Here is a 57,334-nt window from a genome sequence, read left to right on the forward strand (position 1 = left end):
ACTTCGACCGCCATCATGCCGAGAAAACAATTCGACGCCTGCTCAAACGTCTCGCCGACCTTGGGTGCCACGTCGATCCCATCGCTCATGCTGTCTAACGCTTCTTAGTAGCGCTTTACTGCGCCTTTGACGCTTTCACCAGCACGGCATGCACGGCCTTCAATACTTCATCGGATAACGAAGGGTCGCTCTTGGCGACGGCACGGGCGACGGCCATTGCCCCGATTTCCGCCGCGACGATGGTCATCGCCAGGCGGCGCCGTTCGGCATCGGGGATAGCGTCGTCAAGCACGGCCTCGAATGCGCTCGCCTTGTCCTGGAACCCTTTGGCGAACCGCGCACTGATGTCCTTTCCGTGCCGCCCGACTTCGCTGGCCGATGCAGTCATCGGGCAACTCATGCCGGGATCGTCGCGTCGTAGCGGCGAAAGCAGATAGTCGAGATACCCCGACACGCTGCCGTCGCGATCCGTTGCCGCGCCACGGAACGCTTCGCGGCTGCGCGCCAGGCCCTGCGAAAAGGCCTCCGTCGCAAGATCGTCCTTCGAGCGGAAATGCGCATACAGCGCCCCGTGCGTCAGCCCGGCTTCGCGCGCGATCTCCGCGACGCCCACGCCATCGATGCCTCGTTCGCGAAACAGTCGGCCGGCCGTAGCCAGCAGCGCTGCGCGGTTTTCGTCGGATTGCTCGCGTTTGACATACACCATGGTCTTCTCCAGATACGGGTGCGGCGAAGACTGGCGAATGCCGCGCGTGATTTCGTGCTTCAAGCTCCGTTCAAGCCTCACGGACTGCCAGATGTCCAGCTTTGATTGTGGTCGCAATCAAGATTAGACAGTCAGCCTGTTGGCTGTCAAGCGGGATTTGCTGGAATCGTGAGCCCGCGCCGCTCGTCCCTCTCGTGGAGAGGACGGTCGAGCATAAGAGGGGGACTCGAGAGAGAGGATTGACGGGGAAAAGCAAAAAGTCCGCCCCATCGTCGCTAAGCCGATGATTTGAATGAAGAATTGGATCGCCAGCCATGTACCCTTTGCGCCGGACGATCGCGAGGGCGACGGGTGTCTGGGATGCAACTGCAATAGCACTCGCCGCCTAGCCCGGCGCATGACAAGTGCGCTTCATTCTGCACACAAGGCGGTGCCGTCAGTGGGAGCAATCTTCTGATGGAATGCAAGCCAATGTGCCGGAACGTGATCGCGGAAGCAGGATCGCCCGGCGCCGTCCTTTCGCGGAACGGCCCCGGGATGTCCCCTGGGTGGCCAATTACTATTTCGGATGGGAACGCTTAGGCCCCTTCGCCTCCTGGCTGCGTCGAAGGAGGGTACGACCATGAGCGATCGTTTCCTTGGAACTGAGCTCTTCAGCGAACTCGACCATGTGCAAGGCAGATGGCGAGCTTGTTCGGCGGCTTCCCAACCAGCATCCGCTCCGGCCGCTTAGGGGCATTCCCCGGTCGATATCGGCGCCAGGGACGATTCCATCAAGATCGTCGCGTTCGCACCGGGCTCGATCCAGATCGGGTCAAGGTGTCGATGGACAAAGGCTTGCTGACCATCAACGGCGAGCGCGAAGCGGCACAAGCGGAGGATGACCCGGAGGTCCGGTTATACGCGCAAGAGCGATTCACAGCGTAGAAAAACTTAGCGAACCGGTCTATGCAGCCGTTTAGACGAAGGCGGAAAACTGCTTCGATTTCACAGCTGGCGAGCCATTCAAACAGTCATCGCAACACCGCGTGCTGAGCGTTTGTAAAGGCCGGTCAGGGTGGCCGCGGCGAGGGTATTCTGGTTGATCACGAAGCGCACCACGGCATTGGTCGGGTTGGCCGGCAACTCCAGCTTCGGCGTGCTCAGCGCGTGCACGGTGAAGATGTAGCGGTGCGCGGGCAAGCCCACGGGCGGGCAGGGTCCGCCGTAGCCGGTGAGGCCGTAGTCGTTGGCAGCCTGAGTGCCGCTGGCGCCGAGGTCAGTCGCTCCGGCCGAGCCTGCACCCGCGGCGAGCCGGGTGACGGACGGATCGATGTCGAACAGGATCCAGTGCCAGAAGCCGCTGCCGGTGGGCGCGTCCGGGTCATACAGCGTCAGCGCGAAGCTCTTGGTGCCTTCCGGCGCGCCCTGCCATTGCAGCGCGGGCGAACGGTTCTGCCCCGCGCCATCGAAGCCATTGAACTCATGCACCAGTTGCAGCGGATCCTGATCCTCGAATTCAGGGGACGTCATGGTGAAATTGCCCATACTATTTCCTTTCATGAAACTTCCTTGTGCCTGGGCCTCCCAGGCCAATCTTGCATCCGAGCCGCCATCGATGGCCTGGCACGCATAGCGCGAAGCTTCCTAAACGACTCTGTCATCGGAGCGCTAGCAGGCAGGCACATCTTGCCCGTTATTTGATCGTGATCTCGTCTTCCCGATGAAGATGGTCATTCCGGCTCGATGCCGGCGGCTTTGATCACCTTTGCCCATTTCGCTGTCTCGCTGCGCACGAACGCTGCCAACTCTTCTGGCGTCGAAGGGGAGGGTTGCCCACCTGTCCGGCTGAAGTGCTCGATAGCTGCAGGGCCCGTCAGCCCCTGACGAATCAGTTGGCTCATACGCGCGACGACCGGCTTTGGCGTATTGGCAGGGAAGAACGCAGCCACCCAAGCCGTCATCTCATACCCCGGTAGGCCGCTTTCTGCCATGGTTGGCACATTACCGAGCAGGGGATTGCGCCCGGACGTGGTCACGGCTACTGCTCGCAGCTTGCCATTCTGGATCAGCGGCAGCGCTGGGTTGATGTCGGAAATCATGAAGTCGACCTGGTGCCCCATCAGGTCGGTCAGTGCTTGCGGCACGCCCTTGTAGGGCACATCCAGTGCCGGTGCACCGCTCATCATCTTGTAGAGTTCACTGGCTACCCGCGTGGAGGAACTGCCGCTGGAAAAGGTCATCTTGCCTTGCCGGTTTGTTGCCAGTGTGGTCAGGTCTGCCACCTTCTGCACAGGGCTGTCTGACGGCACCACCAGGACCAATCCACTCTTGGCAATCAACGACACCGGCGCGTAGTCTTTGACGGGATCATAGGGCAGCTTCTTGAACAGGGATGCATTGGCCGCGTGTGTGGTATTTGTCGTGATGAGCATCGTGTAGCCATCGCCGGGCGCTGTCGCGACCGCCGTCGCCGCGATGAACCCGTTGGCGCCGGGACGGTTTTCCACGACGACAGACTGGCCGGTCTGGGTAGTGATGGTCCGCGCGATGTAGCGCGCGGTGTTGTCGGTGCCACTGCCTGCGGGGAACGGCACCACCACGCGGATCGGCTTGTCCGGATACTGGTTCGGGCCAGCGGCACACACCAGTTGCGACGCCCCGAAGGCAGCGGTCAGTCCGGACAGCAGGGCGAGCATGCGTCGCCGTGGAATTCGCTGGATCATCTTGTCTCTTCCCGCATCCCGGGATCTGATTGAGTGACTAGGCCGAGCTTTTGCGTCAGAGCATCGGATCGTGTGCGCGAATGACAATCAGCTCGCCCGTGCCGCCTGCGGATTCGAGGCTGAGCTCCGCTCCGTCGGGAACATAGACCCACTCTCCGGTCCCGGCGGCGAAGCTCTCTCCCTCGATGCGCCCGTGGATCGAGCCGCTACGCACGAAGAGCACCTGCTCGGTCTCGCCAAGCCTGTGCGGCTCGGCGCCGCCATCTGGATCCAGCTCTACCATGTAGATGTCGAGAAACCGCGAGTCGACGGTCTGACGTGTGATGACGGGCCTGGCGAGCGCGCCACGGTAGTGCGGCAGCCCGATCGCTTCGGTGCTGGGAGGAACGTCGCGAACATCGGCGGCACCGGCCTGAAGGCGCGGGTCGTCCGGCCCGGTCGCGGTCACTGCTGCGTTCGGGTTTTCGCTGTAAGGCGGAGCGTAGACCACCATCACCCGTACCGGTTCGTCGCTGGTGACCTCGAAGCGATGAAAGACGCCAGCCGCATTGAAGCTCCAGTCCCCCGCGCGCAAGATGCGCTGCTTTCCGGGTAGTTCGCCGATACCCTCGCCGGCGAGCAGGAACGACGCCTGCTCAAGGGCCGGGTGAGCATGCGGCAACGCCCCGTGGCCCCGCGAAATCGTGCCCAGCAGGACCTCGAGCCGGCGCGCGCCGACAGTTTCCTTGCCGATGATGCGCTGGTTCGCCGTTCCGGTGTGGTTGGCCGGTGCGTACGCGGCCACGTCGGTGGCCCTCCGTACAAACGATGATGTCATTCCGTTGTCTCCTCTCTCGAATGGTGAAGTCTGTCGCGCTCAGCGGCGGCTGTCGGGGATGGCCAGCGCCGGGTAGTGCTCGGTCAGCCTGGCCGGCATCTCCACGTCCAGGATGAAACGGTCGCCGCGGTACCAGAACTGCCCTGCCAGCAGCACATTGCCGTCGACGTCCAGCGTCGATCGGACGATCCTGGCGATTGGCGCCCCGAAGCCATAGGCGAGGTCGCGTGCCAGGATGTAGTCGGCCGGCTCGACCGTCATGGTCTGCTGCATCATGCCAAGGCGGTCGCCTTCGACCTGGCGCAGCAGGTGACCGAGCTTGTGGTGCTTTTCGCTACCGCGGGGAAAGCGGGCAAAGACTGACGAAGCCACATACATCTCGATCAGGCAGAATGGCGTCCCGCCATGTACATGGAGTTTGCGCACCATGACATAGCCGTCCAGCGGCGTGCCGCGCCGGACCAAGCCTGGCCGCAACGCCACGCCCTTGCGCATTTCCAGGATGCGGATTTCCAGATCGCTGCCATGGGCTGATTCGTCATTGATGGCGTTGCGCAGCCCTTGTCGGGGTTCCGATGGCTGCCTGATGACGTGCGTGCCACGACCGCGCTGGCTGCTGACCAGTCCCTCTTCCGTCAGCGCGGCAAAGGCCTGGCGCACGGTGACCTTGGCGATCCCGTAGACTTGCGCGAGGCTGTCCACGGTTGGCAGCTGCGTCCCCACCTCGTACTCGCCCGAAACGATCTTGTGTCGGATGACGCTGGCCAGTTGTCGATATCGTGTCACGCCTCCGGTGCTGTCGTCGGCGAGGACGAGGCTTTCGTTGGCAGCTGCGTTGGGTGCATGCTTCGTCATGACAACAGCTTTCGCGGCACGCGCACCGGCATGGCGAGCAGGATCTGCGCCATGCCCTTGCCGAGCGGGTCGTTGCGCAGCGACGCCATGCCGCCGCCATCCAGGGCCGCCTCGCAAACAATGTTCATGGCCTCGAAGCCGGGCAATTCGTAGCGGGTCACCGGCCCCGCTACAAGGTGCCCCAGCCAGTCGGCCACGCGGGCCGCGGTCACTTGGGCCCGCAGCACGGGCAAATACGCCGGCCGGCGTGCGATCAGCCCGATGTTCGAGGTATCCCCCTTGTCGCCGCTGCGGCCATAGGCAAGCCGGATCAGCGGAACTTCCACGGTATCGTGTTCTGCCGGGCCCGTGCCGGGCGCTTCCGCGAGTGCAGGCGCCACCGGCGCGACCGGGACCGGCTGTCCGCCCGAAGGAACGGCCACGCCGGTGCGTACGCCATCCATCACCACCGCCGGGGTCAGGGCGGTCTTGTCGAGCAGGAATGCATATTGTCGAATCGACGGCGAGGGACTGGAACGTCCGCCCGTAGAGCCCGTCGTGCCCGGCGCCCAACTGGTCCCCGCAGCGGAAATTTCCCGCGCGAACAGTTCCAGCGCCGCCTTCTCGGGATGCATGACCGCCAGTCGCATCACCACCTCGCGGGTATGTCGGACGGCAGCATGTGGCCCAAAGCAGGACTCCGCTCCCAGCACCTCGATCCGGGTCCGACTATAGTCTCCCCACCCGTTCTCATCGAAAAGCTTGCGCGTGCGGGCCAGGATCGCCTCCGCCGTGCGTTCCGCCTTGGCCACCGCGTCGACGCCGACGATGGAAAGCTGCGCGTTGCAGCGAAAGCCGTCGACATAGGTGGCACAGACCTTGTAGGCATTGCCCGGGGCCCGCCCGCGTGCGCCGCTGACTTCCACCAGGTCCGGTGCGGCCTGCCGCAGGTTTACCTGGGTGAAATCGCAGGTGACGTCTGGCAGCAGGTAGGTGCCCGGGTCGCCGATCTCGTACAGCACTTGCTCGCCGACCGTGGCGGTATTGACCAGTCCCCCGGTGGCGGGCGGCTTGCCGACAAGGAAGGTGCCGTCGGCACGGCATTCGACCACCGGATAGCCGATGTCGTGCCAGTCCGGGACGCTTTCCCAGTCGGTATGCAAGCCGCCCGTGGCCTGGCACCCACACTCGATGATGTGGCCGGCCAGACTGCCTTGGGCCAGGCGATCATAGTCGTCCGCATGCCAGCCGAATTCGTGCATCAGCACGCCGAGTGTCACGGCACTGTCCACGCAGCGTCCGGTGATGACGATCTGGGCGCCCTGGTCCAGCGCCTGTTTGATCGGCAAGGCCCCCAGGTACGCGTTGGCGCTGACCACCTTCTCCGGCAGTGGGCGGCCTTTCTGCATGTCCTGCACACCGGCTTCGCGCAGCTGGGGAAGCAGGGGCATCACGTCATCGCCTTCCACCACCGCGATGCGCAGCGTCAGGCCCTGTTCCGCCGCCAGCGCGGCAATGGCCTGCGCACACCCGTGCGGGTTCATGCCACCGGCGTTGCTGACCACGCGGATGCCGCGTGCCGCGATCTCTCCGATCAGGGCCTTCATTGTCACCGTCACGAAATCGGTGGCGTAACCCAGTTCCGGCTTGCGCAAGCGGGCAGCGGCCAGAATCGACATGGTCAGTTCGGCCAGGTAGTCGAACACCAGGTAATCGATACCGCCGTGGCGCACAAGCTGCGGCGCGCCTACGCTGCTGTCGCCCCAGAAGCCGGAAGCCCCGCCAATGCGTACCGTTTTCGCGTCCATTCCCATCTCCCTATCTGCCAGTCCACATGGGCTGGCGCTTCTCGCGGAATGCCTGCTGGCCTTCGCGCGCGTCCTCGGTCAGTGCAAACAGCCCGATCTGGCTTTCGGTGAACGCCATGGACTGCTCGAACGACATGGTTTCCATATGCTTGAGCGTGTACAGCCCCCGGCGGATGGCGGCGGGCGAATTGTTCAGCAGGCGGGTCAGCAGCAGATCCAGCCTGCCGTCGAGATCGTCGCTGACATCGTTGACGAGTCCTGCGGCCAGCGCTTCCCTCGCGGACAGTGGTTCGCCGCACAGGCACAATTCGGTGAGCGTGCGACGTGGCACCAAGTGCTGCAGCACGCTCAGCACCTGCGCCGGGAACAAGCCCAGCTTGACCTCCGGCAGGCCGAAGCGAGCGCCTTCGCCAGCTATCGCCAGATCGCACATTGCGATCAGCCCCATGCCGCCCGCCATGCAGGCGCCGTTGACACGGGCGATCAGCGGCACCGTCGACTGCCTGGTGCAGCGGAAAAGGTCCGCCATGCCCAGGTAGGGCTCGGCGTAATCGAAGGCAAAGGACTTGCCGGTCTGCAAATCGGCGCCCGCGCAGAACGCCTGTTCGCCCGTTCCGGTAATGACCACGGCGCGGATGTCGGCATCGCGATTGGCGCGCAGGATGCCGTCGCGAAGTCCCTGCAGCACCCCCGGCGTGATGGCGTTGCGGCGCTCCGGCCGGTTGATGGTCAGGTAGAGTGCTGCGTCCCGGACCTCGCTCAGCAGTTCGTCATTCATGGGGAGTATCTCCATCGGTTCGTTGCGCCTTTGACCCATCCCTGGAGATGCCTGACGCGAACAACGTGTCGATGGCGGGGTCGTCATAGCCGGCCTCACGCAGTACCTCACGGCTGTGCTCACCCAGGCCAGGTGCATGGCGGCGGCTTGTCGGTGGGGTGCCATGCCATTCGCTGGGCACCGCCATCTGCCGGATACGCCCGACGGCCGGGTGGTCCGATTCGCTGAAGAAACCGATGTCCTGCAAATGGGGATCGTCCAGCAGCGACTCGAACGTGTGCATCGGAAACACCGGAACATCGGCCTCCTTGAGCAGGGTGCGCCATTCCTCGGTGGTGCGCTTGGCCATTTCGTCGCTGACCATGGCATACAGGTCGGTGATGTTGGCGGTGCGGGTGTTCATGTTGGCGAGGCGCGGATCGGTGTCGTACATCTCCGGCTTGCCAATGACCTGGAGGAACGCCTTCCAATGATGATCGTGATAGATCAGGCAGCAGACATGTCCGTCCTTCGTCCGGTACGGGCGCCGCTCGGGCGAGAGCAGGCGCGGATAGCCGAAGCCGCCCTTTGGCGGGACGAAGGTCTCGCCATACAGGTGGTCCCCCATCACATAGGGAACCATGGTCTCGAACATGGGGACATCGACGCGCTGGCCCTTTCCGGTGCTCGTCCGCGAATACAGGGCGGCACAGATCACGCCGAAAGCATAGAGCCCCACCGAGCGATCCGCGATGGTGATTGGCAGGTATCGGGGACTGTCGCCGCTGCCCAGCGAAACGGCCAGCGGCAGGCCCGTTGCGGCCTGGATCAGATCATCGAAGGCAGCCTGGGGCGCGTAGCGTCCGCGCTGCGAAAAGCCGAACATGCCGACATAGACCAGGCGCGGATTGATGGCCGACAGCGTTTCATAGTCAAGCCCCAGCCGCTGCATGGCCTGCGGACGCACGTTGTAGGCCAGCACGTCGGCATCCCGTACCAGGCAAAGCAGGGCCTCCCGCCCCTCGGGCGCTTTCAGGTCAAGCACGATGCTGCGCTTGTTGCGGTTCAGGCCCAGGAAGAGCGGCCCCAGCTTTTCATCGCCGCAGGGGCCGATGCCGCGCGTACTGTCTCCGCTCGGCGCCTCGACCTTGATGACATCGGCGCCAAGGTCAGCCAGCATCTGGGTGGCAGAGGGCCCCATGAATACTGACGTGATGTCAACGACTTTCACGCCGGCCAGCGGGCCCGTTGTCTGCTCTTTCTTCATATCCGTTTCATCCCGGTGGGGCAATGTATGACGGCTGGCCCGCAGGCCACCGTTCCCTGTCGATTGGCCGCGACATCGGGCTTGCAGCAATGCATCGGTCATCGGTCGAGCTCCGCCCCGGCCAGCGCTGGTATCCGCTTCTTGATTTTCGAGACGGTGTGGAGCTTCACCCGCTGTGCCCACGGTCCATCGATGGTGCGCAGATTCTTGTCCTTGAGATGCGCCAGGCCAAGCTCGTCACTGAGTTGGGCAAGCGACGTCTCGACATCGAGCGAGAGGTTGGTGACGAGAACGTCGCCGCCATGGAAGACGAGGCTGTTCGACCAGAGAAAGCCGATGGGTGCCCCCTTGCGATCGATGCCACCGAAGTCGCCGAGCTTGGCGATCACCTGCCCCTGCGCCGGCTCGAGCACGAGAATCTCGTTGGACTGGTTGCACGCGATCCAGAGGTTGTCGTGCTCGTCGATGATCAGGCCGTCGGGCCCGCCGCCAATTCGGTTGACGAAGACTTCAGGCGTGCCGGGCTCGAGCGTCGAGCCGGTCACCGGTATCTTGACGACAGTGTCGTTCGCCGTATTGGCGACGAACAAGGCCGTCTTCCTGTTGTTGAACGCCAGGCCATTGGCGCCGATGGTCGGCGGGATCCGCGTCGGCTTCAGCAGCGCGCTGGTGACCCATGCCGACGCTTCGCCGCCGTCGGGTCCGACCTTCCAGATGATGCCCTGGTGGGCGTCGGTCACGTAGACGTTTCCTGCGGGGTCGAACGTCATCCCGTCGAGGCCGGGGTTCTTGCTGGTGACTGTCATGAACACGGACGAGGCACCCGTTCCGGGATCGACGCTCAGGACCTTCGCGCCCAGGTAATCGACGACGAGCAACTGGCCAGTCCGGGGATGGAAGCCGAGGTCTAGCAACAATCTGCTCGAGCCCTTGATGCGCACGGTGCGCAGGTGCTTGCCCTGCGGGTTGAACACAAGAAGCGTGCCCTCGCTCGTCCTGGGTTTGTTCGCCGCCACCGTGACGACGTAGACGTTGCCCTCGCGATCCACGGTGATCCCCTCGGGATGCGCCTCACCCGCGGGCAAAGTGGCAAATGTCTCAACCTTGCCGCGCTCCCAGGCTCTTGCGGCCAGCGGCGTCGCCAGCAACACGAGCAAAATCAGCATCGGCAGTATCGGCATCCTCTGGGCTTTGATCATTCTCATATTGCACTCGCTCAATCTCGCGGATTGATGGATCGTTACTGATTGATCTGATCGGTGACGTATACGCTGGTCTATCAGGAGCAGAGGAACGGCACCGCGCAGGCCGGCGAGCGGCCTGCCATGGTGTAAGCCGCTTCTTATCCCTCGATAACGTCGGCACCGTTGCCGCGGACGTAGGGCACGGGTCCGATGCCGCGCGCCGCGGCGAGGGCCTGGATCGCGTACTGGATCGAGAGCGCGTCATTGAGCGAGTGGAAGGTGCCGTCCTCGTTGAAGCTCACCTGCGCGCCTTCGATCCAGGCGATGGTGATGGTGTCCTCGGTGTTGTCCTCGGGGGTGTAGAAGGTATGCACCGAGCCGCCGGGTTCGTACAGGTAAGAGCCGGCCGTCTGCGGCTGGTCGGGGTACTCGCGATACTTCCAGCAGCCCTGGATCGTCCACACCTGCGCCGTACCGGTGTGGTAGTGGATCGGCAAGGAACAACCAGGTTCCACGATGGCCATGAAGACCCACTCTCCGCGCTCCGGGTCCAGGCGCAGCGGCTTGATGTGGATGCCCGGAAAGACATCCTTGATCAGCGGGATCTGCTCGATGTTGACGGTCAGGAGCTTGTCCTGCGGCAGGGCGGGCAGCGGCAGCTTGGCGCCGGTGGACGTGGTGGGCTGCGCGAGAATTCTTGCAGTCATGAGTTGTCTCCGTTTGTTGGAGGATGAGAAACAGTGGAAGAAATCCGCCCTTTGATGAGACGGAAGGGGCACGCCGGTCCGGCGGTGTCGCGGACCCGATGCCGGCCCCGCATGTCATTTCTAAAACTCCTAAACTTCTAATATTAGAATGTTAGGAGTTTTAGAGAGGGCTGACCGCCCTCGTTTACCCTAGAACTGGATGAAGGCTTTAGCCCTGCTTGCGCTCGCTAACGGCTTGCCGTTGGGGTTCGGTGATGGCCGGCGCCGTCTTCAAGGCGGACACGGGGATGTCGATTTCGGAGACGTAGCGGTCACCCCGATACCAGGTGACGCCTGCGTACAGCACGCTGCCCTTGCCGTCAAGAAGGCGCCGCGACATCTTCGCGACGGGTGCGGCGAAAGGGATCTTCAGCATGTCGCACAGGGGAAAATCCGCCGGCATCACGGTCATGCGTTGTCGCACACGCTTGCTCCGCGAGCCCAGTTCATCGAGCACCGCGGCGAGGAGCTTTTTCTTCCTGGCGGTGTCCTTGGGCAAGGCATCGAAGACCGGGGCCAACACATAGATCTCCGCGTAGCAGAATGGCTCGCCGGAATAGGTGTGCAGCTTGCGGACACAGACGTATTCGCCGTCCGACCGGTCGCCCGGTCCGAGCAGTTCCTGTGGCACCCCGGTGCGGCGCCGGACTTCGAGTACCTCAAAGGCGAGCGCCTCAGGCGCAGCGAACGGATCGTTGATCGCCAGTTCGAGCTCGCCCGTGGCGGCGGGCAGGGCAGCCACGTGGGTCCCGATGCCCCGCTGGCTGCGAATCAGCCCTTCTTTGGAAAGCAGCTCATACGCCTGCCGGACGCTGACGACGGCAACGCCGAGGTCAGCCGCGAGCTGCGTGATCGGCGGCAGCAGCATGCCCAGCGGATACTCGCCCTTTGCGATCCGGTGCCTCAGCAACGAAGCCAGCCGCTGATATTGCGCAACGCCCCGTTCAGCCGACAGTTCCGGCCGCTCAGTCCCCGTAGTTCGATCGTCCGTCATTCCCATTGCCTGACATTCTGAACCTTGGAGTATGCACCAGAAGGACGGGGGGCCGTCAGCTGGCAGGCGTCCGCCGTCGGTCGATTGGACTCCCAGGAGTCGAGATGTGGCACGGTGGCTCCGGACCCGGAAGATCCGTCCCCCAGCTCTCGTCCGCCCGGGCGGCCGTGGGGACCACGGGGGTAGCCTGGTTCCCTTGCTGAGAAGATGTCCACGGCGGACCAGGACCCGGAACTGGTAAACTCGTCGGCTTCTGGACGGCCATAACTGCAAGATGCCTACCCCTGTCTCCCCCACAGATCACCGTCCCCGCGTCGCCGCCGAGCGTCGCGCGCGCATGCGCAAGAGACTGCTGGAAAGCGCGATGATCGTGTTCGCGCAGAAGGGTCTTGGGGCCGGTGTCATTCCGGAAGTGGTCGCTGCGGCGGAAGTCTCGAAAGGCTCGTTCTACAATTATTTCCGCACCAACGAGGAATTGCTGATGGGGGTCAGCGAGGAATTGAGCAACGAGATGCTGGCGCTGATCGAGGGCGCCGTGGGCGGGATCGAGGACCCGGCGTTGCGAGTGGCCACCGGCGTCCGATCGTACCTGCACCTGGTGCGGTCGTATCCGATCGTCGCCCGCTTTCTTTGCAGCGCTGGCCTCAGCTTGGCTGGCAAGGGCAGTGCCATGTTCGACTACCTGCCGCCGGACCTCAAGGAAGGCCAGAAGCGAGGGTTCTTCAGCCCCATGCCGATCGACGCCGCTGTCGACTTGATCGCGGGCACCTGCCTCATTGCCGTGCATCGGATGACCAACAGCCGCACGGCTAAGCGCTATCCGGAAACCCTTGTCGAGGCCATGCTGCGCGGGCTCGGCATCGGCGCGGCCATGGCGCACGCATTGACAGAAGCGCCCGTCCCAAAGCTGACGGCACCGCCCGATTCGATGCTGGCGAAGACGCAAGCACGAACGGAGTCCGCAAACGGTGCCTCCGCCTGACTCGTCGGATACGGCCAGGGTTGTCGGCGGACAGGTTCATCCTGCCGCGATACCAAGGGTAGCAGCCAAGGCGCCGACAAGCTGAGCCTCGTCTCCATCGGGCAGCGTCCGGGCGATCTCGTCCGCGCTGTGTGCGTCAATCCCTAGCGCTCGCAGCGCCATGGCGGCCGCTTGCTCTGAATAGTCTTCCCGGCTATCCGATTCCCGCATCCGCTGGATCGTGCCCAGCACAGCCCCCACAACGATATTGAGCGCGATGGCCATCGGCATGCGCGTGAAGCGCCCTTGCCGGAAGCCCTCCTCGATGTCAGTGCGCACGAATTCCAGCATATTCGGCCCTTGTTCGCCCGGCCATCCCACGTGCGCGAGAAAGTCGGCGACTGCCGAGTAGTGCAAGGCAAGCCGCGACGCGAGCCGAATGCCGCGCGCCACCAGCCGAGCCGGATCGTCAATTCCGCGCACCAACGGATCGACGGTGCGGACGATCTGGTTGGCGATTTCAGTGGCGAGTACCCGGATCAGGGCATCTGGAGACGGAAAGTACTTGTAAAACGTTCCGCGTGACACGCCCGCCTCCCCGATCACGTCGTCAACCGACATGGCGGCGTGGCCCTTGCTCGCCACCAGCTTCAGCGCGCTGTGCAGAAGCCGCCAACGCATTCGCTCGCGGCGTTCGGCACCAACACGCTGACGATGGTTCGCCATTTGCGGCGGCCGACTTCCAACATCGAACTCATCGTTCGGGTGATCTTCCTTCCGCTCCGCCTCGGTCTTCGGTGAGATAGCCGGTTTTGTCATGGTGCAACTATGTTCATTATGAAAAAAGGTTCAACCGGACGTCGTCATCCTGCTGCGTCGTGCAATACGCGTAACTAACATGGCGCGCCGGTCCTCCTCGCTGTACCTGGCTCCCGGGCGAGACGAAGGCTCGCATCGTCTCTTCCAGCTGTAAGCATCGAAGGAAGCGCGACTTGGCGCATCAAGATCCCTAACGGCCGCCTGCGCTTTGCCGCGCTCCGACGCCGCCCCACACTTAAGAGCCGTTCGCCACGGCCCTCTGTTCCGCATCCAGAGGAGGCGGTGCCAGTTGCGCATCCTCGCATATTACACTAATCGTCATCATGACATTTAGTTCAAGATGATATATAGTTCGTTCCGTCGATACCGACGCCCCGATCCCGCAGCGACTGGACCACCCCGTCAGGCGAGCCGGGCTGCATGCGGCTCGACGCACTTTTGGCGGATTGGCGCACGGCGGCCAGGACCCCACAACGGCCGCCCCTGCAGCGGATCTGAAAGGAAGGCAGAAATTGACCCTGAACCCTAAAACCCTAGCCCTTGGACTGATCGCGGCCTACGCGGTCGCCGCCTGTTCCCCGGCCGAGCCCCCTCAGCATGAGGAAGTGCGTCCGGTGCGCACCATCATTGCCGGTCAGACCTCTGGCACCGTCGGCGCGAGCTATTCAGGTGAGATTCGCGCCCGGTACGAGAGCCAGCTTGGCTTCCGTACGGGCGGAAAGATCGTCGCGCGGCTCGTCGACGTGGGCGCCCACGTCAAGCGCGGACAGGTATTACTACGGCTTGACCCGACGCAGGAGGCCTTGCAAGTGACAGCCGCCTCCGCTGATGTCGACGCCGCACGCAGCCGGGTCGCGCAGGCGCGTGTGGATGTAAAGCGAATCGAACAACTGCTGGCGCGCAATTTTGCTTCGCAGGCTGAACTGGACCAGCAGCGACTCGCATTGGACCAGTCCGAAGCGCAATTGCGCTCTGCATTGGCGCGCCAGCGGCTGAATGCAAACCAGGAGGGGTTCACCACACTGGTGGCGGACCGCGATGGGGTGGTCAGCACAATCAGCGCCGAGGCCGGCCAGGTCGTGGCAGCGGGGCAGTCCGTCGTGACAGTGGCGGCCGACGGTGAGCGCGAGGTGGCGATCAACATTCCGGAGTCCCGCGTCGAAGAACTGCGCAAGGCCAAGGCTCTGCAGGTCTCGGTCTGGGCTCATCCGGACAAGGCTTGGACTGGCTCGCTCCGGGAGTTGGCCCCGGACACCGATAGCGTGACGCGCACCTATTCGGCGCGCATTTCGATTCAGCATCCTGACGAGACGCTGCTGCGACTCGGCATGACGGCGTCGGTGTTCGCGCCGGATGTGGACGGGAACCGAGCGATCCGGCTGCCGCTAACCGCGATCGTGGACCGCGGCAATAGCAGCCAGGTGTGGATCGTGCCCCCGAAGAGCTCGCGTGTCCAGGCGCGCGACGTCCAGCTTGGCAGTGCGCAGAAGGACAGCGTACTCGTCACGGCGGGCCTGTTTGGTGGCGAAACCGTGGTGACGGCGGGCGTGCATATGCTCAAGGCTGGTCAACGCGTCAAAGTCATAGAGGCTGCGACCCAGGCAGGGAGCGACAAATGAAGGGCATCAATCTCTCAGAATGGGCGCTCAAGCACCAGCAGATGATCGCCTTCCTGCTGTTGCTGCTGTCCGTGACCGGCATCCTGGCCTACACCAGCCTGGGCCAGAAAGAAGACCCCGAGTTCACCATCAAGACCATGGTGGTGCAGGCCTACTGGCCCGGCAGTTCGGCGCAGCAAATGGCGGATCAGGTCACCGACAAGATCGAGCGCAAACTGCAGGAAGTCGCGGAGATCGACTACACGTCCAGCTATGTGAAGCCGGGCGAGACTCAGATCAAGGTCAACCTGCGCGAAGACGTGCCGCCGAAAGCGGTTCCGGACGTTTGGTACCAGGTACGCAAGAAGCTGGGCGATATCCGGCAGACCCTGCCCCAGGGCACGCAAGGCCCGTTCTTCAACGACGAGTTTGGCGATACATTCGGCAACATGTATGCGTTGACCGGAGACGGCTTCAGCTATGAGGACCTGCGCCGCTTCGCCGACGCCGCGCGCAACGAATTTCTGCGTGTGTCCGACGTCAACAAGGTGGACCTGATTGGCAAGCAGGAAGAGAAGATCTATGTGGAGATGTCCACCGCCAAACTGGCGTCGCTGGGCCTGGATCCCGCCCTCATCGCCTCGACGCTCGCCCAGACCAACGCGGTGACCGCTGCGGGCACGGTACAGACCACGAGCGAGCAGGTGCGCCTGACAGTGGGCGGTGAGTTCGATTCGGTCGACAACATCCGCGCGATTGGCATCCATGCCGGCGGCCGGACCTTCCGCCTGGGCGACATTGCCGAGGTCCACCGAGGCTTTATCGAGCCGGCAGCACAACGCATGCGTTTCAACGGTACCGAGACGATGGGCTTGGCGGTAAGCATGCGCAAGGGGGGCGATGTAATCCACCTGGGCAGCCAGCTGGACGAAACCGTGCGGCGTATCCGCGCCGAACTGCCAGTCGGCGTGGAGATTCATGCCGTCAGCGACCAGCCCCGTGTGGTCGAGCACTCGGTATTCGAGTTCAAGAAGAGCCTGACCGAGGCCGTGGTGATCGTGCTGGCTGTCAGCTTCTTGTCTCTGGGCGTGCGCAGTGGGCTGGTGGTTGCCATGAGCATCCCGCTGGTCCTCGCCATGACCTTTCTCGCGATGTATGTGCTCGGCATCGAGCTGCAGCGGATTTCGCTGGGCGCCCTGATCATTGCGCTCGGCCTGTTGGTTGACGACGCCATCATTGCCGTCGAGATGATGGCCCTGAAGCTTGAACAGGGCTGGGACAAATTCCGCGCTGCCACTTATGCGTACACAGCGACCGCATTCCCGATGTTGACCGGCACGCTTATCACCGCGGCAGGCTTCCTGCCAGTGGGCTTTGCCAAGTCGGGAACCGGTGAGTATGTGTTTTCGCTGTTTCAGGTGGTGGGCATTTCACTGTTGCTGTCGTGGGTGGTCGCGGTCCTGTTCACTCCATATATCGGTTTCAAGCTGCTCAAGCAGGAAGCGCACGCTTCCCATGACGAAGATGCGGTGTATCAAAGCGGTTTCTACGTCAAGTTCCGCCATTTCATCGACTTCTGCCTGACCCACCGTCGCTGGGTGATCGCCATTACTTTCGCGGCATTCGCCGGCTCGCTCGCCCTGTTCAAGGTCGTGCCGCAGCAGTTTTTCCCGGCATCGGACCGTCCCGAGTTGATCGTGGATCTGTGGATGCCCAAGGCTTCGACGTTCGACGCCAGCGAGCGCGAGGTTCGTGATCTCGAACGCCTGCTCAAGCGCGACGCCGATATCGAAGCCGTCACGAGTTTCGTCGGCAATGGGGCGCCCCGGTTCTACCTGCCGCTGGACGTACAGACGCCCAATCTCAACCTCGGCGAGTTGATGGTCATGACCAAGGGTGGCGAGGCACGCGAGCGGGTCATGGCGAAGATCGACAAGCTGTTCGACGAGCGCTTCGCGAACGTGCGGGGCCGGGTTCTGCGGCTGGAGAACGGTCCGCCCGTCGGTTATCCCGTCCAGTTCCGGGTCTTCGGCAGCGACAACGCCAAGGTTCGCGAAATCGGAGAGCGCGTGGCCGCCATCATGCGTGACAACCCGAACCTGCGCCGCGTCAATGTCGACTGGGGCGAGCGGGTCAAGCGCATGCAGGTCGATGTCGACCAGGACAAGGCACGCGTGCTCGGCGTCAGTTCGGGTCAGATCAAGGAAGCGCTGCAGGCATCGCTGTCCGGCACGCCGGTCACCCAGTACCGCGAAGGAGACCAGGGGCTGGACGTGGTCGCGCGTCTGGTCGAGGCTGAACGCACAGATCTGAATAACCTCAAGGATGCCAAGATCTATCTGCGCGACGGCAAGTTCGTGCCGGTTTCACAGGTCGCGAGGCTGTCTCTGGAGAGCGAGGACAGCGAACTCTGGCGACGCAACCGCATCCCGACACTGACCGTACGCGCCGACGTCTCGGGTGGCCAGGCGCCGGACGTTACGCGGGTGCTGATGCCAAAGATCGAGGAGCTGACCAGGGCACTGCCGCTGGGTTATGGCATCGACGTCGGTGGCGCGACCGAATCGAGTGCGAAAGCGCAAAAGTCCGTCTTTGCCGTGATGCCAGTGACCGTCATCATCGTGCTCTTGCTTCTGATGATCCAACTGCAGGACATGAAGAAGACGGGCATGGTGCTGCTGACCGCGCCGCTGGGCCTGATCGGTGTGAGCGCGATCATGGCGGCCTTCCACATCCCTTTCGGCTTCGTGGCGATGCTGGGGGTGATTGCGCTGGCCGGCATGATCATCCGCAACTCGGTGATTCTCGTGGTGCAAATCGACCACGACGTGGCGGCGGGCGTGCCCTTGTGGACGGCCATCGTTGAATCCGCCGTACGTCGACTGCGGCCTATCGTTCTCACCGCCCTGGCCGCCATCCTTGGCATGGTGCCTTTGACCCATTCGGTGTTCTGGGGTCCGATGGCGTGGGCCATCATGGGCGGCCTGGCCGTCGCAACGTTGCTGACCCTGGTTTTCCTGCCAGCGCTATACGCGGCCTGTTACCACGCCCGACGCCCTGGCTCGAACTGACGGGCATTCCAGACAAAGAGATTCTCCAATGAAGACCATTTCAAACACCGCCCGACGGGCGGCGCAGGCGGCGTTCGCCCTGTTTCTGGCAGCCGGTGCCGGACAGGCGGGCGCGATGGACCTGGTTGAAGCCTATTCGCAGGCATTGCACAACGATCCGGCAGCACTCGCCGCTGACGAAGCGCTGACCGCCGGCCGCGAGAAGGCGGTGCAGGGCAACGCATTGCTGCGTCCGCGCATCAACCTGCAGGCTGGCGCGTCCCGGATCAACAATCGCTCTTCCGCCGACCTGCCGGCGCCGCTGTCCGGGCTGGCCCCGTCCAATACCAATGGCACGGTCAGGCAGGCATCGGTGCAGCTGGTGCAACCGCTCTACGACAAGGCCGCGGGTGCAACCAGGCGGCAATTGCGCGAGCAGTCCGAACTCGCCCGGACGCAGTTCGATCACTCCCGAGAGAGTCTCGCGCTGCGGGTGGCAGATGCCTATTTCGGTGTCCTGGTGGCGGAAGAGACGCTGCGCGTAGTACAGGCCGAAAAGCGCGCGTTGGGACAGCAGCGTGACCGTGCCAAAGCGCGCTTTGACGTCGGCCAGGGCAAGATCACGGACCTGCAGGAAGCCCAGGCACGGCTCGACGGCGTGGAGGCGCGGGAAGTGTCGGCCACCTCGACGCTCGAACTGCGACGCGCCAGCTATCGCGAGACGATTGGTGTTGCGCCCGATCGGCTCTCGGCTCTGGCGCCGACCTTTGCCGCGCAGCCGCCGCTGCCGGACGATCTGACTGCCTGGCAGATGAGGGGCGAGGACCGGAACACCGTGGTCAAGACCAGGCAATCCGAGCTGGAAATTGCCGGGGCGGAAATCGACAAGTTTCGTCTCGCGAGCCGGCCGACGCTGAACCTGGTGGCCGGCTATGGCACCGAGGACCAGAACGGCAACCTGTCGCCGCTGGTGGCGCGGGAGGGCAACCGCACGGCGCTGATCGGACTCCAGCTCAATATCCCGATTTACGCCGGCGGCGGGATCGATTCGCGAGAGCGCGAGGCCGCCGCAAAGCGGCGCCAGGCCGAGCAGGAACTTGCCGCCGCGCGACGTGACGTGAGATTGCAGGTGCAGGACGGGTTCCTGGCAGTAAAGACTGGTGTGTCTCGTATCGCTGCGCTCGAGCAGGCGCTCGTGTCTGCGCGCAGCGCCCTGGAGTCGACCACCCTCGGGCGCGACGTGGGTACGCGTACGCAGCCGGATGTCCTCGACGCGCAGCAGCGCATGTATACGGCGGAGCTGAACTTGATCCAGGCACGCGTCGACTATCTGATGGGTCGCCTCCGACTGGAAGCGGCGGCCGGCGAACTGAATGAGGACAGCCTGCGCGCATTGAGCGCGTGGCTGGCGTCGTAATGCGCGCAAGACAGACGAACGTCGCCTGCGCCTCGACCACACCGCAACCCACGGCGCCGCTGGCACACAAGGCAACTGGCATGGCTCGCCGCCTGACGGTATTGATCGCGGCCGTCGCACTGGCGGCCTGCTCGACCGCGCGGCCCTGGATCAACGAGCCGATTGCCGCGGAATCCCCGCTTCCGTCGACGAGCCCCGTGCAGGTGCCGGAACAGTCGCGACCGCCGAGCATCATCGCAGCCGTTACGCTGTCCGGCGGCGGTGCGCGAGCAGCGGCGTTCGGCCTCGGCGTGCTGGAGGAAATGAAAGCCACGCGTTTCGACTGGGAAGGCCGCAGCACGACGCTGCTGGATGAGGTCGGCCTGGTCAGTGGCGTGTCGGGCGGCAGCGTGCTGGCTGCGTATTTCGCGGCGTTCGGCGACGAGACCCTGACGCGTTTTGAGCCCGAATTCCTGCTGACGGACTTCCAGGGTGGCCTCGTCAGCCATGTGTTGGCGCCAGGCACGCTGTACAGGATGACCTCGCCATGGTTCGGCCGCACCAATGTCCTGCAGGAAAAACTTGAGGCGCTCTACCGGGGCAAGACCTTCGGTGACCTGCGCGCCCGAAGCCGTGGGCCGCATCTGTTGGTGACCGCAACCGACCTTACCACCGGGGCGGCGTTCGAGTTCACCCCTGAGCAGTTTGCCCTGATCTGCTCCGACCTTGGCAGCGTGCCCTTGTCATTTGCCGTGGCCGCGTCGTCATCGGTTCCGATCTTGCTCAGTCCCGTGACGCTGCGCAACTATGCCGGTGCCTGTCCCCAGGCCGCCCAACTGGCCGACGCTGTACGCAGCGACCGCAATCTGCAGGCAAGGATGCTGCATGCCAGTGCGCAGAGCTATCTCGACGCCGAGAACCGGCCGTACCTGCATCTTGTCGACGGTGGCCTGGTTGACAACCTGGGCGTGCGGGGCCTGCTGGACCGTACCGCGGCGCGCGGCTCGCTCGACGCGAGCTTCGGAAATCTGCCTGCAGGCTCGATACGCAAGATTGTGCTGATCAGCGTGAATTCAGAACGCGACACCGCGGAGCGCATTGACCGTAGCGACCGGGTGCCTGTGACACCACAGGTTCTGGATTCTCTGATCTTCGGCGCCGGCTCCCGCGCGACCGGTGAAACCATCGCGGCAATGGATGACAACGTCCGCCGCTGGGCCAAGGAGTTGACCGCAGTGCGTGGCACGAAGGATAGCCCGTTTGCGCCGGATGCGGAAATTCATGTGATCAGTGTCAGCCTGCGCGACGTGAAGGACCCGGGAGTCCGTCAGGCGCTGCTTCAGGTACCGACGGCGCTGACGATCCTGCCGGGGCAAGCGCATCAGCTGGTGGAAGCGGGCCGCTCGGCGCTGCGCGATTCGGCCGAATTCCTGCGGCTGAGAGAAAGCCTGGAACGGGCGGAGACCAGGCCGAGCCTGCACGCGGGTCCCGCCGAATAATGCAATCGGCCCATTGCGCGTCGGACTGCGACGCGATCATTTCGCGAGAGGCGACTGGTTTCACCAGACGTACATCGGCAGGCTCGACTGAAAATTCGACACCGCAATTCATGCTTTCATATTGACTTAACGGTCAGGATGACCATAATGTCATCGAAAGATCGGGCGTTGCTACAGGCAATGCCCGGCCATCTCCAGGAGACGACATGACCCGCCAGCCTCGCAGCGTGCTGCGCACGCCGCCAGCATTTCCAGAAAGTGCACTGCCTTCCTCGGTCCAGAAACTCCAGCGGCCAGAAGCCCTGGTGAAAGCCCAGGCGCTTGCTTTTCTCATCTTTGAAAAGCATGACTTGCGCGCTGCAGAGAGCTTCCTGACGGATTTCGGCATGTGCAGCGTGTCGCGCACGGACAAGCAGTTGCTGATGCGCGGTGCCGGGCCACAGCCATGCCTGCTGTTGATACAGAAAGGCCGGCGCTCGCGTTATGTCGGCGCCGCGTTTACCGTTCGCAGCGAGGCCGATCTGGTTCGCCTCGAGGCCGAGGCGAATGCCCGTCGACTGCCGCAGGGCTCCGTTCCGGGAGGCGGTTCTGGCGTCGAGCTGACCGACCCGGCCGGGAATCTCCTGTGGCTGGTCACGGGACAGCAGCCGCTCAATCGGCTGCCATTGCGGGAACCGACACACGCTCTCGCGAATGATCCAGGGCAGCTTCGCAGGGTGAATGCAATGGTGCGGCCGCCGCTGGAGCCCGCCGCCGTGGTGAAGCTCGGCCACGTCGTGCTCCAGACCGTGGACTTTCCTGGCATGGCGGGCTGGTACATGCGGCATCTCGGCCTGATCCCGACCGATGTTCAGTATCTGGAGGACGGGTCACCGAACCTCTGCTTTTTCCGCCTGGATCTGGGAAGCACGCCCGCGGACCATCACTCCTTCGTTCTCGCAGGAGGGATTGAGGAGAAGTATGAGCACAGTGCGTACGAGGTGCTCGACCTTGATGCGCTCGGACAGGGCCACAACGTGCTGCGTGCGAACGGCCACCGGCATATGTGGGGCATCGGCCGGCACGTCCTCGGCAGCCAACTCTTCGACTACTGGTTCGATCCCGACGGCATGGAGTTCGAGCACTACACCGACGGCGATGTCTTTACCGCCGACCATGAGACGCATTACGTCCCCCTCGACATGTCCGGCATCTGGGCCTGGGGCGACGACGTCCCGGCCAGCATGGGCGTCAAGCGCAATTTCGACACGGTGTTCCGTGTGGCTCGATTGCTGCGGTCCGGACGGTTATCCCTGGAGCGCCTGAAGTTGCTTGGGCGCGCCATGAGTCCTGCTCGACCCTGGCTGTGAACGCTCTCGCGGTCACTGCAAGAACCCTCACATCAAGGAGAACAAATGGCTGTCAAGGTCGTCCGATATAGCCATGCCGGCGAGCCACACTGGGGCGTGGTCCACGACCGCCGTATCGCACCACTGCTCTGCGATGGCGCCAGTACTGCCGACTTCGTCACGAATGGCCTGGAAGCAGCCTGGCGCAGCACGCCGGGCGAGGCAACGCTTGCGCTCGATGGTGTCACGCTGCTGCCGCCAGTGACGCCAGACCGCCAGTTCTTGTGCCAGGGCATTAACTACGCCAGTCATGTACGTGAGTCTGGCATGGACCCCGACAAGATCGGCTTCAACACGCTGTTCACCAAGGCTCCTTCGTGTCTCGCCGCGGCTGACGCCGACGTCTTGCGGCCGGGGCATGTGCACCTGCTCGACTACGAGATCGAACTCGGCCTGGTTGTGCGCAAGCCGCTGACGGGCGCGCTCCGCGTCGGTCCGGAGCAGCTTCACGAGTTTCTCGCGGGTGTCACCATTGTCAATGACATTTCCGCCCGCGACGTTCAGCTGCCACAGGCTCAGTTCTACAAAGGAAAGAGCTATCGCAGCTTTGGTCCCGTGGGTCCTTTCCTGGTACTGCTGAACGCCGAGGAATGGGCACGCTGGCCTGAATTGCGCATGCGGCTACATGTGAACGGGCAGCCGCGCCAGGACACCTACTGCGGCGACATGATCTTCAAACCGCACCAGACGCTGACGGAGTTGTCCGCGCTCCATGATCTGCAGCCCGGTGACCTCATTGCCACCGGCACGCCGGCGGGCTGCGCAGCCCGCGCGCCGGGCAAGCTGGCGACGTGGGTGTTCCGCCACGTACTGTCCGAGCGTACGAAGTGGCAACTTTTCATCAAGAAGGGTCGCTCGAACCCCGCCTACCTTCAGCCGGGAGACATCATGACTGCTTCGATTCGCACGGACGATGGTGCGATCGAGCTGGGCGAGCAGCGCAATCGCGTGGTGTCGGCATGAACTCCCCAGACTTCGGACCTGCTACCGCGGTTGCCGCGATCGACGGATTCGGGGAGGACTTTGCGCTGCAGGTTCGTCCGATGTCCAAAAGGAAGCCGAGCAACGGCGAAGTCGTGGTGAAGGTCGAGGCAGCGGCGGTCAATCCCATCGATGTGCGCCGACGCGGCGGCTATGGCAGGAGAATCTTTTCGCTGATGGGGGCAACGCGCATGCCCCTGGTTCTCGGCAACGATTTTGCAGGGATTGTTTGTGCCGTGGGTGCTGGCGTGAACGGCTTGCGCGAAGGCGACGCTGTTTTCGGGGCCAAGCCTCCGTCAAGCGAGGGGACGCATGCCACGCACGTAATGGTCCGGGCCGACCACGTTGCGCTCAGCCCTTCATCTATTCCGGCTGACGCCCTTGCCACGTTACCCTACAACTTCCAAACCGTGGCGAGAGCATTCGCGGACGCTGGCATTTCGCGCGATACCGTGCGGGAGCGCCCGGTACTCGTGTATGGGGCGACTGGCGGCCTCGGACAAATTGCTGTCAGGTTGCTCTACCTGCTGGGAGCCAAGGTCACGGCGGTCGGCGCAAAGAACGGGCTCCAGGCCTGTTTTGACGCTGGCGCCGCGGAAGTGGTAGACCGCCATGCGCAATCGCTCGCCAGCTTGCCGCGGCATTTTGCCGCCACGCTGAACTTCGCCAACTGGGACGATGAAGCAAAGCTGCTGCACCTGCTCTCGCCAGACGCGGTGGGTCATGCAACAACGGTTCATCCGCTGCTCGGCAACTTCGACAGACTGGGCCTGATCGCGGGCGGCGTCGCCTCGTTCGCTGGCAAGCGGGCCAAACGCGCCCTGATTCCGCACGGCGCACGGTACGGGTGGACGACGTTCCGCTCGAGCTCAGCCGTGCTGGAATCGCTTACCACCTGCGCAGCGTCCCTGCGCCCACTTTGCGTGAAGACCTTCCCGCTTTCGCAGGTGGAGCAGGCATACCTGCACGTCGCCCGGCGCGAGCCCGGGCGGGCAGTCCTGCTGCCACAGCAACCCTGACAAAAAGAACCCCCACATCAAGGAGACAAGCATGCCCGATACAACGGTGGGCGACGGGACTTTGTCCGGCGAAATCCGGACCCAGGCCGATATCGACGTCTTTGAACGCACGCCCTGGCAAGAGAAGGTTCCCGCGCAAAACACATACGAGCTCCTGTGCCGCGCATGCGATCGCCATCAGGAGCAGACCGCGCTTCGCTTCGTGATGACTGGAGCGCCCGACGCCCCCGAGTTTACGGTGAACTACGCGAGCCTGAAAGCGCGCGTGACGCAAGCCGCCAATGCTTTCTTCCGTGCCGGCGTGACACCAGGTACTGCGGTAACCGTGCTGCTTCCCAATCTCCCTGAGACTCACTATGCCTTGCTCGGCGCGCAGGCCGCAGGCATTGCCAGTCCCATCAACCCGATGCTCGAGGTGGACTATATCGCCGCCATCGTCGAGGAAACCGGGGCCCAGGTGCTGGTCGCCTGCGCGCCGATGGACGACAGCACGCTTTGGGACAAGGCCATCGCTGTGGTTGACCGTTGTCGTGCGGTGCGGACCCTGTTCGTCGTCAGCGCTACGCCGTACGTTGGCGAAGAAGAGCGCAAGCGCCTGGAGGCGGCATTCGAAGCGGCGTCACGGCCGGCTCGCGTGGATGTGAATATCGTCGGCTTCGAAGAGGCGTTGGCGGCCGAGCCTTCAGACACGCTGGTCTCTGAGCGACGCATTCTGCCGACCGACATCTGCTCGTACTTTCATACCGGTGGCACCACCGGCCTGCCAAAAGTCGCGACGCACGCGCATCTCAACGAGGCGTTCGTTGCGTCAATGCTGAGCGTGCTCACCCCGTCCTCCAATACAATCCTGTGCGGCCTTCCGCTGTTCCATGTGAACGGCGCGATGGTCACCGGTCTGGCCGCCTTCCATAGCGGCTGGGAGGTCGTCATGCTCACGGCGGCCGGCTATCGCGGTCACGGCGTGATGGCGAACTTCTGGAAGCTGGTTGAACGGTTTCGGGCGAACAGCTTCAGTGGTGTGCCGACGATCTATAGCACACTAGCCGATCTGCCTCGCGATGGCGCCGACATTTCTTCGCTTCGCTTCGCCTTCTGCGGTGCCGCGCCGCTGCCGGCCGAAGTTGCGAGACGCTTCGAAGCTGCCGCCGGCATCCCGTTGTACGAGGGCTATGGCATGACAGAAGGCGCGTGCGTTTCGGCCCTCAGTTCGCCACTTGGCGAGCGCCGCCTCGGTAGCGTTGGATTGCGTCTCCCCCACCAGGCCATCGGAGTCTGGAAGAGTGGTAGCGCCGGCCTTGCGACTGAACCGGCCGCTCCCGGCGAAACCGGTGTGATCGGCATTCATGGTCCCAATGTGTTCCCGGGCTACCTGCAGGAGCACGATAACCGCGGCATCTGGCTAAAGCCGGGCTGGCTCAACACCGGCGACCTCGGTTATCTCGATGCGGATGGCTATCTGCACCTGACGGGCCGTGCCAAGGAACTGATCATTCGCGGCGGCCACAATATCGACCCGGCAATGATCGAGGAAGCGCTCCTTCAGCATCCGGCGGTGGCGATGGCGGCTGCAGTGAGCCAGCCGGATGCGCACGCCGGTGAATTGCCCGTTGCCTATGTCACGCTCAAGCCGGGGCACGTTCTCTCCGCTGACGAGTTGCTGGCTGCGGCGCGCACGCTTGTACCGGAGCGCGCCGCCGTACCCGCACGCGTCGAAATCCTGCAAGCGCTGCCGCTGACCCCTGTCGGCAAAGTGGCCCGCGCCGAGTTGCGCATGCGCGCTGTCGAGGAAGTATTCCGCGAACATCTGGCACTGGCCGGTGTGCCCGCCAACGTACGTGTTGGGCCGGATATCAGGCGGGGCACCGTAGCGTTCATCCAATGCGCCGCCGCCGACGCCGAACGCGTGCGGGATCTCCTGGTCGGACGGTTTCCATTCCCGCTCGACTTCACTCATCCGGCGTGACCCGCAACTCGATCTAGCGATGAAGAAGATTGTCCTTCGAACCATCTTGTTCGCCTTGCCAAGGGTCCTCAATCTGACCGCCTGGAAGCAGCCGAATTTCCGCCAGCGACTGAAGCAAAAGAACTGTACTGCCTTTGTCGGGTTGCTGGACGGCAGCATTGGTCTCACCCTCGAAATCAAGGGAGGAAAGGTGCGGTCGCGGAACGCGAAGAGCGTCGAGCCCGACGTCAGCATGCTGTTCAGGGATATCCCGACGGCACTGAAATTCCTCATGCCCAATCCGGATCAGGGCGATATCATCCACGCCGCGAAAAATTTCAAGGTCATCACGAAGGGGCCGGACCCCTTGGTGGTCTGGTTGATGCAAACGCTGAACCTCAGCCAGACTGTGGGCGTCTCGATGGGTACGCCGGTGGCCGACGGAACGCGCCGCTTTACGACCTGCACGAATGGCGGCCCGCTTTTCGTCTACGTGAAAGCGGGACGCGTCCTGCGGGTGACACCTCTCGAGTTCGACGCCGACGATGCGCAAGGCTGGGAGGTCACGGCGCGCGGGAAGACCTTTCGACCGCAGCGCCGTGCACTGGTGGCGCCTCATGCGATGACGCTGAAGTCGGTCGTCTATTCGGACAAGCGCATTCTTCATCCGATGAAGCGCGTGGATTACGATCCCGATGGCGAGCGCAATCCACAGAACCGAGGGAAATCGGGCTACGTGCGCATATCCTGGGACGAGGCCCTTGACCTTGTCGCCACGGAAATCAACCGGCAGAAACGCGTCCACGGTCCCGGTGCCATCACCTTTCCGATGTCGTCCCACCATCAGTGGGGCAACGTCGGCTACTACCTCAGCGCTTTGACGCGCTTCGCCAATCTGATTGGCTTCACCCGAGTCGCTGCCAATCCGGACAGTTGGGAGGGCTGGTACTGGGGAGCAATGCATCATTTTGGCAATTCCATGCGCATCGGCGTCCCGGCCGGCTATGGCGGAGTCGAAGATTGCCTCAAGGAAGCCGAACTGATTGTCTTCTGGTCCTGCGATCCGGAGAGCACCAATGGTGCCTATGCCGGATTCGAAGGCACGCAACGGCGCCTGTGGGCCAAGGAACTTGGCATCGAGTTCATACACATCGACCCGCACAACAATCCGACGGCGCAATTGCTCGGCGGGCGCTGGATTCCGGTACGGCCGCAAACCGACGCCGCCCTGGCTACTGCAATCATGTACGTATGGGCAGTCGAAGGCTTGTACGACAAGGACTACGTTGCGGCCCGCACGACCGGCTTCGAAGAGTGGAAGGCCTATCTGCTGGGACAAACCGACGGTATCCCCAAGACGCCAGAGTGGCAGGAAGCCGAAACGGGCGTGCCGGCCAGGGACGTGCGCGCCCTCGCTCGAAAGTGGGGCAACAGGAAGGTCTATCTGGCGGCCGGCATGACGGGCGCCGGATTCGGCGGCGCCGGCCGCGGCGCCACAGGGCAACAGTGGGCACGCTGCATGATCATGATGATGGCGATGCAGGGCTGGGGCAAGCCGGGGGTCAATTTCGGATGCCTTCAGCTCGGCACGCCAGTGGACCTGCATTTCTACTTTCCGGGGTACGCAGATGGAGGGATTTCCGGTGATCTGGTGTGGACCGGCAATGCTGTCAACAACTATCAGCGGATGCCGCACATTCTGACGATGAACCCGGTCAAGCAAATGGTCCCGCGGCAACAGCTTCCCGACGCCATCATCAACGGCCACGCCAGCGGCTATCTCTGGGACGGCATTTCGCAGGAAGCGCAATTCGCGCCTTTCACTTATCCGATGCCGGGTTATTCGCCCATCCACATGATCTACCGGTACGGAGGCTCGGCATTCAGCACCATCACCAAGTCCGGCCGATGGATCGATGCCTATCGTCACCCTAGCATTGAATTTGTCGTCAATCAGTCGATCTGGATGGAGGGCGAGGCCCAGTTCGCTGACATCATTCTTCCGGCCTGCAGCGCGCTGGAGCGCTGGGACATTGGCGAATGGTCGAATTCGGGGGGCTACGCGCATCATGGGATTGCCGGCGTCAATCATCGCGTCGTAACGCTGCAGCACAAGTGCATCGATCCACTCGGTGAGTCCAGGTCTGACTACGACATATTCACCGGGATTCTGGAGCGGCTGGGTCTCGGGGCCTTGTTTACCGAAGGCGGTTCGGAGCTTGACTGGGTCAAGCGCGTTTTCGATGGCTCCGATCTGCCGAACCATATCTCCTGGACCGAGTTCTGTCGCAAGGGCTACTACGTTGTCCCGCCCGAAAGGCCGGATTTCAGCCAACCGGTGGATATGCGGTGGTTCGCAGAAGGCCGCCAGAAGGACGTCCCCGAGCCGCACCCGCTGCCAAGCCAGTTTGCCGAGGGATTCGGCACGGGCGTGCAAACGCCCAGTGGCAAGATCGAGTTCGTTCCCGAAATTCTCAGGCGCCACACGGCAGACAATCCCGACCGGCCGGCGCTCAATCGCTACATCCCCTCGTGGGAAGGTCTCGGGACCGCGCTGGCGGGCAAATATCCCCTGCAGATGATCGCCACGCACTCTCGCTATAGCTTCCACACGTCCAGCGATGGCAAGAACAGCGCCGTGAATCACGTGCGAGACCACCGTGCCCGGATCGCCGGTCATGACTTCTGGCTGCTGCGCATCAATGCCGTCGACGCGAAAGAACGCGGGATCGCGCACCGTGACCTGGTCAAGGTCTATAACGACCGCGGGGCGGTGATCTGTGCGGCAGATATCTCGCCCTTGATGGTGCCAGGCGTGGTGAAGTCGCATGAGGCGAGTGCCGAGTTCCAGATGGTGGACTTCGGAGGCGAAACCGTCGAGATCGGCGGCTGCATGAACATCCTCACGCCGGACCGCCCCCAGACGCGGGGCACAAGCAGCATGAGCCCCAATTCATGCCTGGTGCAAATCGAGAAATGGCATGGCGCCGAGCAATTCAAGCTGGGCCGCGCCCACACAGGGATCGCTCATGAGTAAGTGGAATCTCATCATCAACGTCGGCCGTTGCGAGAATTGCTATAACTGCGTCATTGCCGAGAAGGACGAGCACGTCGGTAACGACTTTCCCGGGTATGCGGCTCCCGCATCCGTGTCCGGTGAAAGCACGATCCGCATTCTGCGCCGCGTCGAGGGACAGGCGCCAATGGTCGAAACGACCTACCTGCCAGTCATGTGCAACCACTGCGACAACCCGCCATGCATGAAAGCGGGCGGGGACGCGATTACGAAGCGCAAGGATGGCATTGTCATCATTGACCCCGTCAAGGGCAAGGGCCGCAAGGACATCGTCCGATCCTGCCCTTACAAGGCCATCGTCTGGAACGAGGAGCTCCAGCTCCCTCAGACCTGGATTTTTGATGCCCATTTGCTCGACAACGGTTGGCAGCGCCCCCGCTGTCAGCAAGCATGCCCCACCGATGTCTTCGAGGCGGTGAAGCTTGACGACAACGCCATGGCCCAGAAGGCCCGCACTGAGGGATTGAATGTGCTGCTGCCCAGGCTGGGCGCCAGGCCGAGAGTCTATTACCGTGGGCTGGAGCGCTGGGATGCGTGCTTCATCGGTGGCAGCGTCAGCGTCGAGGCATCTGGCAAGGTCGATTGCGTTGCGGGCGCCGAAGTGTCGCTGTACCAGGGCGACAAGAAGATTGCCATGACCGAAAGCGATGATTTCGGCGACTTCCGCTTTGGCAGCCTGCCCGGAAAAAGCGGCGCCTATCGCATTGAAATCCATCACAGCGCGGGAACGGCGCACAGGGGCTGCGAACTCCACGAAAGCCTTTATCTCGGCGAAATCGTGCTAGTCCCCCGGCCATCGGAGGCGGGAGCGGTACCCGTCAGCATGCGCGCCCCGATGAGCTGACGGCACGGCTGGGATAGCCGTGCCCATCACCCCACACCAGCCGAGTTGGGCGAAGCCCTGGTACGCGGCGGGGAACTCGCGTTCAGCGTTCGCGCTGGTGTGTCTCGATGGTGTCCGGCTGACCGCTGTGGCCGGCTCTTCCAGATCTCTTTCCACCTGCTTTCATTACCACCGATACGACAATGAGGAGACATTGCAGCATGAGAGAGCGCATTCTTACCTGTGCAGCCGTCGGATTGTTTTCCGGGGCTGCCCACGCCCAGTCCAGTGTCACGCTGTATGGGGTTGTTGACACCAATCTCGAATACATGAATCGAGTTGGATCGGTTCCATTACCTACGAATCTTTACAACCCTGGGGCGGGGCACAGCGTCACCCGCATGAACAGCGGTGGCGTTGCGGGATCCCGCTGGGGCTTACGCGGAGAAGAGGACCTGGGTGCCGGCATGAAGTCGCTCTTCGTCCTGGAAAGCGGTTTTCAGGCCGATACAGGCGCTCTGGAAATGAACAACACACTGTTTGACCGGCAGGCGTACGTCGGTTTGCGCAGCAACAAGTTTGGCCAACTCACATTCGGCCGGCAGTACACTTCGCTCTTTCTCGGATTGGCCAATTTCATGCCAGCGGCCTACGCGGTTCAGTATGAGCCGATCGGTGTGATAGCCGGCCCGAACTTCCGCGAGAACAATACCGTTCAGTACGCCGCCGTAGCAGGGCCGGTGACAGCGATTGCGCATTGGTCCTTTGGTGTCGGGATCACTTTGCCTCCTACCAGTCCGTTCGCCCAGCAAGTCATGGTCGGAGGCAATGGCGAGGTGCCGGGGCGAGCCAGGGGTGACACGGGGTATGGTGCAGCGCTGATCTATACGCCCGGCGCGTTCGGCTTCACCATCGACTACGATCAGTACAATCCGTCAATCGCCCAAGGCAGCGGTACCAATCGGCGCGTAGCGGTCGCGGCGAGCTATACGTTCGATGGGAAGACCAAGGTCATGGGTGGGTATCGCTGGGGGCAGAACAAGGATCAGCATAGCCTGACAGTTCTGCGCGATGACTATTACTGGGTGGGGGCGAATTATCAATTGACTCCAGCCTTCGAACTGACGCTCGAATATGATTACCAGAATGTCCGGAATCTGAACGGGAGCGTTACGGTGGCGAACCCATGGCAACTGCTCTTCATGGCGAAATATAGCCTGAGCAAGCGGACAGATTTGTATGTGTCCACGGCCTATGCGCGTAACGCCGGGCTGATGCTCGAATCAGCGGCGTCTGGCTATGGCGCCAGCCTCTTACTCAATAACACTTACGCGCCTGCGAACGGACAGACGTCGATGATCGGCGTTGCAGCAGGTGTCCGCCATATCTTTTAATACCGATCAACAGTCGGGGCCGGCCATTCCGGCCCCGAGCTCCATCTTCGTAGGCGGTTCGGGCCGCTTCAGGGTTCGAGGCCAGGCTCGACGAGCCCTGCAAATGCTTCACAGCACGCTGTTCTGCTACGGCTGCAAGCTGGGATCGGGGCGCGCAGCCGAGCCCTGGCGGAGAGCCCATCGCCGGCCGGGTTCGGATGAGCAGCCATGACTTCATGGCCGCACGCATTGATGGAATGGCTTCTGTGCTTATTGGCGCGCGCGGTATGTCGCAAGCTTCGAAAGGTTGCCGCATCGGCTCATGGAGCACCACTTTCGCCTTAGACCCTGCGAATCATCCAGAAACAGCATCGAGCATTTCGGGTTTGCGCAGGACTTGACTCGCGCGAGAAGCGGCGAAGACAGCAAAGTCACAGCGTCGCGGGCAATGGTGGAAAGGGCGGCCGTGACGAACTCATCGGCAGTCCAGCCCAGCTTGTAGGGATGCTCCGGATCACTGACGCCATCTACCGTTAGCTGTGGGGCGAGGTTGGGACGCCTGGCATAGGTATTCACGACGTCTGCGTCTCCTTGCGCAAATCCTCGCTTGTCAATGGTCGCCTGAACGAGCTGGTAGATCGCCTCCCGCAAACGTATGGCTGCCTGCAGGTCTTCGGCCGTACATCCGGCCTCGGCGTCCTGCCTGGTCTCGAAGCCGGCTTCCCTGAGCCAGGTCAGTAGCGATTCCGGGTCGGCAAGAAGTTCGACCGGTTGGGAGTACCGCTTGCGGCAGGTCGCAACAAAGTCCAGGCACCGTCGCCCACCCACATAGGCAAGTGCTTTGTAGCTGGCATTTTCCACGTCTTTTCCTTGGGTTCTCCATCGTTTCACCGGGATTGTACCAATGCGCCCGCGTCTTGACACCTGTTCAACCGGTTTTATAATGACACCACTTCAACCGGTTTCAAGAGGAAGGCATGGGCGACGAAAAGGTAGTTGGAGCAGGTTCCGAATTGGGTGTGCAGTACCAGGTCTGGAGGGAAGGGCCCAAGGGTCTGGTGGCCCTCATTCATGGGTTTCTGGACGATCGTCATACCTGGCAGCGGTTCGCGTCGGCCGCCAGCCTGGACGGTTGGACGGTGGTTTCCATGGACTATGCGAAGGGGGTAACGAGCAACGCTCTCGACGCCTATGCGACCCGGGTCGCTGGACTGATCGAGAAGCTCCGCGAACCACGGCTACCCGTCGTGCTTGTCGGGCACAGCATGGGCGGCCAGGTTGCCGAACTGGTGGCCGGAGTCTCGCGGGTCGATGCACTGGCGCTGATCCTGCCCGCGCCACTTCGTGGTTACCCGCTGACCGCTGACCAGATGCAAGCGTTCCAGGCGCTTGCAAGGCAGAAGGATCCGCAAGTGGTCGGGAAAGGGCGGGCGGCCCGGACATTCGAAGCCGACCCTGACGCCATGCAAGTCCTTGTGGCATCGGCAGTGAACACGCCTGTCGACGAATCCCTGGTCGAACTGGAGGCCTGGGTGCAGGGACATCGATTGGGGGCAGTTCCCTCGCGCGCTTATGCCCCGACACTCGTCATTACCTCTGACGACAAATTCTTCTCGCCATCCTTTCTGCAAGAAGCGGTGTGCGCTCGCTTTGCCAACGTAAGCACGCAGCACGTTGCAGGGGCAGGGCATTGGCCGCACGTCGAAAAGCCTCAGGCCACCGCTGACGCGGTAGCCGCCTTCATTGCTGAAATCAGGCCGAACCTGTCCGCACCGCAGGTCATCAGCGCATCGAACCTCGACAGGACCGCAGAGGAATTCGAAGAATGGTTCTTCGAGTCCTACGTTGACACCTGGATAGCCGTCTGCAGCGGAGCCGCGGAGCCCGAGAGCATGCTCCAGTACTGGGGAGCGCCGCTACATGCCGCGGCGATGGTGCGAACGCAGTGGCTCATGAGTGAAAGCGATGTACTCGCACAGATCCGTGCGACGCAAGCTCCCCTGAAAGCGAGCGGGTACCGGACAACAAAAATCCTGGACCGCAGGGTCACGATCTACAACCAGTCCGCAGCCTGTGTCGATGCACTCTGGTCGCGCAAAGGTGCGCAAGACCAGGAACTCCAAAGGGTGGCTACGCATTTCGAAGTGCATCGCACCGATAACGGCTGGCGCGTCGTCGCCATGGCAAACACGCTGACCGACGCCGAACAGCTCGCGCAAGTCTGGCCACTTCGCTGAATTTCTTCTTTCTGAATTGGAAAATAAATCATGAGCACCGAAAAATTCGTCTCGTTTTCCCGCAAGGACGCCATTGGCTACGTCACCCTGCATCGTCCTCCCGACAACCGCGCCAACCGCAAGCTCGTTGCAGACCTGGGCGACGCCGTGCGCGAGGCGGCGCTATCCGACGTTCGCGTTCTGGTGGTCAATGCCGAAGGCGAAAATTTCTGCATGGGCGGCGATTTTCGGGAATGGTCGACCTACAACTCCTATCAGAAGCGCAAGGAACGCTGGCAGTTTTCCAACGGCATCCTGTCCGCCCTTGAAAACCTGACCATTCCGACGATCGCATCCGTGCACGGCCGCGCGAACGGATTCGGCTTCGAGTTGGCCCTGCATACGGACTTTGTCATCGCCAGCGAAGAGGCAAATTTCCGCTTTACCGAAGCGACCATTGCGGTCTTTCCCCTGGCTGGCGGCGTACAGCGTATTGCGGAGCGGGCGGGCCGGAACGTCGCAAACAGGATCGTCATGCTTGCCGAGAATCTCTCCGCAAGCCAGGCGCACAGCCTCAATATTGTCTCCAAAGTCGTACCTCATGAACTGATCGGCGACGAAACCCTCGCCATGGCCACGCAGCTCGCAGAAGGTCCTACCCGGGCGCACGCGGCTACGAAAGCGGTCCTCGGGGCCTGGGCATCCGGTGGCATCCATCACGCGGACGCGCAGATGATCGAGCTGATCCCTGCCGTTCTCGATAGTGAGGATGTACGCGCAGGCATCGACTCCGCGGCAAAGGCGTTGGCCACAGGCGGTGCACGGCCTGCCCTGAAATTCACCGGAAAGTGAGGCGACCGAGATGCCCTTCGACCTTGACAAACTCTGTGGCGACGACCTTTTCGGGATTCAGTGTCTGCCGTACGGCATTTTCCAACCATCAGACGGCTCCGCGCCACGAATCGGCGCCCGTCTCGGCGACCATGTCCTTGACCTCTTCGGAATGTTCGGCGATGCCTACCTGAGCGCGTCTGCACTCAACCCGCTCATGGAACAAGGCCGGGGCACGTGGAACGAGCTGCGCGGCCGGATCATCGAGTCACTGGAGCGTCCGCGATTGCGCGATCTGGTTGTCAGGAATGCCCGCCCGCTCAATGACGTTCATCTCGGGATGCCATTCGAAGTGGCAGACTACGTTGACTTCTTCGCGAGCGAGCATCACGCGGTGAACGTTGCACGGCTCTTTCGCCCGGGAACTCCGCCCTTGCACGCCAACTGGAAGAGCCTTCCTGTCGGATATCACGGCCGGGCGGGTACGGTGTATCCGTCTGGCGTGCCAGTAAAGCGTCCCTGGGGTCAGTCAGCGTCGGGCGACGGCCAGGCGATATACGGCCCGAGCCGGAAACTCGACTTCGAACTGGAAGTCGGCTTTGTCGTGGGTCGCGGTTCGCCCATCGGCCAACCGGTGACGGTCGATGACTTCGACGACTATGTCTTCGGCGCGAGCCTTGTGTGCGACTGGACCGCGCGTGATCTGCAAGCCTGGGAGACCTTTCCACTTGGCCCGTTCACCGGCAAGTCGTTCCTGACTTCCATTTCGCATTGGGTTGTGCCGCTGGCAGCCCTGGACGGAGCAAGACTGCCTCTGCCTCCTCAAGATCCGGTTCCCGCGTCCTACCTCGGCGGGGAAGTCCCTGCATGGGGACTGGACCTGGCTCTGGAGGTCGCCATCAACGGTCACGCCATCGCCAGGCCAAACTTTCGCGATATGTATTGGTCGCCGGCTCAGATGCTTGCGCATATGACCGTCAACGGTGCCCGGACAAGAGTGGGCGATCTCTTTGCGTCGGGCACTGTCAGTGGTCCGCGGGAGGATGAATTGGGTTGCCTGATGGAAATCTCAAAGAATGGCACTCACCCCGTCACGCTCGGTAACGGGAACACCAGATCTTTCCTGGAAGATGGCGATGAGACGGTGCTGACCGGGCACGCACTCTTGCCCAATGGACTACGGGTTGGCCTTGGGGAAGTGCGTTCAACCGTGGCGTGACATTAAGAATCCCAGGAGACAAACCGTGATTCATCGAGCATTGTTACTGACAGCGACCTGGTTCGCTCTGATCCTCTGTTCAATCGGCGCCCAGGCAGCGGATGCCAATCCCTCTCCACTAGTCATCAAGATCGGATACGCCGCAGGCGGAGCGGCGGACACGGCTGTCAGGCGAGTCGCCGTGCCATTGAAGCGGATCACGGGAGAACGGTCGTCCCGGAGAATCTCGGCGGCGCCTCGGGTCTGCTTGCGGCGCAGTCAACACTGAGTGATCAGGCGGATGGAAGCACCGTCGCCTGCCTTACCGGCGACGACATCATGGCACTTTCGGCGCTGCGGAAGGGCGGGAAGGTGGGAGTGGAGCAATTCAAGCTCGTCTATCCGCTGCGCATTTCGGATATGGCTCTGGTATCCACCATGAAGAACCCTCCCAAAGGGATCGATGAGCTGGTTGCACTAAGCAAGAAGCGTGAAAGTAATCCCCTGTCCTTCGGCAACTGGGGGCCTGGATCTCTCTCTCATGTCGCCGCTCTGGATCTTCGCGCACAGACCGGGATCAAGGGAATCGATGTGCCATATAAAGGTGGTGCACCGCTGCTGCAGGATATCCTGGCGGGCAATATTGACCTGGGCTTCCTGCCTCTTAATGGCCAGATCATCGACCTGGTCAAGGCGGGGAAGCTCCATGTGGTTTTCATTGCGTCGGATCAGCGCAGCGCGCATTTGCCAAACGCTGCTGCGGCCGGGGAAAGCAGGCTCGTGAAGGACTTCCGATACAGAGTCTGGCCGTCCATTTTTGTGTCCCGAAAGACATCGCCGGAAGTCCAGAAGAAGCTGCATGATGTCTTTGCCGCGGCAGTCCATGATCCGGACTATCAACTCTGGGCCACGTCGACCGGAGCGACATCCATGAGCCCGATGTCCACGGAAGACACGGAGAAGTTCATGCAGGCAGAACAGGCCCGGTTCAAAAGAGTTCAGATGCTGATGAAGGAATAGCCATGGGTGCACTGGATCAAATCCGCGTGCTCGATCTGACGCGCGTGCTGGCAGGGCCGTGGTGCGCCCAGACGCTCGCCGACTTCGGTGCCGACGTCATCAAGATCGAACGTCGGGGCGAGGGAGACGACACGCGCCAATGGGGCCCGCCGTACTTCAAGACACCGGACGGCACCGCGACGCGCGAGGCGGCCTATTACCTTGCGGCCAACCGGAACAAGCGCTCGGTGACAGTCGATATCGGCACGCCGGAAGGACAGCGCATCGTGCGCGATCTGGCCGCGCAGAGCGATGTCGTGCTGGAGAACTACAAGGTCGGCCAGTTGAGGAAGTACGGCCTCGACTACGCCTCGCTGAAGGCGATCAATCCGGCGCTGATCTACTGCTCGATCACGGGGTTCGGGCAGGACGGCCCGTATGCGCAGCGCGCGGGCTACGATTTCATCGTCCAGGGAATGGGTGGCTTCATGAGCGTCACCGGCGAGCCTGACGCCGACGGCGGTGGTGACGGGCCGCAGAAGGCCGGCGTGGCGATTGCCGACCTGATGACCGGCATGTACGCGACCACGGCCGTGCTGGCTGCGCTGGCGCACCGCGACCGCACCGGCGAGGGCCAGTACATCGACCGACCTCGCACTGCTCGACGTGCAGGTGGCGATGCTGGCAAACGTCGGCGCCAACTTCCTGACCGGTGGCACAGTCCCCAGGCGATGGGGCAATGCCCACGCGAATATCGTGCCGTACCAATCGTTCAAGGCGAGCGACGGCTGGATCATCGTGGCGGTCGGCAACGATAGCCAGTTCCGCAAGTTCGTGCAGACGGGCGGGCGAGTGGAACTGGCGGACGACGAGCGCTTCGCGACGAATCCCGCACGGGTCCGGAACCGCGAGACGCTGGTCCTGATCCTCGCCGAGATGGTCGGCTCGCGCAACAAGCACCAGTGGATTGCGCAGCTGGAAGCGGCGGGCGTCCCCTGCGGTCCGATCAACGACATGGCCGAAGTCTTCGAGAACGAGCAGGTCATTGCACGCGGCATGAAGGTTGAGGTCGACCACCCGCTCGGCGGTGCGGTCCGGCTGGTGCGCAACCCGATCCGGATGAGCGCGACGCCACCCGAGGCAAAGTCGGCGCCGCCTCTGCTAGGTCAGCATACCGAACATGTACTGAAGACACTGTTGGGCTACGACGACGGCGAGATCAGGCGCCTGCGCGAGAACTCGGCCATCTGACTGGCATCCGAAAACCAGGAACACCATGACAAGCTTTCTGCATTACGCACACCGTGGCCACGTCGTCACGCTGACCATGAACGCGCCTGACCGGCGCAATCCGCTGACCGGCAACACGGCGGTGGACGAGTTCCTCGAAGCCATCGACCGGATCGAGGGTGACAGCAGCGTGCGCGCGGTCATCATCACCGGTGCCGGCACCGCCTTCTCGTCGGGCGGCAGCATCCAGGAAATGGAGCGCCAGTCGTCGGGCGACGTCTCCGGAATGGAGATCCGCCGCGACTACCGGCGGGGCATACAGCGCCTGCCGCTGGCGCTGTTCAATCTCGAGGTGCCCGTGATTGCCGCCGTCAACGGCCCCGCCATCGGCGCGGGGCTGGACCTGGCCTGCATGTGCGATATGCGCATCGCATCCGAGAAGGCGATCTTTGCCGAGAGCTTCGTGAAGCTGGGGATCATCCCGGGCGACGGCGGCGCGTGGTTGCTGCCGCGCATCGTCGGCTTGTCGCGCGCGGCGGAACTGACATTCACGGGGCGTGCGATCGATGCCGGCAAGGCGCTGGAGTGGAACCTGGTGTCCCAGGTTGTCCCGGCGGACCAGTTGCTTGCCACCGCCAGCGAACTGGCCGAGGCAGTGGCTGCCAACCCGCCGCATGCGGTGCGCATGGCCAAGCGCCTGCTGCGCGAAGGCATGCACATGCGGCTGGATTCGCTGCTGGAGTTGTCGGCCGGCTTCCAGGTGATCTCGCACCAGACGGCCGACCATCGGGAAGCTGTATCGGCGTTCCTGGAGAAGCGGAAGCCGACGGCAATTGCGTAGCGGCCGGCACGGGGAGATGACCTGGCGCGATCGTCGGTGCCGGTGTCTTGTTTCGCTGCGCGTCGGCGCCGGCCGGTTCGGCATCGCCTTCCCGTTGCCTCGGGGGGATTGACTTGCAGTCGCAAGGACCGAAGTGCTCCGGCCGACGCGCCGGGCTCGGCACCACATTCTGTCAGGAACGTCCTACGCACGATTCAGTTCATTCTGCTGCGTATTGTGGCCCCCAACCGAAGGCATCGGCGAGGTTCCACAACTAGCCTTGAAATCAAGGAGGGGCCGATGCGGTGTGCGGTACCGGCAAGACGTGCCTCAGAAGGAGTGCCACCATGCGCAGATCAGAAAATTCGCTACGCGCGCTGGTAGAAAAGTGGTTGTCGCCCAGCGACGCCAGTCCGGCGCGCGTTACCTGCTTCAGGCATCTTGCCAACCACAAGGGTTGCCTGGTGTGTGTCGAATCGACCCGAACCACGCGGCGCTTGTCCATTGCCTTTTTCCGCCACGGCGATGGCGGGTGGTATGTGTTTCCGCCTGTCGCCGGATAGCTGCGCCCACTCAGGCGCTCACCTTGAGTGCTCTCGAAGTGATGCTCGATGCGGAACCTGAGTATCCGGATTTCGCTCGTCCCATCGTTCCAGTGCCGCTGCTCCGCTAGCGGGACAGATTCATGCTGGGGACCGAGCGTATCGCCAGGCGCGCACATTCGACGAACCAGTTGGCGGGCGCGTCCAGCACATTGCCCTTGCGCTTGACGATCCCGATCTGCATGGTCGGCAGCGGCTCCCTGAGCCGGATCTCGCTGATCAGCGGTGCCATCCACGGCAGCGATAGCACCGGCTGCGGAACCGGGGCGATGGCATCGCCATTGGTGGAAAGCACGAGCGACGCCATGGACGATGGACATTCGATGATCTGGCGTGGCAGCGGCACCTGATGGCGGATGAACCACTGGCGAACCGTTTCGCTGGTGCCGCCGCGCGAACTGTCGAGCAGCCAGACCGACTCGCCCAGGTCCGCCAGGCGATGCGGCCCGGGCCCGAACTTGCCGGCCCGGGTCGACATGGCAACCGCGAGGCGCCCAAGAGGCTCGAAGCCCAGGTCGGCTCCCAGCACTTCCGGCAGCAGCGAGGTGATGGCGACATCGATGGTCCCGTCACGCAGCAGGGGCAACATTTCCGACAGGAAGGCGTCGCGGATGGTCAGGCGCGCGTCGGGATAGCGGCTGCGAAAGCGCTGCAGCGCATCGGGCAGGCACATGAGCGAGAAGGCGGGGGTCACGGCCGCATGGATGTGCGGCGTGCCCTGGCCGGACAGACTCCGGATCGAGGCGCGTGCGTCGTCCACTTCGGCCAGTATCAGCTTCGCGCGCCTGAGCAGTTCGAGGCCGGCGTCGTTCAGCCGCACGCCTTGCGGGCTGCGGCTCAGCAAAGGCACCTGGAGGTCGAGCTCCAGTTCCCGCAGGGACTTGGTCACCGCTGTCTGGGACAGCGCCAGCGAACGGGCAGCAGCCCGGATGGTTCCCTGTTCGGCAATGGCGACAAAGGCCCGCAACTGACTGTTTTTCATTTTCCACCTTCGGGATACCTGTACGGCTGTGAACACCAGAAGTGTTCACTATGAAATCTTATCAGTAGCGCGGCGCGACCGGCGTTCCTACCATGCTGGCACCGCGGATGCCCCGGCTTCCGCCAACTGTCAGGAGACACGATGCGCCCGCAGGTCAACTTCGAGAGCCCCGAAGGGCTTCCGGCACCACCCGATTTCAGGACCGCCAATCCCGCGGCAAGCGAGGATGGCATTTACGCCAAGGTGACAAGGCGGCTGGTCGGCTTCCTCTTTGTCTGCTTTATCTTCGCGTTCCTGGATCGGATCAACGTCGGCTTCGCCAAGATCGGCATGCAAGCCGACCTTGGCTTCAGCGAAGCCGTTTTCGGGCTCGGCGCGGGCATCTTCTTCGTGAGCTACTTCCTGCTGGAAGTACCCAGCAACCTGCTGCTGGGGCGCTTCGGAGCCCGGCGCTGGATCGCCCGCATCATGGTGACCTGGGGACTGTTGTCCATGGCCACCATGTTCGTCAGGACCCCCGCGCATTTCTACGTGCTGCGCCTGCTGCTCGGCGCCGCCGAAGCCGGCTTCTTCCCCGGCGTCATGCTGTACCTCACGCAGTGGTATCCGGCGCACCGGCGCGGCCGCGTCATCACGCTGTTCATGGCGGCCATTCCGGTCTCCAGCATCTTTGGCAGTCCGCTGTCAGGCTGGATCCTGCGCGCATTCGACGGCCAGGGAGGCATGGCTGCCTGGCAATGGCTATACCTGGTCGAGGGAGTTCCCGCCGTCCTGCTCGGATGGATCACGCTTCGCTATCTGCCCGACAACATCGCGCAGGCAAAGTGGCTCAGCCCGGGCGAACGTCATCTTCTCCAGCAACGTGTCGCCAGCGACGCGCATCATGCCAGCGCCCACCGCATGCGCGATGCCTTCCGCTCGCCGCTGGTCTGGCTGCTGGCGTTCATCAACTTCGCATTCCTTTGCGGCATCACGCTGGCCTTCTGGATGCCATCCATGCTGCGCAACGCCGGGGTGAAGAGCACGGTGGAGATCGGCTGGATGGTTGCCATACCGTATGTCCTGGCGGTCATCGGCATGCTGGTCCTGGGCCGGACCTCCGATGCCTCCGGTGAGCGCCGCTGGCACAGCGCCTTGCCCGGCTTTGCCGCCGCGGCGGGCCTTGCGGTCATGCCCTGGACGCTGGACAACCCGACGTTGCTGCTGGCCGCCAGCACCGTTGCCATCAGCTGCAACGTGGTCGCCAACGCGCTGTACTGGAACCTGCCGACCGCGTTCATGTCAGGCGCCGCGGCCGCCGTCGGTCTCGCCTTCGTCAATGCCTTCGGGCAGATCGCCGGCTTTGCCAGCCCATCGGTCTTCGGGTGGCTCTTCGCGACGACCGGAAGCGCCTCGCTGGGTCTGGGCGTTCTCGCCGCCTGCCTCGCCCTGGGCAGCATGGCGGTGCTCCTGATGCCTGCGCAGGCAGTCAACCGCTGACCGAAGGGGAGTCGTCCAGTGAAAGACTATTCAACTGCCCATGAACTCCTGAGCCTGCTGCGCCATGGAGACATCACCAGCGTCGAGTTGCTCCGAAGCCAGTTGGCGCGTGTCTCGGCGATCGATCCCACGATCAACGCCGTCGCGGTGCTGGATGCGGAGCGCGCCCTGCTGCGCGCCGCCGAAGCGGATGCAGACCGCGCGAGCGGACGGAACTGGGGGCCGTTGCACGGCTTGCCGATTACGGTAAAGGAATCGTTCGACGTCGCCGGCCTGCCCACGACCTGGGGCTATGAGGCGTTCAGGACCAACATCGCCACGCGCCATGCGACGGCCGTGCAGCGCCTCGTGGATGCCGGCGCGATCATCTTCGGCAAGACCAACGTGCCGGTTTCCCTGGCCGACTGGCAGACGTTCAATCCGGTATATGGAACGACCAGCAATCCCTGGGATGCGAGCCGCGTGCCGGGCGGCTCTTCGGGCGGATCGGCTGCCGCACTGGCGGCCGGCTACACCTCGCTCGAGCTCGGTAGTGACATTGGCGCCTCGATCCGCAATCCGGCGCACTACTGCGGCGTGTACGGCCACAAGCCCACCTGGGGCGTGGTGCCCATGGAAGGCCATGCATTGCCGGGAATCGCATGCATGGACAGCGTGGATATCGGCGTGGCGGGGCCCATGGCGCGCAGTGCGCACGACCTCGAACTGGCCATGGACGTCCTCGCGTCACCCGCCCATAGCTTTGGCAGCCACGGCTGGCAGCAAGCGCGCTGGCGCGACCGCGCCCGGCCGGTCGAGGGCCTGCGTATCGCCGTCATTGCCGACGACCCGGTGGCGCGCGTCGATGGCGCGATCGTGGCGAGACTGCAGGCGCTGGCGTCATTCCTGCGTGGCGAGGTGGCCTGTGTCAGCGAGAACCGGCGGCCCGTCGACAGCAGCGAGTCGCGTGCCGTGTACCTGCACCTGGTGCGCGCCGCGACCGGAGCCTTTCTCTCCGATGAAGCCTACGACGCGGCACGGCGCGCAGCGAGCCTCCTCGACCCCGGCGACATGAGCTATCGTGCCTGCCACTATCGCGGCAGCACGCTCACGCACCGGGACTGGTTCGCGCTCGACCAGCGCCGCTCGACGCTGCGCCTGCAATGGGATCGGTTCTTCCAGGACTATGATCTGCTGATCTGCCCCGTCGCCACCACGACGGCCTTTCCGCACAATCAGAAGGGCGAGCGCTGGGAGCGGATGCTCGATGTCAACGGGCATCCGCAGGAGAGCACCGATTCGATGTTCTGGGCCGGATATCCCGGGGTCGTGGGGCTGCCGGCCACGGCCATCCCGCTGGGCCGCGATTTGCGTGGATTGCCTTTCGGCGCGCAGATTGTCGCGCCGGCATTCTCCGACTTCGTGGCATTGCGCTTTGCGCAATGGCTCGCGCGCGAATGGTATGCCTTCCAGGCGCCGGAACCACTCTCTACCGTGGCGCCGGCCGCCTGATACGCCAGCCGCCCCGTGCCTGGCACGGGCGCAGCGGTTGGAGGGACCGTTCCCTCAATTGGACAAGGCGCGAAGCCGTGGAGCGCGTTCCGGGTCCAGATGTTCCGCGAGGTTGTCCAGCGCCCGTGCCGCGTCGTGGCTGGACAACGCGGCAAGCAGATCCACGTGTTCGTCGACGACCAGACGAACCTGCGTCGGATCCGGCGGTGTGGAAAGGCAGGCCAGCAGGTGGCGGAATCGAAGCGCGTCGAACAACTCGACCAGCAAGTCATTACCGGCCAGGCTCACGATGGCCCGATGAAACTGACGGTCAAGCTCGGCCGCCTCAAAGAAGTTCCGCTCCAGGACCAGGCGGCTGATCTCGCCAATCATGCGTGCCAGTTCCGCGGGGATGGCCATCTTTTGCTGGCAGATGGTTCGGATAGCATGGCTTTCCAGGGCGAACCTGGCCTCGAGAAACTGGCGCAGTTCCTGTGCCGTCACCCCGCGCACCCGTGCGCCTCGCCGTGGAATGAGCTCGATGAATCCTTCGGCCGACAGGCGCCGCAAAGCCTCCCGAATCGGAGTGCGCGACACGCCGATATCTTCGGACAGCGGTTCTTCTTCAAGGAAGGCGCCGCTGGCGTACTGGCCTCGCAGAATCTGGCTGTGAATGTGCTGGTAGGCCCGTTCGGCGGCGGATAGCGTTGTTGCGGCGGTCTTGGAATTCTCGGAACCCATTGGGTGGACTTTTGTGTACGTCATGTATATCAGCGACGTTGGTCAATTCGCATAGGGCAGTATTGAGCACATCGTTCATGTTCCCTTGCAGCAGGGCAGCCGAGTTGCATCATAGCTCAAAAGGCTGACGAGCCCGCAGCGTGGCCAAAGTCCGAGCGCCGTCTGGTCGGGTAAACGCGCATTGCTGGCGATGACTGTCCGCTCTATCTTTGCATACGTCATGTATACACGAAGTATGCAAATAGCTCTGCAGTCGATGCCAGACGCGACGTCGATTTGCAGTGTCCGTCCACGCGACCCGATTTTTTCCCGCACTACGATATGAAGACTAAGCTTTCCCCCAGCCACCTTGGCCTCTGGTTTTCCGGACCGAACGTGGCCACCGCCGAAATAGGCAAGACCATCGGCTATCGCGTGGCGATTCTGGATATCGAACACGGCACCTTTGACCTGGACGCGCTCGACCGCTTCGTGCCTTTCCTGAAAGCGCTTGGCTATGAAGTCTTCGCCAAGGTGCTTGGCCCGACCCGCGAAGCGGTCCAGCAGGCGCTGGACTTCGGCGCGGATGCCGTCGTGATTCCCCACATTTCCGGCGCTGAAGAGGCCCGGCGCGTTTGCGGCTACGCAAAGCTGCCGCCCCTTGGCGATCGCAGCCTCGCCGGCGGCAGGACGACCAATTTTGCGTACCCCGCCGATGAGTGGATCGCACAGCAGGACAGGAACACGAAGTGCTATCCCATGATCGAGGACGAGCACGCGCTGGCGGAGGTCGAGGCCATCCTCGACCTGCCTTGCGTGGACGGTGTCTTCATCGGGCCGACCGATCTCTCCATTCGGCGCGGTCGAGGCATCTACAAGCGGCAGGCGGGCGACTGGGCCGACATCGAGACGGTTGTCAAAGCCTCCAGGGCCGCGGGCAAATCATGGCTCTTCCCGGCATGGAGTCCGGAGGAGCAAGCCTTCGCCATCCAGCATGGCGCGGAGCGCGTGTTCATCGCGATGGAACAGGTGGCGCTGTATCGCGGGCTGAGCGCCATCTGGGCGACCGCAAACGAGACGCTGCAAAGCCATTCCCAGCAATAACCAGAGTCGCGCTTACGTGCTTATCGGATTCCTGAAACAGGATACGCAACCATGAATTCCCCAATCAATCAGCCGGTGGTCAAGAAAGTCCAACGCTGGGCCTGGATCCTTACGACCGTCCTCGCCCTGGCGATGGTCGTCTCCGTCATCGATCGATTCGCCCTGTCGCTGCTGATCGAACCGATCAAGAAAGCGTACGGCATCACCGATTCACAGATCGGCCTGCTGCAGGGACTGGCCTTCGGCCTGTTCTACGCAGTGCTGGGCCTTCCGTGCGGATGGCTCGCGGACAAGTGGTCGCGCAAGGGCACCATTGTCGTCGGACTGCTGATCTGGAGCGCGGCGACCGCGGCTTGCGGACTGACCACAACCTTCGTCGGGCTGCTGGCCTCGCGCATGCTGGTCGGTGCAGGCGAGGCCGCGCTGGCGCCCGCCGCCTACGCCATCATTCACGACCAGTTCCCCCGCACGATGATCAATCGTGCCCTGAGCCTGTTCCAGGTAGGCGCCGTCATTGGCGCGGGCACAGCCTTCTACATCGTGGGTGCGATGTATGACTATCTGAAAGGCATTGGCCCGGTCGTCACGCCGTGGTTCGGCACCCTGGAACCCTGGCAGCAGACCTTCGTGGCAGTGGCTCTGCCGGGCCTGGTGCTCACGCCGATTCTCTGGTGGGTGCTGTCGCGCGCCGAGGACAAGTCGCCCGTGGCCATGGAACGGGGCAATGCCAAGGCCGTTGCCCCTCAGGTTGGCACGGGCCGATACATGTGGTCGGACCGGACCTTTATTGCGGCGCTGTTCATCGGCATGTCCGGTCTGCTGACGATGAACTACGCGCTGCTCTCGTGGCTGCCGTCCATCTTCGCACGTGAGTTTGCCTGGACGCCCGGACAGATTGGCCGGCCCTATGGCCTCATCGTGCTCGTTGCCAGTTCCCTCGGCATGCTGATTGGCGGTTGGGCGGCCGATCGCATCCAGAGCAGCCAGCCGGAGGTGGGTGTCCTGCGCGTGCCCCTGACCGCGGCAGTGATCGGCCTTCCATTTGCCGCCGCGCTCCTGTTCACCAACACACCGATGCTGCTGCTGGGCCTGGCCGCGGTACTGCATGCCCTGTGCACGTGCTCGATCGGAGTGGCTCCCGCATTGATCCAACTGCGCACCCCGGCGCTCATCCGCAGCCGCGTATCGGCGGTCTATGTCCTCGCGGTCAATATCTGCGGGCTGGCAATCGGGCCGCTTCTGGTGGGCGAGATGACCAGGCTCGTGCCGCAAGGCACAGAGGCGTTGCGCACCTCCGTCGCAGTCGTTGGCGCCGCTGCACTCCTGATCTCGGTCGCAGTACTCGCCAGCTACACGCTGGTAGCGAGAGGCCGGACGGCCGCAGCGATGTCCTGACAAAGCGGCGTCATGATCCCGTCGCCTTCCTGATCCCGCGGCGCGCACCCGCGCCGCCATCCCGAAATTACCTGAGCCGAAAGTCGTCAAGCATCCTGGCCTGACGGTGGCCCTTCTTTTTCTTGAATTCCGCAACACCCAACCGAAACCCAGTCATGAAGATCTCAGTCATCCAGTTGAACGCAGGCAATAGCAAGCCGAAGAACATTGAAAAGGCTCTCGGCCTGATCGAGCGTGCAGTGCAAGCCGATTCCCCCGACTTTGTGGTGCTCCCCGAAATGGTCGCCTGCATCAGCGCATCGCCAAAGGAAATGCGCGACTCCGCCGAAGCGCTGCCGGACGGTGAGGCTTACCGCGCCTTCAGCGACGCGGCCCGCCGGCACAACATCATTCTCCATATCGGCAGCATGATGGAGCGTGACGGCGACGAAGTCTTCAACTGCTCGCTCATGTTCGGCCGCGATGGAAACCTGCTGGCGAAGTACCGCAAGATTCATCGCTTCGATGTTGTCTTTGCGGATGGCACCGAGCTCAAGGAATCGAAGCTGGTCGGCCGTGGCGACGAAATCGTCTGCGTGGAAGTGGAAGGCGTCAGGATCGGCTTTTCGATCTGCTATGACATGCGCTTCCCCGAACTCTATCGCGCTCTGGTGGAACGCGACGCCGACATCATCGTGGCGCCCTCAGCCTTCACCTTCGAAACCGGCGCGGCCCACTGGGAAGTTCTTCTGCGCGCACGTGCCATCGAAACCCAGACCTACTTTGTAGCGCCCGGACAAGTCGGCACGTTTGGCGAGGGCAAGTACAAGAACTTCGGTCATTCGATGATCATCGACCCATGGGGGCAGATCGTGGCCCAGGTGTCGAACACCGAAGGCCATGCATCGGCGGGCTTCGACCGCGACTATCTCACGCAGATCCGCGCGCGCATGCCGCTGCGCCAACACCGCGTCCTCTAAGCGCCGAGCGGAGCCTGCCATGTTTGATATTCGTCCCATGCCGGAGGCTTTGCCTCCGGAGATCCATCGCGCGGCGATGGAAGCCGAGCCCGCAACCATCGGCCACTTCCGGCTGCTGGGGTTCCCGGATGCGGGAATTCGCCCGCTCTTTGGCCGCGTGCGCATTGCCGGCCCGGCAGTGACATTGGCGTTGCCGGCAGCCGATTCCACGCTGCTGCATCACGCCGTGGGCATGCTGCGGCCAGGTGACGTCCTGGTGATCGACCGGCTCGGTGACAACCGGCACGCCTGCCTGGGCGGAGGCGTTGCCTATGCCATCGCCAGGGCCGGGGTCGCCGCCGTGATCGTCGATGGTCCCTGCGCGGACCCGGCGGAAATCCGCGACCTCGGGCTGCCGGTCTGGGCGCGCGGCTTCAGCAGCATCACCACGCGTCTTCAGGGGATCGGCGGCGCGATGAATGTCCCCGTGAGCTGTGGCGGCGCGGTAGTGGCCCCTGGGGACCTGGTCATCGCCGACGAAGGCGGCATTGTGTTCATGCCGCGCGCGGAGGCACTGGCCCAATGCGAGCAGGCGATGAAACTCCAGCGCATGGAGCAGCAGGGGCTGCCCTTGATTACACCGGAGCGGCCGCTCGGCGAGCTGACCGGCGCGAGCGCGCTGGTCCGCGCCAGGCTTGCCGCCGCCTAGCGCAGGCATCCACGGCGGCCAGCTGTTCCAAGCCCTCCACGGCAAACGACGAAGCGGTGCATCACGAACGCCCACGCGGCACGCGTTCCGGGCGCGACCGCGCACGTCTGTTGCCGTGGCCGTGCAGGCGGGCAGGGCGCCGGATGCGGGCAGAACAAATAAAACCACAATGAGGAAACCTGAAATCATGAGTTCAAGTCTGAAGCGGACCGGCATCGCCGTTGCCTGCGGCGCAGCCCTTGCCGGATCGGCGTTGCTCAGTACGTCGGCGCTCGCCCAAAGCAACGTCATCCTGTACGGCGTACTGGATGCCCCCGTCGAGTATGTGAGCAAGATGGCCAGCAGCCCGCCGACGCTCAATAACGGCCAGGTCACCTATCAGCCAGGCGGGAGTCGATTCGCCATGGGGTCGATCGGCGGACTGGCCGGCCCGCGCTGGGGCCTGCGCGGGACGGAAGACCTCGGGGGCGGCAAGCGGGCGATCTTCGTCCTGGAGAGCGGATTCGGGGTGGATACCGGGATGTCCGGCAACGGCGGACGTCTCTTCGGACGACAGGCATACGTCGGCCTGCAATCCGAAGCCGGCCAGATCATGTTCGGCCGTCAGTACACGCCGCTGTTTGAAACCCTGGCCAACTTCGGGCCCCTGCGTTATGCAAGCCTTTATGAGCCAGTCGGGGCCCTGACGGGTCTGGACAACCGCTCGGACAATACGGTCAAGTATTCCGGCACCTTCGGCGGCCTGACCGCCATGGCCCACTACTCCTTTGGCACGGGTGTCGGCCTGACCGGTATGACGCCGCTGGCCGGTGGCGGCGCCGGCGAGGTACCGGGTCACGGCCGCGACAACACCGGCTTTGGTGCTGGCGTTTCCTATTTCACCAACGGGTTTGGCGCCGCACTGGCCTACGACGAATGGCATCCGGCCATTACCGCGGGCAATGCAGGCAAGCAGCGCAAGCTCGCTGGCGCATTGCGCTACACCATCGGAGACGCCAGCGTGATGGGCGGCTATCGCTGGGGCTCCACACAGTTTGCCGACGGCACCACCTTGTCGCGCGACGATTTCTGGTGGGCGGGCGCGAACTATCAGCTGACGCCGGCAGTCGGCCTCCAGCTGGGTTACTACTACTGGAACCTGAAATCGGTGCGATTGACGCAGACCGCGGCGGCAACCAGCCCGGCCAGCCCGTGGGAAGTTGCGTTCGTTGCCGACTACGCCTTCTCGAAGCGGACCGATGTCTACCTGACGACGGCCTATGCGCGCAACGCGGGCCTGAACTTCGACACGTCGAATACGGGCTTTGCCACGGGCTACTTCCCGACTCCGGGCCAGCGCAGCATGGTGGGCGTGGCGGTTGGCATTCGCCAGGTGTTCTGAAGTCGATTGTCCTCGATGCCAGGCAGGACCGAGTGGCATCGAGGACAAGCCATGTTCCTTCCAGCCGATGACTCGCGCGGGCCGCAAGGCCCGCCGTCAGTACGTGTGATCGGCAATCACCTGGGCCACCGTCCTGAGTGAATGCCTGAGCGCGTCCATGCTGACGGAGCCCAGCGCCAGCCGAATCGCATGCGGTACCGTACCGGACGTCGAGAACGGATGTGCCGTGGAGACCGAGATCCGCTCCCGCATCAGTGCCATGGCGACCGTGTCCGCGCGGACCTCCTCCGCCAGGGGAAGCCAGACGAAGTACGAAGCAGGATGACTGATCCGCTTGATCCCGCCGAGCACTTCCGTGACAAGACGCTGGCGCGCCGCGGCATCGTGCCGCTTGGCGGCTTCCAGTCTTGCCACGGTGCCGTCCTCGATCCAGCCACAAGCCATGGTTGTCAGGATCGCCGGTGTGTTCCAGGTGGTCGCGCGGATGGTTCGTTCGAGCCTGGGCACGAGTTCGCGCGGGGCGCAGAGGAAACCGACGCGCAGCCCGGTTGCCACGCTCTTCGACAGGCTCGACACATAGACCGTTGACTCCGGCGCGAGCGACGCCAGCGGAGGCGGTGCGTCATCGACCAGGAAGGCGTAGGCAGCGTCCTCGATGATCAGCAGGCCATGCTGGCGTGCAATGCTGACGAACTGCCGACGTCGGGTTGCGCTCATCACCCAGCCGAGCGGATTGTGCAGCGTCGGCATGGTGTACACGGCGCGCACTCGTCTCTGGCTGCACAACTGCTGCAAGGCGTCGAGATCGGGGCCCTGGGCGCCCGCCGGAAGCGGCGCCAGTTCCAGGCGATTGGCCTCGGCGGCGAGCTTGAATCCCGGGTAAGTCAGGGCATCCACGGCGACCACGTCGCCCGGTTCGAGCGCGGCCATGGCTGTGATCGTCAATCCATGCTGGGCGCCGCTGGTCAGCAGGACGGTGTCGGCCGCCGCCGGCACGCCGCGGCTCGCCAGATGCCGTGCCACCACTTCGCGCTCGTGCTCGCGTCCGCCGTGGGGCTGGTAGCGCAGCAGCGCTTCCAGGTCGCCCGCTGCTGCGAGCTGGCGCAGCGCTGTCCGAAGGAGTTCTGTCTGATCGGGCAGGGCAGGGTAGTTGAAACTGAGATCGACCGTGTCGGCGCTCCAGGCGAGCAAGTCGACGCCCTGGCCACGGGGCAGCGCCTCCTTCACAAACGTGCCGCGCCCGGTTTCTCCGCTCACCAGCCCCATTTCCCGGAGTTCTGCGTAGACGCGCGTGGCCGTGACCAGCGCGAGTCCCTCGCGCGCGGCGAGATCGCGGTGCGTCGGCAGCCGCGTACCGGGACGCAGCCGCCCGGCGCGGATGTCGTCCGCGAGGCGGTCGACCAGTTGCTTGTAGCGAGCCTGGCGCATGCTGGCGTGTATCCATGACAATTATTTGAGCGTACTGATTATCCGCTCCAGAATGGGCCCGTACAAGGACACACGCCTGAGGCTCGCCATGCACATCGCCATCCTGACCTTCGACGGGTTCAACGAACTCGACTCGCTGATCGCCTTCAATATCCTCAACCATGTCAGGCAGCCGGACTGGCGCGTGTCGATTGCCAGTCCGACTGCCACCATACGTTCGATGAACGGCCTGGTGATGGAGTCGCAGATCTCGCTGGAGGAGGCTTGCGCGGCGGATGCGGTGCTGGTCGGCAGCGGCATCCGCACGCGCGAAGTTGCCGCCGCTCCTGCATTGATGTCGCAACTGAAGCTGGACCCGACACGCCAGTTGCTCGGTGCGCAATGTTCGGGGACGTTGATCCTCGCGAGACTCGGCTTGCTGGGCGACGTGCCGGCGTGCACGGACCTGACCACGAAGCCGTGGGTGCAGGAGGCCGGGGTCGCCGTGCTGGATCAGCCATTCGTGGCTCATGGGAACGTGGCGACCGCGGGCGGCTGCCTGTCGTCGCCGTATCTGGCTGCCTGGTTCATCGCACGACTGAAAGGCGTGGATGCCGCGTGCGGTGCGATTCACTACGTCGCACCGGTCGGAGAGAAAGACGCCTTTGTGGCACGTACGCTGGAGAACATCTCGCCATTCCTCTGAGGCGGACCGGAGCAGGGACGCGGTCTCCGGTGGCCGGCGCCGGCAATTTCCAGCCGTTTACTTCGCGTGCGAAATAGATATATACTTCGCATGCGAACCTAGCGGATGCCTGCGGCATTCATCACCATCCCACCACCTGGAAATCGACCATGACCCCGGAAATCCATACCGACGTGAGCGAAGGCGTGCTGACCATTACGCTTGCACGGCCTGAGAAGAAGAATGCCCTGACGAACGAGATGTACGGCGTGCTGGCTGACACGATCGAAGCGGCGCAGCTGGACCACGGCATCCGCGTGGTGCTGTTGCAAGGAGATGGAGACAGTTTCACGGCCGGCAACGACGTAGGCGAGTTTGCGGCGATCGCAGCGGGAAAGGGTCCCGGCGAACGGCACGTGCATCGCTTCCTGCACACGCTGGCCAAGGCGACGAAGCCGCTCGTAGCCGCCGTCAACGGCAAGGCGGTGGGCGTCGGCACCACCATGCTGCTGCATTGTGATTGCGTCCTGCTCGCGGACGATGCGCAACTCATCACGCCGTTCGTCAACCTTGCCCTCGTTCCCGAGGCGGCTTCGAGTTATCTGCTGCCCTTGCGCATCGGACATGCCCGAGCCTTCGAGATGTTCGCGCTGGGCGAGCCGCTCGATGCGAAGAACGCCGTGGCATGGGGCATCGCCAACAAGATCTGCGCCACCGATCAACTGCGTGCGGAAGCGCAGCGGATGGCCCGCAGGATTGCCGGGAAGCCGTCTGGCTCGCTGAACGCAATGAAGAAGCTGATGCGCGACGCGGAAAGACTGGTCGCGCAGATGGGGAAAGAAAGCGCTCAGTTCGAGGAGCGGCTCGGCAGCGCGGAAGCAAAGGAAGCTTTTTCGGCCTTTGCCGAGAAGCGCAAGCCGGACTTCACGCGAGTCGCCGGGCAGTAGCCAGGGGCCCGCTGTTCAGGTCTACGCTTCGCCGTTGTCAGTGGCCGGGAACTTGGTCTGCAGGCTCGTCAGCCAACGCGCGACGATGTCTATCTCGGCCTCGGTGAAGCCTTTGGTCAGCCTGGCGTTCAAGCTCTTCATGCTGACTTTCGAATGCTGGCGCGCGGCGCGTCCGGCTTCGGTCAACCAGAGGCGTGACACACGGCGATCAGACTCGTCCGGCCTGCGTTCGATCAGTCCCGCCCTTTCGGTCCGGTCGGCAAGGCCACTCATCCCCGGTGCCCCAAGGTCCAGTGCGGCAGCCGCCTCGCTCATCAGCGCGCCGTCGTTGCCCCCCAGGAAGAACAGGAGTCCTGACTGGGCGGCAGTCACGCCGCCACCGGCCACCCGCGCTTGCGACCACCGCTGCAGGCGCCGCTGGCCCACATTCAACAGATAGACAAGGCGATGTTCCATATCGGGATCCGCTCGGACGTCTGAGTTAGTTCGTGTGCGAATATACCATGCCCCCCGCAAGCCAGGCGGTTGTATCCATGACAATTATTTGAATGTCATGGACATTGATCTTACGATCACGCCATACCCTCCCTGGTCAGGTCGATACGCAGCAGTGCGAAGTGAAGTCTGACAGCGCTTTCCCTGACGCGGGACGGCCGACATGGCGGGAAACAAGGAGGAATCATGGACGACTTCCTGACCGCCCTCGGCGCCATCTGCTTTTTCATCTCCGTGTACGCGGCCCTGGCGTATCGGCCAAAGGGGATCGCCATCCGCGCTGGAGCATCGCGCGAATTTCGTCAGTGGACTGACCGCGCGCCCGCAACGCCTGCCGGCACTGAGCTCACCTCCGCGGCTTGCCATCCACGCGGGTCCGGAAGGGATTCGCGCCGGCATCCGATCCGCTGCGAGAGGACACCATCGCGCCGAATTCGATTGTCGTGCAGGTGACGTTCCGGCCCCGCCCAAAGCTCTGTGAGGAACGCGAACGCCTCAGGCATTCGCGGCTTGATTGCGAAACGTGTCCTGAATCGCGCCATATCTGTCATTTCGCATGCGAAGGAATGCGCCAATCATTAGCGAATGCCGCAGCGCAAGGCGCCGAGCCCTGTCGGGCCGAAGCCGCATCGGACACCGGCGTGACGTGACGGCCCGCACCCTGATGCGGTAGCCGCTCCCGGCAGGCCGCGGCAGCCAGAGCATGACCCAACCAAGGAAATCATCATGACCCGTATCGACAAAGTGCTGTACACCGGCAAGACCCACACCACGGGCGGGCGCGAAGGCGCAGCCCGCAGCACGGATGGACGCCTCGACATCAAGCTGTCGCCACCGGGCGGCGCGGGCAGCGGCACCAACCCGGAGCAATTGTTTGCCGCCGGCTGGTCGGCCTGCTTCATCGGTGCGATCGGTCTCGCTGCCCGCGCGAAAGGCGTGACGCTGCCGCCCGACCTGGCGGTTGACGCCGAAGTGGACCTGGGCATGGCAGGCGATGCCTTTCTCCTGCAGGCTCGGCTGAATGTCAGCATGCCCGGCATCGATGCGGGCACTGCGAGAGTGCTGGTCGATGCCGCCCACCAGACCTGCCCATATTCGAAGGCCACGCGCGGCAATATCAACGTGGAGATCAACGTAGTGCAAGCCGCCTGACGACCGTGCCGGTCGACCTTTGCCGGCCGGCTCGTCCATGCCATTGTCAGCACCCGCTTCATGCGCCCAGGGAAAGCTCGCTCAAGGAAAGCTCGATGAAACTGTTCAACAACCCGGCTCCGGAAACGGATCGGTTCACGCGACGCCATTTTCTTGGGGTCTCGGCAGCAGCGGCAGGCTACGGCATTGGCCTGATGTCGCTGTCCGGCGAAGCGTCGGCGGCAACCACTGGTACCGGCAGGCCCGAAGCCATCCGCCCCTTCCGCGTCTCCGTCCCGCAGGAGGCCCTGACGGACCTGCGCCGGCGTATCGCTGCCACGCGTTGGCCGTCACGTGAAACGGTGGACGATGCATCGCAAGGCGTGCGGCTGGCGACGATGCAAAAGCTCGCGGAGTACTGGGCGACCCGGCACGACTGGCGCAAGGCAGAGGCCAGGCTGAATGCGTTGCCGCAATTCATGACGACCATCGATGGCGTCGATATTCACTTCATCCACGTTCGCTCGAAGCATCCGAATGCGCTGCCGGTCATCATCACCCATGGATGGCCCGGATCGGTGATCGAGCAGCTGAAGGTCATCGGCCCGCTCACAGACCCGACGGCTCACGGCGGCCAGGCGTCCGATGCCTTCGATGTGGTGATCCCGTCGATCCCCGGCCACGGCTTTTCCGGCAAGCCAACGACCACGGGCTGGGATCCCGTGCGTATCGCGCGCGCATGGATCGTGCTGATGAACCGTCTCGGCTACAGGCATTACGTGGCGCAAGGTGGCGACTGGGGCGATGCCATCACCGAGCAGATGGCGCTGATCGCGCCCCCGGAACTGCTTGGCATCCACGTCAACATGCCGGCCACCCTGCCGGCCGACATATCGAAGGCGCTCAAATACAACGAACCGGCACCTGCGGGGCTCTCGGCTGACGAACGGCACGCGTACGAGCAGCTCGACACCTTCTACAAGCACGGGCTCGGCTATGCGATCGAGATGGCGAACCGTCCGCAGACGCTCTACGGCATCGAAGACTCTCCCATCGGGCTGGCGGCCTGGATGCTCGATCATGATGCCGCGAGTCACGCGATGATCGCCCGCGTGTTCGATGGCAAGAGCGAGGGCCTCACGCGTGACGATATCCTCGATAACGTGACGCTGTACTGGCTGACAAGGACTGCGGTCTCGTCGGCGCGCCTGTACTGGGAAAACAAGCTGGCGTTCTTCGACGTCAAGAACCTCGCCATCCCGGTAGCCGTCAGCGTCTTCCCGGACGAGATCTACGCGGCGCCGCGAAGCTGGACCGAGCGCGCCTACCCGAAGCTCATCCACTACAACCGTCTCCCGAAGGGCGGCCACTTTGCCGCATGGGAACAGCCGATGGTCTTTGCCGACGAACTTCGCACGGGCTTCAGGACGTTGCGAGGCGGGAGATCCTTATGACGATGCACCGGTCCATTGGACCTGATGGGATTCGTGAAAGCGCAAGAGGGTACAAGATGAAGTCATCGATCAAATGTCTGGTGGGCATCGCCATCGCGGCCGCATTCACCGTCGCCGCTTTCGCCTCCGACGCGGCCCCTGCAACATCGCCCGGCGCGGGCAAGACGACCGTGGTGCTGGTACATGGCGCCTTCGCCGACGGGTCCGGGTGGGGCGAGGTCATCCGGCTGTTGCAGGGCCGTGGACTCAACGTCGTGGCGGTGCAGAATCCGCTGACCTCGCTGGCTGACGACGTCGCGGCGACGCGCCGCGTGCTGGACGCGCAGGCGGGACCCGTTGTACTTGTCGGTCATTCGTGGGGCGGCGTGGTCATCTCGGAGGCGGGCGTGCACGAGCGCGTCAAGTCGCTGGTCTACGTGGCCGCGTTCGCGCCGTCCGAAGGACAGTCTGTCGCCGACCTGACCAAGGGCTACCCGACGCCGCCCGGGTCGAAGTTCGTGGTGGCGGATCAGGCGGGCTTCCTGAGCCTGAGTCCCGAAGGGATGGCGAAGCACTTCGCCCAGGACCTGCCGGCCGCACAGACCGGCCTGATGACCGTGACGCAAGTGCCCATCCGTGCCAGCAGCTTCGAGGAGGGGACGAAGGCGGCCGCATGGCGAAGCAGGCCGACGTGGTATGTGCTGACCCAGAACGATCACATGATCGACCCCGGCTTGCAGCGTGCGATGGCCCGCAGCATGCATGCCCATGTGGTGAGCGTGGCGTCGTCGCACGTACCGCAATTGTCCAGGCCGGTGCAAGTGGCCGACGCTATCCTCAGCGCGGCAGAGCAGGCGAAGTGACCAGGCAACCGACGCGCGAGCCGGGACCGGAATGGCTAGGCGGGAAGCGCCCGTGCAAGCACGTTCAATCTGCAGATCCGCAGCACCTCGTCAGATCGGCCGCGATCGACGATCACGCGCGCAATCGCGAGCGCACCGGACATTTCGGACATCACGGAGATCGCGAGCGCGCCGGCATCGGCATGGCCGACCTGTTCCAGCATCCGGGCCAGCAGGGAGGTGAGCCTGGCGGCGCCCTGCTCGAAGGCCTGGCGCGAATCATCGCCCAGCAGGGCGGCGTGGGTTGTCAGTGTCGCGATGGGGCAGCCCGTGCCGCGATGATCGCGATGTTCCGGGGAAAGATAGCGCTCCACATACTCCCGCAGTGCGTCGGCCGGGCCGCGGTTGTGGCATATCCCCTCCAGTCTCTCCTGCGTGCTGGCAAAGGCGCGTTCGATGGCGCGCGCGATCATGTCTTCCCGCGATGAGAAGTGGTAGTAGAAGCCACCATGGGTCAACCCCACGGTCTTCATCAACTCGGACACCGAGATCTTGTCCGGGCCGTCGCGCCGCACCA

General features: G+C 63.4%; 47 protein-coding genes and 2 pseudogenes (1 of these 49 cut by a window edge). 31 read left to right on the forward strand and 18 right to left on the reverse strand.

The features are described from left to right. Positions 1-115 precede the first annotated feature (115 nt). Positions 116-769 (reverse strand): TetR/AcrR family transcriptional regulator, encoded by a 654-nt coding sequence (locus KHO22_RS26385; RefSeq protein WP_230427032.1) that lies wholly within the window; start codon positions 767-769, stop codon positions 116-118. 559 nt (positions 770-1,328) lie between these two features. Here KHO22_RS26385 and KHO22_RS32650 point away from each other — a divergent pair. Further along, positions 1,329-1,627: pseudogene (locus KHO22_RS32650) on the forward strand (Hsp20/alpha crystallin family protein); the annotation flags it as partial. 84 nt (positions 1,628-1,711) lie between these two features. Here the strand turns inward: KHO22_RS32650 and KHO22_RS26390 are convergent. The 10 genes from KHO22_RS26390 to KHO22_RS26435 form a co-directional block, all read right to left on the reverse strand. Then, positions 1,712-2,233, reverse strand: a complete 522-nt coding sequence (locus KHO22_RS26390; RefSeq protein WP_211950128.1) for a YbhB/YbcL family Raf kinase inhibitor-like protein — start codon at positions 2,231-2,233, stop codon at positions 1,712-1,714. Positions 2,234-2,418: 185 nt separating this feature from the next. Next, the gene (locus KHO22_RS26395) at positions 2,419-3,411 is read right to left on the reverse strand and encodes a Bug family tripartite tricarboxylate transporter substrate binding protein (RefSeq protein ID WP_211950129.1); all 993 of its coding nucleotides are present in this window, start codon (positions 3,409-3,411) and stop codon (positions 2,419-2,421) included. A 55-nt stretch (positions 3,412-3,466) separates the two neighbouring features. Continuing rightward, positions 3,467-4,228, reverse strand: a complete 762-nt coding sequence (locus tag KHO22_RS26400; RefSeq protein WP_211950130.1) for a cupin domain-containing protein — start codon at positions 4,226-4,228, stop codon at positions 3,467-3,469. A gap of 39 nt (positions 4,229-4,267) precedes the next feature. After that, positions 4,268-5,083 (reverse strand): GntR family transcriptional regulator, encoded by an 816-nt coding sequence (locus KHO22_RS26405; protein ID WP_211950131.1) that lies wholly within the window; start codon positions 5,081-5,083, stop codon positions 4,268-4,270. After that, complete coding sequence (locus KHO22_RS26410; RefSeq protein ID WP_211950132.1) at positions 5,080-6,870, reverse strand: acyclic terpene utilization AtuA family protein; 1,791 nt, start codon at positions 6,868-6,870, stop codon at positions 5,080-5,082. Before KHO22_RS26410 ends, KHO22_RS26405 begins: the two co-directional genes overlap by 4 nt. A 10-nt stretch (positions 6,871-6,880) precedes the next feature. Beyond that, positions 6,881-7,648, reverse strand: a complete 768-nt coding sequence (locus KHO22_RS26415; protein ID WP_211950133.1) for an enoyl-CoA hydratase/isomerase family protein — start codon at positions 7,646-7,648, stop codon at positions 6,881-6,883. After that, the gene (locus KHO22_RS26420) at positions 7,641-8,894 is read right to left on the reverse strand and encodes a CaiB/BaiF CoA transferase family protein (protein WP_211950209.1); all 1,254 of its coding nucleotides are present in this window, start codon (positions 8,892-8,894) and stop codon (positions 7,641-7,643) included. Before KHO22_RS26420 ends, KHO22_RS26415 begins: the two co-directional genes overlap by 8 nt. Before the next feature lie 98 nt (positions 8,895-8,992). Further along, on the reverse strand, positions 8,993-10,093 hold the full coding sequence (locus KHO22_RS26425) for an SMP-30/gluconolactonase/LRE family protein (protein WP_230427033.1): 1,101 nt from the start codon (positions 10,091-10,093) through the stop codon (positions 8,993-8,995). 143 nt (positions 10,094-10,236) lie between these two features. Further along, positions 10,237-10,785, reverse strand: coding sequence for a 2,4'-dihydroxyacetophenone dioxygenase family protein (locus KHO22_RS26430; RefSeq protein ID WP_211950134.1), 549 nt, complete (start codon positions 10,783-10,785; stop codon positions 10,237-10,239). 208 nt (positions 10,786-10,993) lie between these two features. Next, the gene (locus KHO22_RS26435) at positions 10,994-11,818 is read right to left on the reverse strand and encodes a GntR family transcriptional regulator (protein WP_211950135.1); all 825 of its coding nucleotides are present in this window, start codon (positions 11,816-11,818) and stop codon (positions 10,994-10,996) included. A 337-nt stretch (positions 11,819-12,155) separates the two neighbouring features. Here KHO22_RS26435 and KHO22_RS26440 point away from each other — a divergent pair, with 337 nt between their 5' ends. Next, positions 12,156-12,800 (forward strand): TetR/AcrR family transcriptional regulator, encoded by a 645-nt coding sequence (locus tag KHO22_RS26440; RefSeq protein WP_211950136.1) that lies wholly within the window; start codon positions 12,156-12,158, stop codon positions 12,798-12,800. A gap of 36 nt (positions 12,801-12,836) precedes the next feature. Here the strand turns inward: KHO22_RS26440 and KHO22_RS26445 are convergent, their stop codons facing one another. Next, positions 12,837-13,598, reverse strand: coding sequence for a TetR/AcrR family transcriptional regulator (locus KHO22_RS26445; protein ID WP_230427034.1), 762 nt, complete (start codon positions 13,596-13,598; stop codon positions 12,837-12,839). A gap of 512 nt (positions 13,599-14,110) precedes the next feature. Between KHO22_RS26445 and KHO22_RS26450 the strand changes: the two genes are divergently transcribed. From KHO22_RS26450 to KHO22_RS26500, 11 genes are all read left to right on the forward strand, one after another. Then, positions 14,111-15,217: an efflux RND transporter periplasmic adaptor subunit gene (locus tag KHO22_RS26450; protein ID WP_211950137.1), complete on the forward strand. Its 1,107-nt coding sequence runs from the start codon at positions 14,111-14,113 to the stop codon at positions 15,215-15,217. Beyond that, complete coding sequence (locus KHO22_RS26455; protein WP_211950212.1) at positions 15,214-18,267, forward strand: efflux RND transporter permease subunit; 3,054 nt, start codon at positions 15,214-15,216, stop codon at positions 18,265-18,267. The genes KHO22_RS26450 and KHO22_RS26455 overlap by 4 nt, the downstream gene beginning before the upstream one ends. A gap of 28 nt (positions 18,268-18,295) precedes the next feature. Further along, the gene (locus KHO22_RS26460) at positions 18,296-19,663 is read left to right on the forward strand and encodes a TolC family outer membrane protein (protein WP_211950138.1); all 1,368 of its coding nucleotides are present in this window, start codon (positions 18,296-18,298) and stop codon (positions 19,661-19,663) included. An 80-nt stretch (positions 19,664-19,743) separates the two neighbouring features. After that, positions 19,744-21,141 carry a patatin-like phospholipase family protein gene (locus tag KHO22_RS26465; RefSeq protein WP_211950139.1) on the forward strand — a complete coding sequence of 466 codons (1,398 nt, stop codon included), beginning with the start codon at positions 19,744-19,746 and terminating at the stop codon, positions 21,139-21,141. Positions 21,142-21,347: 206 nt separating this feature from the next. Next, positions 21,348-22,490 (forward strand): VOC family protein, encoded by a 1,143-nt coding sequence (locus KHO22_RS26470; protein WP_211950140.1) that lies wholly within the window; start codon positions 21,348-21,350, stop codon positions 22,488-22,490. A 45-nt stretch (positions 22,491-22,535) separates the two neighbouring features. Then, positions 22,536-23,492, forward strand: coding sequence for a fumarylacetoacetate hydrolase family protein (locus KHO22_RS26475; RefSeq protein ID WP_211950141.1), 957 nt, complete (start codon positions 22,536-22,538; stop codon positions 23,490-23,492). Further along, positions 23,489-24,529, forward strand: coding sequence for an alcohol dehydrogenase catalytic domain-containing protein (locus KHO22_RS26480; protein WP_211950142.1), 1,041 nt, complete (start codon positions 23,489-23,491; stop codon positions 24,527-24,529). The genes KHO22_RS26475 and KHO22_RS26480 overlap by 4 nt, the downstream gene beginning before the upstream one ends. A 31-nt stretch (positions 24,530-24,560) precedes the next feature. Beyond that, entirely contained in the window at positions 24,561-26,492 is a 1,932-nt protein-coding gene (locus KHO22_RS26485) for an acyl-CoA synthetase (protein WP_211950143.1), read from the forward strand. Between the two features lie 19 nt (positions 26,493-26,511). Further along, a complete protein-coding gene (locus KHO22_RS26490) occupies positions 26,512-29,508 on the forward strand; it encodes a molybdopterin-dependent oxidoreductase (RefSeq protein WP_211950144.1) in 2,997 nt (998 codons plus the stop codon). Next, positions 29,501-30,391 (forward strand): 4Fe-4S dicluster domain-containing protein, encoded by an 891-nt coding sequence (locus KHO22_RS26495; RefSeq protein ID WP_211950145.1) that lies wholly within the window; start codon positions 29,501-29,503, stop codon positions 30,389-30,391. Before KHO22_RS26490 ends, KHO22_RS26495 begins: the two co-directional genes overlap by 8 nt. 200 nt (positions 30,392-30,591) lie before the next feature. Beyond that, a complete protein-coding gene (locus KHO22_RS26500) occupies positions 30,592-31,764 on the forward strand; it encodes a porin (RefSeq protein ID WP_211950146.1) in 1,173 nt (390 codons plus the stop codon). A 249-nt stretch (positions 31,765-32,013) separates the two neighbouring features. Here the strand turns inward: KHO22_RS26500 and KHO22_RS26505 are convergent, their stop codons facing one another. Continuing rightward, positions 32,014-32,604, reverse strand: a complete 591-nt coding sequence (locus tag KHO22_RS26505) for a CGNR zinc finger domain-containing protein (RefSeq protein WP_211950147.1) — start codon at positions 32,602-32,604, stop codon at positions 32,014-32,016. 116 nt (positions 32,605-32,720) lie between these two features. Here KHO22_RS26505 and KHO22_RS26510 point away from each other — a divergent pair, with 116 nt between their 5' ends. From KHO22_RS26510 to KHO22_RS26535, 6 genes and pseudogenes are all read left to right on the forward strand, one after another. Continuing rightward, on the forward strand, positions 32,721-33,980 hold the full coding sequence (locus KHO22_RS26510; protein ID WP_211950148.1) for an alpha/beta fold hydrolase: 1,260 nt from the start codon (positions 32,721-32,723) through the stop codon (positions 33,978-33,980). A gap of 30 nt (positions 33,981-34,010) precedes the next feature. Continuing rightward, entirely contained in the window at positions 34,011-34,811 is an 801-nt protein-coding gene (locus tag KHO22_RS26515; RefSeq protein ID WP_211950149.1) for an enoyl-CoA hydratase/isomerase family protein, read from the forward strand. A gap of 10 nt (positions 34,812-34,821) precedes the next feature. Further along, positions 34,822-36,009, forward strand: a complete 1,188-nt coding sequence (locus tag KHO22_RS26520; protein ID WP_211950150.1) for a fumarylacetoacetate hydrolase family protein — start codon at positions 34,822-34,824, stop codon at positions 36,007-36,009. Positions 36,010-36,195: 186 nt separating this feature from the next. Next, positions 36,196-37,008 carry a tripartite tricarboxylate transporter substrate binding protein gene (locus KHO22_RS26525; protein ID WP_268914544.1) on the forward strand — a complete coding sequence of 271 codons (813 nt, stop codon included), beginning with the start codon at positions 36,196-36,198 and terminating at the stop codon, positions 37,006-37,008. Positions 37,009-37,010: 2 nt separating this feature from the next. Next, positions 37,011-38,238 (forward strand): annotated as a pseudogene (locus tag KHO22_RS26530) (CaiB/BaiF CoA transferase family protein). A 25-nt stretch (positions 38,239-38,263) separates the two neighbouring features. Further along, positions 38,264-39,058, forward strand: coding sequence for a crotonase/enoyl-CoA hydratase family protein (locus KHO22_RS26535; protein WP_211950151.1), 795 nt, complete (start codon positions 38,264-38,266; stop codon positions 39,056-39,058). 648 nt (positions 39,059-39,706) lie between these two features. On the opposite strand, the gene KHO22_RS26540 is transcribed toward KHO22_RS26535, so the two are convergent. Next, positions 39,707-40,621 (reverse strand): LysR family transcriptional regulator, encoded by a 915-nt coding sequence (locus KHO22_RS26540; RefSeq protein WP_211950152.1) that lies wholly within the window; start codon positions 40,619-40,621, stop codon positions 39,707-39,709. Positions 40,622-40,762: 141 nt separating this feature from the next. On the opposite strand from KHO22_RS26540, the gene KHO22_RS26545 reads away from it, so the two are divergent. Together KHO22_RS26545 and KHO22_RS26550 are read left to right on the forward strand one after the other, a co-directional pair. Continuing rightward, complete coding sequence (locus tag KHO22_RS26545) at positions 40,763-42,100, forward strand: MFS transporter (RefSeq protein WP_211950153.1); 1,338 nt, start codon at positions 40,763-40,765, stop codon at positions 42,098-42,100. Positions 42,101-42,118: 18 nt separating this feature from the next. Further along, on the forward strand, positions 42,119-43,591 hold the full coding sequence (locus KHO22_RS26550; RefSeq protein WP_211950154.1) for an amidase: 1,473 nt from the start codon (positions 42,119-42,121) through the stop codon (positions 43,589-43,591). 54 nt (positions 43,592-43,645) lie between these two features. On the opposite strand, the gene KHO22_RS26555 is transcribed toward KHO22_RS26550, so the two are convergent. Continuing rightward, positions 43,646-44,335: a GntR family transcriptional regulator gene (locus KHO22_RS26555; RefSeq protein WP_211950155.1), complete on the reverse strand. Its 690-nt coding sequence runs from the start codon at positions 44,333-44,335 to the stop codon at positions 43,646-43,648. Positions 44,336-44,632: 297 nt separating this feature from the next. On the opposite strand from KHO22_RS26555, the gene KHO22_RS26560 reads away from it, so the two are divergent. From KHO22_RS26560 to KHO22_RS26580, 5 genes are all read left to right on the forward strand, one after another. Continuing rightward, the gene (locus tag KHO22_RS26560) at positions 44,633-45,394 is read left to right on the forward strand and encodes an HpcH/HpaI aldolase family protein (RefSeq protein ID WP_211950156.1); all 762 of its coding nucleotides are present in this window, start codon (positions 44,633-44,635) and stop codon (positions 45,392-45,394) included. A 51-nt stretch (positions 45,395-45,445) separates the two neighbouring features. Then, entirely contained in the window at positions 45,446-46,789 is a 1,344-nt protein-coding gene (locus KHO22_RS26565) for an MFS transporter (protein ID WP_211950157.1), read from the forward strand. Positions 46,790-46,944: 155 nt separating this feature from the next. Next, positions 46,945-47,748 (forward strand): carbon-nitrogen hydrolase family protein, encoded by an 804-nt coding sequence (locus tag KHO22_RS26570; RefSeq protein WP_211950158.1) that lies wholly within the window; start codon positions 46,945-46,947, stop codon positions 47,746-47,748. A gap of 19 nt (positions 47,749-47,767) precedes the next feature. Further along, positions 47,768-48,436 carry an RraA family protein gene (locus KHO22_RS26575; protein WP_211950159.1) on the forward strand — a complete coding sequence of 223 codons (669 nt, stop codon included), beginning with the start codon at positions 47,768-47,770 and terminating at the stop codon, positions 48,434-48,436. Positions 48,437-48,623: 187 nt separating this feature from the next. Further along, positions 48,624-49,817 carry a porin gene (locus KHO22_RS26580; protein WP_230427036.1) on the forward strand — a complete coding sequence of 398 codons (1,194 nt, stop codon included), beginning with the start codon at positions 48,624-48,626 and terminating at the stop codon, positions 49,815-49,817. 96 nt (positions 49,818-49,913) lie between these two features. Here KHO22_RS26580 and KHO22_RS26585 read toward each other — a convergent pair whose 3' ends face one another. After that, positions 49,914-51,245, reverse strand: a complete 1,332-nt coding sequence (locus KHO22_RS26585; protein WP_211950160.1) for an aminotransferase-like domain-containing protein — start codon at positions 51,243-51,245, stop codon at positions 49,914-49,916. 88 nt (positions 51,246-51,333) lie between these two features. Here KHO22_RS26585 and KHO22_RS26590 point away from each other — a divergent pair, with 88 nt between their 5' ends. Next, positions 51,334-51,930 carry a DJ-1/PfpI family protein gene (locus KHO22_RS26590; RefSeq protein WP_211950215.1) on the forward strand — a complete coding sequence of 199 codons (597 nt, stop codon included), beginning with the start codon at positions 51,334-51,336 and terminating at the stop codon, positions 51,928-51,930. Positions 51,931-52,079: 149 nt separating this feature from the next. Then, entirely contained in the window at positions 52,080-52,856 is a 777-nt protein-coding gene (locus tag KHO22_RS26595; protein ID WP_211950161.1) for an enoyl-CoA hydratase, read from the forward strand. A 21-nt stretch (positions 52,857-52,877) separates the two neighbouring features. Here the strand turns inward: KHO22_RS26595 and KHO22_RS26600 are convergent, their stop codons facing one another. Then, the gene (locus KHO22_RS26600) at positions 52,878-53,312 is read right to left on the reverse strand and encodes a MarR family winged helix-turn-helix transcriptional regulator (protein ID WP_211950162.1); all 435 of its coding nucleotides are present in this window, start codon (positions 53,310-53,312) and stop codon (positions 52,878-52,880) included. A 765-nt stretch (positions 53,313-54,077) separates the two neighbouring features. Here KHO22_RS26600 and KHO22_RS26605 point away from each other — a divergent pair. The 3 genes from KHO22_RS26605 (at position 54,078) to KHO22_RS26615 (ending at position 56,778) form a co-directional block, all read left to right on the forward strand. Next, complete coding sequence (locus tag KHO22_RS26605) at positions 54,078-54,503, forward strand: organic hydroperoxide resistance protein (protein WP_211950163.1); 426 nt, start codon at positions 54,078-54,080, stop codon at positions 54,501-54,503. Between the two features lie 95 nt (positions 54,504-54,598). Continuing rightward, positions 54,599-55,936: an epoxide hydrolase family protein gene (locus KHO22_RS26610; RefSeq protein ID WP_211950164.1), complete on the forward strand. Its 1,338-nt coding sequence runs from the start codon at positions 54,599-54,601 to the stop codon at positions 55,934-55,936. A 56-nt stretch (positions 55,937-55,992) separates the two neighbouring features. Next, a complete protein-coding gene (locus KHO22_RS26615; protein ID WP_211950165.1) occupies positions 55,993-56,778 on the forward strand; it encodes an alpha/beta fold hydrolase in 786 nt (261 codons plus the stop codon). 35 nt (positions 56,779-56,813) lie between these two features. Here the strand turns inward: KHO22_RS26615 and KHO22_RS26620 are convergent, their stop codons facing one another. After that, positions 56,814-57,334 carry the 3' portion of a TetR/AcrR family transcriptional regulator gene (locus KHO22_RS26620; protein ID WP_211950166.1) on the reverse strand. 64 nt of this gene lie beyond the right edge of the window, so only the last 521 of its 585 coding nucleotides appear in the window; its start codon lies off the right edge, out of view; the stop codon is at positions 56,814-56,816.

Origin of the sequence: Cupriavidus yeoncheonensis, assembly GCF_905397275.1 — a bacterium.
In the GTDB taxonomy this organism is placed as follows: Bacteria; Pseudomonadota; Gammaproteobacteria; order Burkholderiales; family Burkholderiaceae; genus Cupriavidus; species Cupriavidus yeoncheonensis.

What these genes read in the sequence shown, in the direction of transcription:
- KHO22_RS26390 (WP_211950128.1), bottom strand. Translation starts at nt 2,233, where the DNA reads ATGGGCAATTTCACCATGACGTCCCCTGAATTCGAGGATCAGGATCCG.
- KHO22_RS26395 (WP_211950129.1), bottom strand. Translation starts at nt 3,411, where the DNA reads ATGATCCAGCGAATTCCACGGCGACGCATGCTCGCCCTGCTGTCCGGA.
- KHO22_RS26400 (WP_211950130.1), bottom strand. Translation starts at nt 4,228, where the DNA reads ATGACATCATCGTTTGTACGGAGGGCCACCGACGTGGCCGCGTACGCA.
- KHO22_RS26405 (WP_211950131.1), bottom strand. Translation starts at nt 5,083, where the DNA reads ATGACGAAGCATGCACCCAACGCAGCTGCCAACGAAAGCCTCGTCCTC.
- KHO22_RS26410 (WP_211950132.1), bottom strand. Translation starts at nt 6,870, where the DNA reads ATGGACGCGAAAACGGTACGCATTGGCGGGGCTTCCGGCTTCTGGGGC.
- KHO22_RS26415 (WP_211950133.1), bottom strand. Translation starts at nt 7,648, where the DNA reads ATGAATGACGAACTGCTGAGCGAGGTCCGGGACGCAGCACTCTACCTG.
- KHO22_RS26420 (WP_211950209.1), bottom strand. Translation starts at nt 8,894, where the DNA reads ATGAAGAAAGAGCAGACAACGGGCCCGCTGGCCGGCGTGAAAGTCGTT.
- KHO22_RS26425 (WP_230427033.1), bottom strand. Translation starts at nt 10,093, where the DNA reads ATGATCAAAGCCCAGAGGATGCCGATACTGCCGATGCTGATTTTGCTC.
- KHO22_RS26430 (WP_211950134.1), bottom strand. Translation starts at nt 10,785, where the DNA reads ATGACTGCAAGAATTCTCGCGCAGCCCACCACGTCCACCGGCGCCAAG.
- KHO22_RS26435 (WP_211950135.1), bottom strand. Translation starts at nt 11,818, where the DNA reads ATGACGGACGATCGAACTACGGGGACTGAGCGGCCGGAACTGTCGGCT.
- KHO22_RS26440 (WP_211950136.1), top strand. Translation starts at nt 12,156, where the DNA reads ATGCGCAAGAGACTGCTGGAAAGCGCGATGATCGTGTTCGCGCAGAAG.
- KHO22_RS26445 (WP_230427034.1), bottom strand. Translation starts at nt 13,598, where the DNA reads ATGACAAAACCGGCTATCTCACCGAAGACCGAGGCGGAGCGGAAGGAA.
- KHO22_RS26455 (WP_211950212.1), top strand. Translation starts at nt 15,214, where the DNA reads ATGAAGGGCATCAATCTCTCAGAATGGGCGCTCAAGCACCAGCAGATG.
- KHO22_RS26460 (WP_211950138.1), top strand. Translation starts at nt 18,296, where the DNA reads ATGAAGACCATTTCAAACACCGCCCGACGGGCGGCGCAGGCGGCGTTC.
- KHO22_RS26465 (WP_211950139.1), top strand. Translation starts at nt 19,744, where the DNA reads ATGGCTCGCCGCCTGACGGTATTGATCGCGGCCGTCGCACTGGCGGCC.
- KHO22_RS26470 (WP_211950140.1), top strand. Translation starts at nt 21,348, where the DNA reads ATGACCCGCCAGCCTCGCAGCGTGCTGCGCACGCCGCCAGCATTTCCA.
- KHO22_RS26475 (WP_211950141.1), top strand. Translation starts at nt 22,536, where the DNA reads ATGGCTGTCAAGGTCGTCCGATATAGCCATGCCGGCGAGCCACACTGG.
- KHO22_RS26480 (WP_211950142.1), top strand. Translation starts at nt 23,489, where the DNA reads ATGAACTCCCCAGACTTCGGACCTGCTACCGCGGTTGCCGCGATCGAC.
- KHO22_RS26485 (WP_211950143.1), top strand. Translation starts at nt 24,561, where the DNA reads ATGCCCGATACAACGGTGGGCGACGGGACTTTGTCCGGCGAAATCCGG.
- KHO22_RS26490 (WP_211950144.1), top strand. Translation starts at nt 26,512, where the DNA reads ATGAAGAAGATTGTCCTTCGAACCATCTTGTTCGCCTTGCCAAGGGTC.
- KHO22_RS26495 (WP_211950145.1), top strand. Translation starts at nt 29,501, where the DNA reads ATGAGTAAGTGGAATCTCATCATCAACGTCGGCCGTTGCGAGAATTGC.
- KHO22_RS26500 (WP_211950146.1), top strand. Translation starts at nt 30,592, where the DNA reads ATGAGAGAGCGCATTCTTACCTGTGCAGCCGTCGGATTGTTTTCCGGG.
- KHO22_RS26510 (WP_211950148.1), top strand. Translation starts at nt 32,721, where the DNA reads ATGGGCGACGAAAAGGTAGTTGGAGCAGGTTCCGAATTGGGTGTGCAG.
- KHO22_RS26515 (WP_211950149.1), top strand. Translation starts at nt 34,011, where the DNA reads ATGAGCACCGAAAAATTCGTCTCGTTTTCCCGCAAGGACGCCATTGGC.
- KHO22_RS26520 (WP_211950150.1), top strand. Translation starts at nt 34,822, where the DNA reads ATGCCCTTCGACCTTGACAAACTCTGTGGCGACGACCTTTTCGGGATT.
- KHO22_RS26535 (WP_211950151.1), top strand. Translation starts at nt 38,264, where the DNA reads ATGACAAGCTTTCTGCATTACGCACACCGTGGCCACGTCGTCACGCTG.
- KHO22_RS26540 (WP_211950152.1), bottom strand. Translation starts at nt 40,621, where the DNA reads ATGAAAAACAGTCAGTTGCGGGCCTTTGTCGCCATTGCCGAACAGGGA.
- KHO22_RS26545 (WP_211950153.1), top strand. Translation starts at nt 40,763, where the DNA reads ATGCGCCCGCAGGTCAACTTCGAGAGCCCCGAAGGGCTTCCGGCACCA.
- KHO22_RS26555 (WP_211950155.1), bottom strand. Translation starts at nt 44,335, where the DNA reads ATGACGTACACAAAAGTCCACCCAATGGGTTCCGAGAATTCCAAGACC.
- KHO22_RS26560 (WP_211950156.1), top strand. Translation starts at nt 44,633, where the DNA reads ATGAAGACTAAGCTTTCCCCCAGCCACCTTGGCCTCTGGTTTTCCGGA.
- KHO22_RS26565 (WP_211950157.1), top strand. Translation starts at nt 45,446, where the DNA reads ATGAATTCCCCAATCAATCAGCCGGTGGTCAAGAAAGTCCAACGCTGG.
- KHO22_RS26570 (WP_211950158.1), top strand. Translation starts at nt 46,945, where the DNA reads ATGAAGATCTCAGTCATCCAGTTGAACGCAGGCAATAGCAAGCCGAAG.
- KHO22_RS26575 (WP_211950159.1), top strand. Translation starts at nt 47,768, where the DNA reads ATGTTTGATATTCGTCCCATGCCGGAGGCTTTGCCTCCGGAGATCCAT.
- KHO22_RS26580 (WP_230427036.1), top strand. Translation starts at nt 48,624, where the DNA reads ATGAGTTCAAGTCTGAAGCGGACCGGCATCGCCGTTGCCTGCGGCGCA.
- KHO22_RS26585 (WP_211950160.1), bottom strand. Translation starts at nt 51,245, where the DNA reads ATGCGCCAGGCTCGCTACAAGCAACTGGTCGACCGCCTCGCGGACGAC.
- KHO22_RS26590 (WP_211950215.1), top strand. Translation starts at nt 51,334, where the DNA reads ATGCACATCGCCATCCTGACCTTCGACGGGTTCAACGAACTCGACTCG.
- KHO22_RS26595 (WP_211950161.1), top strand. Translation starts at nt 52,080, where the DNA reads ATGACCCCGGAAATCCATACCGACGTGAGCGAAGGCGTGCTGACCATT.
- KHO22_RS26600 (WP_211950162.1), bottom strand. Translation starts at nt 53,312, where the DNA reads ATGGAACATCGCCTTGTCTATCTGTTGAATGTGGGCCAGCGGCGCCTG.
- KHO22_RS26605 (WP_211950163.1), top strand. Translation starts at nt 54,078, where the DNA reads ATGACCCGTATCGACAAAGTGCTGTACACCGGCAAGACCCACACCACG.
- KHO22_RS26610 (WP_211950164.1), top strand. Translation starts at nt 54,599, where the DNA reads ATGAAACTGTTCAACAACCCGGCTCCGGAAACGGATCGGTTCACGCGA.
- KHO22_RS26615 (WP_211950165.1), top strand. Translation starts at nt 55,993, where the DNA reads ATGAAGTCATCGATCAAATGTCTGGTGGGCATCGCCATCGCGGCCGCA.